Raw genomic sequence first — 57,105 nt, 5'->3', positions numbered from 1 at the left:
CCGACGGCGCGTACACGGCTGTCGAGCCCGCCGAGGGCGCGGTGCGCTCCGACAACACGGCCGACATCGCCGAGACCCTGCACATCGGCCGTATCGGCGTCCTCGACCAGGACTACGCGCCGCTGGTCATCGACTGGCGGGCACCCGCCGCCGCCCCCTTCTACCGCTCCACCCCGGTCGACCCCGGGCGGGTCGTGCGCCGCCGGGTCATCCGCTCCAAGGGGCGCAGGGTGCTCGGCGTCGAGGACGACCTGATGCGCCCCGAGCTGACGGCCTTCCTCGACGGCCACGAGCTGCCCGTCATCGGCGACGGCGCCCTGATGGCCGCCCTCGGCCAGGCCCGCACCCACACCATGCGGGACATCGTGGCCTCCATCCAGGCGGAGCAGGACCTGGTCATCCGCGCCCCCGCCGCCTCCGTGACCTACGTCGAGGGCGGCCCCGGCACCGGCAAGACCGCCGTCGCCCTGCACCGGGCCGCGTACCTGCTGTACCAGGACCGGCGCCGCTACGCGGGCGGCATCCTGATCGTCTCGCCCACCCCGCTGCTCGTCGCCTACACCGAGGGCGTCCTGCCGTCGCTCGGCGAGGAGGGCCAGGTCGCGATCCGCGCCATCGGCTCACTCGTCGACGGCGTCGAGGCCACGCTCTACGACTCCCCGTCCGTGGCCCGCGCGAAGGGCTCCTCCCGCATGCTCAAGGTGCTGCGCAAGGCGGCCCGCGGCGCGCTGGAGCGCAGCGGCGCACCGGAGCGGCTGCGGGTCGTCGCCTTCGGCCGCCGCCTGGAGCTGGAGGCGGAGCAGCTGGAGCGGATCCGGCGCACCGCCCTCACCGGTACGGCGCCCGTCAACCTGCTGCGTCCGCGCGCCCGCAAGCTGCTCCTGGACGCCCTGTGGGCGCAGTCCGGCGCGGCGAACCGGCACGCCGACCCCGAGCTGGCCGCCGAGCTGCGGTCCTCCTTCGACGAGGACATCACCACCGAGGACTCCTTCATCGCGTTCCTGGACGCCTGGTGGCCCGAGCTGACCCCCCGGTCGGTCGTCGCGGCGATGGCCGACGAGAGGCGGCTCGGCCGCTGGGCGCGGCGCGTCCTCACCCCCGGCGAGGTGCGCAGGGTCGCGCGCTCGCTGAAGCGGGACGGGTACTCCGTGCACGACATCGCCCTGCTCGACGAGCTCCAGGCCGTCCTCGGCCTGCCGGCCCGCCCGAAGAAGAGGCGCGAGCTGGACCCGCTCGACCAGCTGACCGGGCTCGAGGAGCTGATGCCCGTCCGCGAGGAGTCGCAGCGTGAGCGCGCCGAGCGGCTGGCGCAGGAGCGCACCGAGTACGCGCACGTGATCGTCGACGAGGCGCAGGACCTCACGCCGATGCAGTGGCGGATGGTCGGGCGCCGCGGCCGGCACGCGACCTGGACCGTCGTCGGCGACCCGGCCCAGTCGTCCTGGTCCGACCCGGACGAGGCGGCCGAGGCCCGCGACGAGGCCCTGGGCACCCGCCCGCGCCGCCGCTTCACGCTCACGGTCAACTACCGCAACCCCGCCGAGATCGCCGACCTGGCGTCGAAGGTCCTCGCGCTCGCCATGCCGGGCTCCACCGCCCCCACGGCCGTCCGCTCCACCGGCGTCCAGCCGCGCTTCACGGTGATACGGGACTCGATGGCGCCGACCGTCCGCGAGGAGGCCGCCCGGCTCCTCGACCGCGTCGACGGCACGGTCGGCGTCGTCGTCGCCATGAACCGGCGCGAGGAGGCGGCCCGCTGGCTGGACGGCCTCGGCGACCGGGTGGTGGCCCTCGGCAGCCTGGAGGCCAAGGGCCTGGAGTACGACGCGACGGTCGTCGTCTCGCCCGCGGAGATCGCCGACGAGAGCCCCGCAGGACTGCGCGTGCTGTACGTGGCGCTCACCCGGGCGACGCAGCAGCTGACGGTGGTCTCTGGAGAGCGGGACGAGCCGGACGCGGCCGGGGTGCCGGACCTGCTGCGGGACTGAGGCACGGGCGGAGCAGCCCTGTACGCGAGATGAACTCCGGGTACGGGAATGGCCTTATCGGATCCGTTTGTTAGCCTGGGTGTGGCACCGGCCCGATCCAAGCCCCCGGGCCCAACCTTAGTCGCTACGAGCGACCACTTGCCGCGAGGCGAGCATGGCGGGTCGGTGTCACTGACTTGTGGAGAGGTCCGCGTCCTGCGACGCGGACCTCTCTCGTTGTACGGCGTGCCTCTCCAACCGCCCCCTGGTCTCTCGTATCGTGGAAGTCGCTTTCCGAAGCCAAGCCGTGCCGACGAACAAAACGTTCGCAAATACGGGGCGGCTACCACGTACTCTCCGGTAGGTGCGACGATCGGACGGCATATCCGCGACACGGTGAAAGCAGAGGAAGTCGGCCATGGCAACGGCGCCCAGCGTCTCCTACTCGATGACGGTCCGGTTGGAGGTGCCCGCGAGCGGAACCGCCGTCTCGCAGCTCACCACCGCCGTGGAGTCCTCCGGAGGCTCGGTGACCGGCCTCGACGTCACCGCGTCCGGCCACGAGAAGCTCCGTATCGACGTCACCATCGCCGCCACCTCCACCGCGCACGCGCAGGAGATCGTCGAGAAGCTGCGCGGCATCGAGGGCGTCACGCTGGGCAAGGTCTCGGACCGTACGTTCCTCATGCACCTCGGCGGCAAGATCGAGATGGCGTCGAAGCACCCCATCCGCAACCGTGACGACCTGTCCATGGTCTACACGCCGGGTGTGGCGCGCGTGTGCATGGCGATCGCCGAGAACCCCGAGGACGCCCGCCGCCTCACCATCAAGCGCAACTCCGTTGCGGTCGTGACGGACGGCTCCGCCGTGCTGGGCCTCGGCAACATCGGCCCGAAGGCCGCGCTGCCCGTCATGGAGGGCAAGGCGGCCCTCTTCAAGCGGTTCGCCGGCATCGACGCCTGGCCGATCTGCCTGGACACCCAGGACACCGACGCGATCGTCGAGATCGTCAAGGCGATCGCCCCCGGGTTCGCCGGCATCAACCTCGAGGACATCTCCGCGCCGCGCTGCTTCGAGATCGAGGCCCGGCTGCGCGAAGCGCTCGACATCCCCGTCTTCCACGACGACCAGCACGGCACGGCCATCGTGGTGCTGGCCGCCCTCACCAACGCACTTCGCGTGGTGGGCAAGGAGATCGAGAACGTCCGCGTCGTGATGTCGGGCGCCGGCGCGGCCGGTACGGCGATCCTGAAGCTGCTGCTCGCGGCGGGCGTGAAGAACGCGGTGGTGGCCGACATCCACGGTGTCGTGCACGCCGGCCGCGGGGACCTCGTGGACGCCGCGCCGGACTCGGCGCTGCGCTGGATCGCCGACAACACCAACCAGGAGGGCCTGACCGGCACGCTGAAGGAAGCGGTGCGGGGCGCCGACGTCTTCATCGGTGTCTCGGCGCCGAACGTGCTCGACGGCAACGACGTGGCGGCCATGGCGGAGGGCGCGATCGTGTTCGCGCTCGCGAACCCGGACCCCGAGGTCGACCCCGCAATCGCCCGTCAGACGGCGGCTGTTGTGGCCACCGGGCGCTCCGACTTCCCGAACCAGATCAACAACGTGCTGGTGTTCCCGGGCGTCTTCCGCGGTCTGCTGGACGCGCAGTCCCGCACGGTCAACACTGAGATGATGCTGGCGGCCGCGCAGGCCCTCGCGGACGTGGTGACCGAAGGCGAGCTGAACCCGAACTACATCATTCCGAGCGTCTTCAACGACAAGGTCGCGGGCGCGGTCGCCGGAGCCGTGCGGGAGGCCGCGAAGGCGGCGGGCGCGTCGGCGACGGCGGACGAGTAGGGATTCCGTGCCGCTGCTGTGACCATCGCCACGGTGGCGGCCGACCGGCGCGTCGTGGAACCCCAGGCGCCCGGCCGACCTCTATGGTGGCGGCCGGGCTCGGACCCCCCAGAACCTGCGATCTGTCGCGGAAAGCGGACGGAACGTCACCGTCGCATGGCGGTGGCGCCCTTCGTGTGACTCCCAAGGGTGTTCTCACGACTCCTACGGGTGCCGGATTGGCTTTCCCGCCGCAGGTGGGGGCAGGATGCGTCTTCGGGCGCGAGGGTCTGACGACGGACCCGGGTCCGGGGACTCACCGAGGACCCTGGCAGCATCGGCTTCGCCGTGCCCAACATGCGGCTCCGCCGCGTGGCACGCCTCAACGGCAAGAAGAACACGGGAGTAACAACATGAACCGCAGTGAGCTGGTGGCCGCGCTGGCCGACCGCGCCGAGGTGACCCGCAAGGACGCCGACGCCGTGCTGGCCGCGTTCGCCGAGACCGTCGGCGAGGTCGTCGCCAAGGGCGACGAGAAGGTCACCATCCCTGGCTTCCTCACCTTCGAGCGCACCCACCGTGCCGCTCGCACCGCGCGCAACCCGCAGACCGGCGACCCCATCCAGATCCCGGCCGGCTACAGCGTGAAGGTCTCCGCGGGCTCCAAGCTCAAGGAAGCCGCCAAGGGCAAGTGATCTTGCCGTTCGTGCGCCACGGGACGGCGTGCGACGCCGTGACGCCACGGACGGCGCAGCAAGGCCGCCGCACCGCCACAGGGCGGTGCGACGAAGCCCGACCGCCGCAGGGCGGTGCGACGAAGCCCGACCGCCGCAGGGCGGCGTGACGAGGCCCTACCTGCCGTAGGACGGCGTGACGAGGCCGCGCCCGTCGCAGGGACGGCGCGACGAGGCCGTACCGCCACGGGACGGCGAGTGACGAGCCCGGCAAGCTCCTCGCGACGGCGTACGGGCCCAGCAAGGCCAAAGGGGCGGTCACCCGGATCAGGGTGACCGCCCCTTCGCATGGGCGACGCTCCGCAGGACCTCAGCCGAGTGCGTTGCCGGGCAGTTCGACCTTCGCGCCCGGCTCCATCAGCTTCTCCATGCCGTGCCGGTCCGGGGGATGACCCCCGGGCCCCCAGCCGTCGGTGGACCTCAGCCGAGTGCGTTGCCGGGCAGTTCGACCTTCGCGCCCAGCTCCATCAGCTTCTCCATGCCGTGCCGGTCCGGGGGATGACCCCCGGGCCCCCAGCCGTCGGTGGACCTCAGCCGAGTGCGTTGCCCGGCAGTTCGACCTTCGCGCCCAGCTCCATCAGCTTCTCCATGAAGTTCTCGTAGCCGCGGTTGATCAGGTCGATGCCGTGGACGCGGGACGTGCCCTCGGCCGCCAGGGCCGCGATCAGGTAGGAGAAGCCGCCGCGCAGGTCGGGGATGACCAGGTCCGCGCCCTGCAGCTTCGTCGGGCCCGAAACGACCGCGGAGTGCAGGAAGTTGCGCTGCCCGAAGCGGCAGTCGGAGCCGCCGAGGCACTCGCGGTAGAGCTGGATGTGCGCGCCCATCTGGTTCAGCGCGGAGGTGAAGCCGAGGCGGGACTCGTACACCGTCTCGTGGATGATCGACAGGCCAGTCGCCTGGGTCAGGGCCACGACCAGCGGCTGCTGCCAGTCCGTCTGGAAGCCGGGGTGCACGTCCGTCTCCAGCGCGATCGACTTCAGCTGCCCGCCCGGGTGCCAGAACCGGATGCCCTCGTCGTCGATCTCGAACGCGCCGCCCACCTTGCGGTAGGTGTTCAGGAACGTCATCATCGACCGCTGCTGCGCGCCACGGACGTAGATGTTGCCGTTGGTCGCCAGCGCCGCCGACGCCCAGGACGCGGCCTCCAGCCGGTCCGGGAGGGCGCGGTGGGTGTAGCCGCCGAGCTTCTCCACGCCGGTGATGCGGATCGTGCGGTCGGTGTCCATCGCGATGATCGCGCCCATCTTCTGCAGCACGCAGATGAGGTCCTCGATCTCGGGCTCCACGGCCGCGTTGGACAACTCGGTCACGCCATCGGCCATGACGGCCGTCAGAAGTACCTGCTCCGTCGCGCCGACGGACGGGTACGGCAGCCGGATCTTCGTGCCGCGCAGCCCCTTCGGCGCCTCCAGGTACTGGCCGTCCGCCCGCTTCTCGATGACCGCGCCGAACTGCCGCAGCACGTCGAAGTGGAAGTCGATCGGCCGGCCGCCGATGTCGCAGCCGCCGAGACCCGGGATGAACGCGTGGCCCAGCCGGTGCAGCAGCGGACCGCAGAACAGGATCGGGATGCGCGACGAGCCCGCGTGGGCATCGATGTCCGCGACGTTCGCGCTCTCGACGTGCGTCGGGTCGAGCACCAGCTCACCCGGCTCCTCGCCCGGACGCACCGTCACGCCGTGCAGCTGCAGCAGCCCCCGGACGACGCGCACGTCGCGGATGTCGGGCACGTTGCGCAGTCTGCTCGGGGCACTGCCCAGGAGGGCGGCGACCATGGCCTTCGGTACGAGGTTCTTCGCACCGCGGACACGGATCTCGCCCTCGAGCGGGGTGCCGCCGTGGACAAGGAGGACATCGTCGTTGACGGTCATGAATCTCGCGTTCCGTGGAGTGGGGCAGGGGCCGAAGACGTAAGCGTAATGGCCGCGTACCCCCCTTCAGTAAGCCCAAGTGGCCCCAACGAAGGTCATAGCTTTGCCACAACACGAACGGTGCGGAGGCGGACGCGAGGGGTTACCGGGGCGTACGTGCGCCCGCGACGCACCCATGAGCCCTGAGCTGCATTCACCCACGTACACCCGTTGCCTCCCCATCCGAAGGCAAGATGCGGGATCATGTCTGCCATGACCGAGGTGTCCTCGCTCACAGGGCGGCTGCTCGTGGCCACCCCCGCCCTGGCGGACCCGAACTTCGACCGCGCTGTGGTGCTGCTCCTCGACCACGACGAGGAGGGCTCGCTCGGCGTGGTCCTCAACCGCCCCACGCCCGTTGACGTGGGGGACATCCTGGAGGGCTGGGCGGACCTCGCGGGCGAACCCGGTGTCGTCTTCCAGGGCGGACCCGTCTCGCTGGACTCGGCGCTCGGTGTCGCGGTGATCCCCGGCGGCGCGTCCCCGGAACACGCCCCGCTCGGTTGGCGGCGGGTGCACGGCGCGATCGGCCTGGTCGACCTGGAGGCCCCTCCGGAACTGCTCGCCAAGGCGCTCGGCTCCCTGCGCATCTTCGCCGGATACGCCGGCTGGGGGCCGGGCCAGCTGGAGGACGAGCTGGTCGACGGGGCGTGGTACGTCGTCGAGTCGGAACCCGGCGACGTCTCGTCCCCGGCCCCGGAGAAACTCTGGCGCGACGTGCTGCGACGCCAGCGCAGCGAGCTGGCGATGGTGGCGACGTACCCGGACGACCCTACGCTCAACTGATACGTGCGGGCTTCAGTACGCTTGGCCCTATGAGCACTCTTGAGCCCGAGCGCGGCACCGGTACGGGGACCCTCGTAGAGCCGACGCCGCAGGTGTCGCACGGCGACGGCGACCACGAGCGCTTCGCCCACTACGTCCAGAAGGACAAGATCATGGCGAGCGCCCTGGACGGCACTCCCGTCGTGGCGCTGTGCGGCAAGGTGTGGGTCCCGGGACGCGACCCGAAGAAGTACCCCGTCTGCCCCATGTGCAAGGAGATCTACGACTCCATGGGCAGCGGCGGCGACGAAGGCAAGGGCGGCGACAAGTAGCCGCCCGCTCGGCTGCGTGACGACCGCCGGGTTCCCGGGACGCGTGTCCGGAGCGTCCCGGGAGCCTGTGTGCCTGCTGCCGGTGGATCGGGAGTGCGTCTCCGAAGTGCGGTGAATCCACCCTCGGGGCCGGGCCGGGCGGTGAAGACTGGCGGCATGCCTGAGCTTGCGTACTCCCTCCCCCCGGGGCTCGACGTGCACCTGGTCCCCGCCCCCACCCGCGTGTCCCCCTCGATCGGCGGCGGGGGATGCGTCGTCGACGAGGACACCCGGATCGAGACGACGGGCCCCGGCGCCGAGCGCGTCGCTCGGTGGCTGCGGGCGGCCGTCGGCGCCGCGACCGGGCTTCCGCTGCCGTCGGCCGACGACCACGGCAACCGGGTCCTGCTGCGCATCGTCCCCGGGCTCGAGGAGGAGCTGGGCAGCCCTGAGGCGTACCGCTTCACCGCCGACGGCCACGACGTCGTCATCGACGGCGCGAGCGAGGCCGGCCTGTTCCGGGGCGCCCAGACCTTCCGCCAGCTGCTCGGGCCGGAGGCCTTCCGCCGTGCCCCGGTGACCGGGAAACGTCAGTGGGAGGTGCCCGCGGTGACGATCCAGGACGCCCCCCGCTTCCGCTGGCGCGGCCTCCTGCTCGACGTGGCCCGGCACTTCATGCCCAAGGACGGCGTCCTGCGCTACCTGGACCTGATGGCCGCCCACAAGCTCAACGTCCTCCACCTCCACCTCACCGACGACCAGGGCTGGCGGCTGGAGATCAAGCGCTACCCGAGGCTCACCGAGGTCGGTGCCTGGCGGGCGCGCACCAGATTCGGCCACCGGGCCTCGCCGCTGTGGGAGGAGAAGCCGCACGGCGGTTTCTACACGCAGGACGACATCCGCGAGATCGTCGCGTACGCGGCCGAGCGGCATATCACCGTCGTCCCCGAGATCGACGTCCCCGGGCACAGCCAGGCGGCCATCGCCGCGTACCCGGAACTGGGCAACTCCGACGTCATCGACACGACCTCCCTCACGGTCTGGGACGACTGGGGCGTCAACCCCAACGTACTCGCCCCCACCGACACCACCCTGCGGTTCTACGAGGGGGTGTTCGAGGAGGTCCTGGAACTCTTCCCGTCACCCTTCGTCCACATCGGCGGCGACGAGTGCCCCAAGGACCAGTGGCGGCGCTCGCCGGCCGCGCAGGCGCGCATCAAGGAGCTGGGACTCGCGGACGAGGACGAGCTCCAGGCGTGGTTCGTGCGCCACTTCGACACCTGGCTCACCGCACGCGGACGCCGGCTCGTCGGCTGGGACGAGATCCTCGAGGGCGGCCTCGCGGACGGTGCGACCGTCTCGTCATGGCGCGGGTACGCCGGCGGGATCACGGCGGCGCGCGCCGGCCACGACGTCGTCATGTGCCCGGAGCAGCAGGTGTACCTGGACCACCGTCAGGACGGCGGCGCAGACGAGCCGGTGCCCATCGGGTACGTCCGCACCCTGGAGGACGTCTACCGATTCGAGCCGGTCCCACCGCAGCTGACGCCGGAGGAGGCGCGGCACGTTCTGGGCACCCAGGCCAACGCCTGGACCGAGGTGACGGAGGATCAGGGACGCGTCGACTACCAGGTGTTTCCCCGGCTCGCGGCGTTCGCCGAGGTCGCCTGGAGTGCCCTTCCCGCCCCGGCCGAGCGCGACTTCTCGGACTTCGAGCGGCGCATGGTCGCCCACTACCGCCGTCTGGACGCACTGGGGGTCGCCTACCGGCCGCCCACGGGCCCGCTGCCGTGGCAGCGGCGACCCGGGGTGCTCGGACGCCCGATCGAGGGTGCGCCCCCGAACGTGTGAGGTGGCGGACGGAGGGCAGGCGAGGCGCCGGGTCGGCTGGAAACGTACCCCCGCATGGGAAAAGCAGTGCAAGGAGCGCCGAAGAGCCGCAATGCACCCCCATCGGGGATGTCGTGGCAAAACGGTCCATCTCCCTGGTCAGAGGGGCGAATGCCTCCTAGCGGACCCCCGCGTCGGAGGCCGTGAAAGATGTGCCAGAGTTGCCACGTCCGCCCTGTCAGCACGTACCGTACGGCAACACAGGTGGGACCACGGGGCAGCGGGAAGGGGCAGCCGGTTTTGACCACGCAGGCACCGCAGGCGGCGCAGGCCGTGACGCTGCCCGCCTCGCTGGACGAGGCCGTGGCGGCCCTCGCCGCCCATCCGGCCGCCGTCCCCGTGGCGGGCGGTACCGACCTCATGGCCGCCGTGAACTCGGGACAGCTGCGGCCCGCCGCACTCGTCGGCCTCGGCCGCATCAGCGAGATCCGCGGCTGGCAGTACCTGGACGGCCACGCGCTGCTCGGCGCCGGCCTCACCCACGCGCGCATGGGTCGCCCCGACTTCGCGGCGCTCATCCCCGCCCTCGCGGCGGCGGCGCGCGCGGCAGGCCCGCCGCACATCCGCAACGCCGGCACCCTCGGCGGCAACATCGCGTCGGCGGCCCCCACCGGGGACGCGCTTCCGGTGCTCGCCGCCCTGGAGGCCACGCTGATCATCGCCGGCCCGGGCGGGGCACGCCGGGAGATCCCGGTGTCGCACCTGCTGGCGGGCGTGGAGATGCTGCGCGCCGGTGAACTCATCGGCTACGTGCGCGTGCCGCTGCTGCACGCCCCCCAGGTCTTCCTGAAGGCGACCGGCCGCACCGGGCCCGGGCGGGCGATGGCGTCGGTGGCACTGGTGCTGGACCCGGCCCGGCGCGGGGTGCGCTGCGCCGTCGGTGCCATAGCGCCGATGCCGCTGCGCCCGCTGGAGGCCGAGCAGTGGGTCGCACAACTCATCGACTGGGACAACAACCGCGCGATCGTCCCGGAGGCCCTGAACGCCTTCGGGGAGTACGTCGCCGCGGCCTGCATCCCCGATCCGGCGCCCGCGGAGGACGGCACCGTGCAGCAGCTTCCGCCCGCCGTACTGCACCTGCGGCGCACCGTCGCCGCGCTGGCCCGACGAGCACTGGGGAGGGCACTGTCGTGACGGACGACCAGCACCCGGAGGAAGCCCGCCGGCAGGGCACCAACGGCTCCTGGGAGCGGCTGCCGCAAGGGGACTACGACGACGGCGCCACCGCCTTCGTCCAGCTCCCGGAGGGTGGGATCGACGCCCTCCTCGCCTCCGACAGCCCGCTGGCCGCGCCGGGCCACGGCTATGTTCCGCCGACCTTCACCCCGCAGGAGGGCACGGGCGCCGAGGAGCACGGCGGGAACTGGGGCGCGCCCGCCGAGGGCGCCCACTGGCCGGGCGCGACGCAGGACGGCACGGGGGACCGGTTCACGTACAACCCCGGCGCGACCGGGCAGTGGAACTTCGAGGAGGCCCAGGCCGCGCGGGAGCCCGCGCCCGGGCACGACGTCACCGGGCAGTGGTCGATCCCGGTGGCGGGCGGTGATCTGCCGGACGAGTCGGGGGAGTTCACCACGTCCTCGCTCGTCGAGCAGTGGGGCGGCACCCCGCCCGCGACCCTGCCGGGCGGCGCGCCCGCCCCCTGGGCGACGGAAGCGGCCGTACCGTCGTGGCACGGGCAGGAGACCGCCGCGCAGACGCCCGAGGAGGCCCCTGGGGAGCTGTCCGACGGGTCGTACGAGGCATACGAGGCATACGAGGCCTACGAGGACTTCAGGGCCGATGGTGCTGCCGAGGCGCCAGAGGCAGCCCAGGAGCGGTCCGAGGCCGCCGATGCCTCCGACGGCGCCTCTGACGCCTCCGACGGCACTTCCGACGGCACCTCGGGCGCCGAGGAGGCAGCCGCTCCCGAAGGCGCCCGGCACCCCGCGCCCGACCCGGCCCCCGGGGCCGCCGACGCCCAGGCCCCGCCCCAAGATCGGGCCGCCGAGCCCGCAGCCCCGCACGACGAGCACCCCCTGGCCTCGTACGTCCTGCGGGTGAACGGCGCCGACCGGCCCGTCACCGACGCCTGGATCGGCGAGTCGCTGCTGTACGTGCTGCGCGAGCGGCTCGGCCTCGCCGGCGCCAAGGACGGCTGCTCGCAGGGCGAGTGCGGCGCGTGCAACGTGCAGGTCGACGGACGGCTCGTCGCCTCCTGCCTGGTGCCCGCCGTCACCGCCGCGGGCAGTGAGGTCCGTACCGTCGAGGGACTCGCCGTCGACGGACAGCCCTCCGACGTGCAGCGGGCGCTCGCCCGGTGCGGCGCCGTGCAGTGCGGCTTCTGCGTGCCCGGCATGGCGATGACCGTGCACGACCTGCTGGAGGGCAACCCGGCGCCGACCGACCTCGAGGCCCGCCAGGCGCTGTGCGGCAACCTGTGCCGCTGCTCCGGCTACCGTGGCGTCCTTCAGGCCGTCCAGGAGGTCGTCGCCGAGCGGGAGGCGCACCGCGCCGAGGCCGATCCGGCAGCGGACGGCGACGAACCGCGCATCCCGCACCAGGCGGGCCCCGGAGAGGGCGGCGTCCACCTCGACGCGTTCGGCAACGTGACCCCGAACGACCACCCGTACGGCCAGGACGGAGGCCAGGCGTGAGCAACGAAGCCGCCACCGCGACCACCGCGGCGGCCGCACCCGCCCCCGAACCGCTGCCGCACGGCATCGGAGCCTCGCTGCCGTCCGCCGACGCCCGCGCCAAGACCGAGGGCACCTTCCCGTACGCGGCCGACCTGTGGGCCGAGGGCCTGCTGTGGGCGGCCGTCCTGCGCTCGCCGCACCCGCACGCGCGCATCCTGTCCATCGACACCGGCCACGCGCGCGAGATGCCCGGCGTGCGGGCCGTCCTCACCCATGAGGACGTGCCCGTGGGCGCGCTGCACGGACGCGGTACGGCCGACCGCCCCGTCTTCGCCTCCGACGTCGTACGCCACCACGGGGAGCCCATCGCGGCCGTCGCCGCCGACCACCCCGACACCGCGCGCATGGCCGCCGCGGCCGTCATCGTCGAGTACGAGGTGCTCGACCCGGTCACCGACCCCGAGCAGGCGTTCGAGGCCGAGCCGCTGCACCCCGACGGCAACCTGATCCGTCACATCCCGCTGCGCCACGGCGACCCCGACGCGGTCGGCGAGGTCGTCGTCGAGGGCCTGTACCGCATCGGCCGCCAGGACCCCGCCCCCATCGGCGCGGAGGCCGGCCTCGCCGTGCCCCGGCCCGACGGCGGCGTCGAGCTGTACCTCGCCTCCACCGACCCGCACACCGACCGGGACCGGGCCGCCGCCGTCTACGGCCTGGAACCGGACCGGGTGAAGGTCGTCGTCACCGGCGTGCCCGGCGCCACCGCGGACCGCGAGGACCAGGGCTTCCAGCTGCCGCTCGGGCTGCTGGCGCTGAAGACCGGCTGCCCGGTGAAACTGACCGCCAACCGCGAGGAGTCCTTCCTCGGCCACGTCCACCGCCACCCCACACTGCTGCGCTACCGTCACCACGCGGACGCCGAGGGCAGGCTGGTGAAGGTCGAGGCGCAGATCCTGCTGGACGCGGGCGCCTACGCGGACACCTCCTCGGACGCGCTCGCCGCCGCGGTCTCCTTCGCCTGCGGCCCGTACGTCGTCCCGAACGCCTTCATCGAGGGCTGGGCCGTGCGCACCAACAACCCGCCGTCGGGCCATGTGCGCGGCGAGGGCGCGATGCAGGTGTGCGCCGCGTACGAGGCGCAGATGGACAAGCTCGCCAAGAAGCTCGGCCTCGATCCGGCGGAGCTGCGGATGCGCAACGTCATGGCGACCGGCGACGTCCTGCCGACCGGCCAGACGGTGACGTGCCCGGCGCCGGTGGCCGAACTGCTCGAGGCCGTACGCGACCACCCGCTGCCCCTGCTCCCCAAGGACACCCCCGAGGAGGAGTGGCTGCTGCCCGGCGGCCCCGAGGGCGCGGGCGAACCGGGCGCGGTCCGGCGCGGTGTGGGCTACGGCCTCGGCATGGTCCACATGCTCGGTGCGGAGGGCGCCGACGAGGTCTCCACGGCGACGGTGAAGGTCCAGGACGGCGTGGCCACGGTGCTGTGCGCGGCGGTGGAGACCGGCCAGGGCTTCGCGACCCTCGCCCGGCAGATCGTCCAGGAGACCCTCGGCATCGACGAGGTGCACGTGGCCGCCGTCGACACCGACCAGCCGCCGGCGGGCGCGGGCTGCCGGGGCCGCCACACCTGGGTGTCGGGCGGCGCGGTCGAACGGGCCGCGAAGATGGTCCGCACCCAGCTGTTGCAGCCCCTGGCGCACAAGTTCGGCATGTCCACGGAGCTGCTCCAGATCACGGACGGCAAGATCACGTCGTACGACGGGGTCCTGTCCACCACCGTGACGGAGGCGATGGACGGCAAGGAACTGTGGGCCACCGCGCAGTGCCGGCCGCACCCGACCGAACCGCTGAACGAGACGGGCCAGGGCGACGCCTTCGTGGGGATCGCGTTCTGCGCGATCCGCGCCGTGGTGGACGTGGACATCGAGATCGGCTCGGTACGGGTCGTGGAGCTGGCGCTGGCCCAGGACGTGGGCCGGGTGCTGAACCCGGCGCAGCTGGCGGCGCGCCTCGAGGCCGGGGTCACGCAGGGCGTGGGCATCGCGCTCACGGAGAACCTGCGCACGGCCCGCGGCGTGGTCCGCCACCCCGACCTGACGGGCTACTCCCTGCCGACGGCCCTGGACGCCCCCGACATCCAGATCGTCAAACTCGTCGAGGAACGGGACGTGGTCGCCCCCTTCGGCGCGAAGGCGGTCAGCGCGGTACCGGTGGTGACCTCCCCGGCGGCGATCGCATCGGCGGTCCGCGCGGCAACGGGCCGCCCGGTCAACCGCCTGCCGATCCGGCCGCAGGCGGCGGTGGTGACGACGCAGTGAGCTCGCCGCGGACCTGACCGTGGACGAGACGGTGGGGGCGTGCGATCCCGGCCGGGCGGGAGCGGGCGCGGATCGGGTGAGGCGCGCACGGACGGGTTATTGCTGCGGTGTTGTCAGTGGTGCCGCGTAAGGTTCTTGGCGTTGGGGGAGAGCTGCCGGGCAGGACGATGTGTCCTGCCCTGCGGTCGCTCTGGGCCAGGCACGAAACACCCGGGGGAAGACGATGGGCACGACTGACGCCTGTGGCGTGATCACGCCGACTGGGACGGATCCGTACGCACAGGCGTCGGGGACACCGTGCGGACAGTCGGTGCTGCGGAGGGCGGCCCAGCTGGTCGACGACGCGGAGAGGCTCGCCGAGGAACTGCGCGACCAGATGGTCATCGGGACGCTGCGCACCGTCGACCGTGATCTGGAGTCGCTCCTGCTGGGCGGCGCCACGGGGCGGGTGCCCACGGCGTACGTCTCCCCGCGCAGCCCTGGCCCGATGGACCTCTCGCCGCTCGCGCCCTCCCTGGAGGCGCTGCTGCGGCTCGCGGCGGTGACGGACGAACTGACCGCCCCTGCGGGCGGGTTCGCCTCGCACGCCCTGATCCGTCCCCTGGCCCGGATCACCCGCCCCGGCACAGGCCTCGCCCTGGACCTGCCGCCGCGGCTGCTGGACGAGGAGTTCGGCTCCGCCGCGATCGTGCGCTTCGAGGACGTCGACTTCCCCCGCACACTCACGCACGAACCGACCCGCCGTTTCCTGCGCGAGGTGGGCCTGCCGGAGACCGGCTACTGGTTCGAACTGGACACGGACCTGCCGCTGCCGACGCTGGCCGAGTACTACGCGGACGACGAGGGCGTCCCGGAGGACGACCCCCCTGGGGACTGGGCGGACCGTGTGATACGCCTCGGCTGCCTGCTGGAGGACACGAGCCTGCTCCTCGACGGGGCCACCGGAGCGGTCCTGTGCTGGAGTGAGCCGGACGCGACCCTGCGCCCGCTCGACGCGGACATCTCCACGCTGGCCTTCACGGTGTGGCTGGCCCACCGCGACAGGAGAGCGGCGGAAGCGACGTCGACGGTCTGATCCGGAAGACCGAGACGGACCGGCCGGGCGATGACGAGGATGGGGCGGCCTGCGTGCTCGCACCGGTCAGGTGAGACGAGAACTGAACAGGACGAACAGCAGGGCGGCACCCCCGGAAGGGTGCCGCCCTGCTGTTGTGGCCATGCGGGAGATCCGGTTGCTCTAGTTCCCTTCGCGCAGGGTGGCGTAAGCCGCCGCCACCGACGCGCAGTTGACCCGCGGGTTCCCGGCGGGCACCGAGTGCTCCAGGTGCTGCAGGACGCTGAACCCGTCCTCGTCGTTGACGCCCTTCTTCTTCAGGTCTTTCAGCGTGGCGTGGACGACGGCCGCCAGGCGGGGGCGGTCCTCCGTACAGCGCGGCGCCAGTGCGTCGAGAACCTGCTGGTACTCGGTGGCGGGCCGACCGTTCCCGTCGAGGTCGGCCAGCTTCTGCGCCGGCGTAGGTCCCGACGCGTGAGTGGCCGGGGTCCGCTTGGTCTTCGCCGGTGGCTTCGCTGCCGGACTGCTGTGGCTCGCTGCAGGCGTCGCGGCTGCCACCGGGGTGTTGTGCGTGGCGGCGTCCTTGACTCCAGAGACCATGCCGGCGATGAACGGCGGAGCTGCGATCAGCACCCCGATGCCGATAGCGATCTTCTTTCCCCTGCTCAGCGGCTTCTTCGACGCCGGAACGGGCTGCTGACCCACGATCCCCCCTGTACAGGCCGGGCGCCCCTCATCTCGGACGCGGCATCCGGACCGTACACCTGACCAAAGGGGACGGGCATGTCCGAGGTCGGAGGCCTGGCCCATGAGTGGGGCGCGCCCGTGCGGGCCAACTGAGACGAGGAATGAGACGGATCACTGATGGGGCGGCCCCCACACAGGGTGCCGCCCTCTCGCTTTTCCTGTTCAGACAGGTGGAGGCCGTGGCGGGAATCGAACCCGCGTAACTCGCTTTGCAGGCGAGTCCCTGAACCACTCGGGCACACGGCCGGGACCAGGTCCGGTACGGCTTGTGCGTGCCGACCTGATGCACTGACCGTAGGAGTGGGCAGGTCACCGGCTCAAGAGCATCGGCGGCCCTGCAACGGGACTGCCATACGCCGTTCATGAAACCGGGCTCGGTCCTAAGACCAAGGTCCCGGCCGGTCCCCGGCTCCCGACAGGAGCCAATCCCCGTCGAGCCCCTTACTCTGACCTGTATGACCGCCCTGGACCCCCGCGACACCGAGGTCGCCGCCGCCACTCCCTCCCTTTCCGACGCCACCGGCGGCGTGCTGAGCCGGCCCTACCGGGCCCTCAGCATCGGGATCGTCTCCGTCGTGCTGCTCATCGCCTTCGAGGCCACGGCCGTCGGTACGGCGATGCCGGTCGCCGCGCGGGAACTGGACGGACTGTCCCTGTACGCCTTCGCGTTCTCGGGGTACTTCACGACCAGCCTGTTCGGCATGGTGTTCGCCGGCCAGTGGTCGGATCGCAGCGGCCCTCTCTCCTCGCTGACCTGCGGCATCGCCGCCTTCGCGGCCGGGCTGCTGGTGTCCGGGACGGCGAGCACGATGTGGCTGTTCATCCTGGGCCGGGCCGTGCAGGGTCTCGGCGGCGGACTGGTGATCGTCGCGCTGTACGTCCTCGTCGGCCGGGCATACCCGGAGCGGTTGCGTCCGGCGATCATGGCGGCGTTCGCGGCGAGCTGGGTGATCCCCTCGGTGGTCGGCCCGCTGGCGTCGGGCGCGGTGACCGAACAGCTCGGCTGGCGCTGGGTGTTCATCGGTATCCCCGTGCTCGTGGTGTTCCCGCTGGCGCTCGCCCTGCCGCAGATACGGCGACGGGCCGCCGGCCCCGCCTCGGAGACCGCCGCCCCCTTCGACGCGCGCCGCATCCGCCTGGCGTTCGGCATCTCCCTGGGCGCCGGACTCCTCCAGTACGCCGCCCAGGACCTGCACTGGGTCTCCCTCGTCCCCGGTGTCGCGGGCGCCGCCCTGCTCGTTCCGGCGGTGCTCGGCCTGCTGCCCCGCGGCACCTACCGGGCGGCGCGCGGCCTGCCGTCCGTGGTGCTGTTGCGCGGTGTGTCGGCGGGCGCGTTCGTCGCGGCGGAGAGTTTCATCCCGCTCATGCTCGTCACCGAGCGCGGGCTGTCGCCGACCCTCGCCGGGTTCTCGCTGGCCCCGGCCGGCGCGACCTGGGCGCTGGGCTCGTACATCCAGTCCAGGCCGCACCTGGAGCCGTACCGGGAGCGGCTGATGACGCTCGGCATGGTGGTCGTCGCGGCCGCGATCGCCACCGCGCCCAGCGTACTGATCCACGCCGTGCCCCCGTGGATCGTCGCGGTCGCCTGGGGTTTCGGCTGCTTCGGCATGGGCCTGGTCATCTCCTCGACCAGCGTCCTGCTCCTGAAGCTGTCCGCTCCCGAGGAGGCGGGCGCCAACTCGGCCGCCCTGCAGATCTCCGACGGCCTGTCCAACGTGGTGCTCCTGTCCGCGGGCGGCGCCGCGTTCGCCGCGCTCGGCGGCGGGACCGTCGCCCACACCGCCACCGAAGCGACCGCCCAAGGCTCCCATCCGGCCGCGTTCGCCGTGGTGTTCCTGCCGATGGCGGCGGTGGCGCTGGTGGGGGCGTGGGTGGCGACCCGGACGCGGACCGAATCCCGCTGACACCGAGTGGTACCAGTGGCGTGATGTGAGCTGAATCCCATCGCCTGCCGGCCCGGCGCTGTCCGAGCGTCGACGCCACCGGGGCGCCGGTAGGGTGGCCCGGTTGTCGTACGCATCCCAGCCGCCCGACCCACACGGAGACCGTGAGTACCACCGCCGCCGCCAGCTCCAGTTCCTCGCACTCCCACCACCTCTCACCCGCCTTCCCCGGCCGTGCGCCCTGGGGCACCGCCAGCAAGCTGCGTGCCTGGCAGCAGGGGGCGATGGAGAAGTACGTCCAGGAGCAGCCGCGTGACTTCCTCGCCGTCGCCACCCCCGGCGCCGGTAAGACGACGTTCGCCCTGACGCTCGCGTCCTGGTTGCTGCACCATCACGTGGTGCAGCAGGTGACCGTGGTCGCGCCGACCGAGCACCTGAAGAAGCAGTGGGCGGAGGCCGCCGCGCGGATAGGGATCAGACTGGACCCCGAGTACAGCGCAGGCCCCCTCGGCCGGGAGTACCACGGCGTCGCCGTCACCTACGCCGGCGTCGGCGTGCGGCCCATGCTGCACCGCAACCGCGTCGAGCAGCGCAAGACCCTCGTCATCCTCGACGAGATCCACCACGCGGGCGACTCCAAGTCCTGGGGCGAGGCGTGCCTGGAGGCGTTCGAGCCGGCGACCCGCCGACTCGCCCTGACGGGCACGCCGTTCCGGTCCGACACCAACCCCATCCCGTTCGTGACGTACGAGGAGGGGGCGGACGGTATCCGGCGCTCGGCCGCCGACTACACCTACGGCTACGGGTCCGCGCTCGCCGACGGCGTCGTGCGGCCGGTCATCTTCCTCTCCTACAGCGGCAACATGCGCTGGCGCACCAAGGCGGGCGACGAGATCGCCGCCCGGCTGGGCGAGCCCATGACCAAGGACGCCGTCAGCCAGGCCTGGCGCACCGCGCTCGACCCGCGCGGCGAGTGGATGCCGAGCGTGCTGCGCGCCGCCGACCAGCGGCTCACCGAGGTCCGCAAGTCCATCCCGGACGCAGGCGCCCTCGTCATCGCCTCCGACCAGGACTCGGCCCGCGCCTACGCCAAGCTGATCCGCGAGATCACCGGGCACAGGGCGACCCTCGTGCTGTCCGACGACGCCGGTGCCTCCGACCGGATCGACGAGTTCAGCAACAACGAAGACCGGTGGATGGTCGCGGTCAGGATGGTGTCCGAGGGCGTCGACGTGCCCCGGCTCGCGGTCGGGGTGTACGCGACCACGATCTCGACACCTCTCTTCTTCGCCCAGGCCGTCGGCCGTTTCGTACGGTCCCGGCGGCGCGGCGAGACCGCGTCCGTGTTCCTGCCGACCGTACCCGACCTGCTCTCCTTCGCAGGCGAGATGGAGCGGGAACGCGACCACGTCCTCGACAAGCCGAAGAAGGACGGCGAGGCCGAAGACCCGTACGCCGAGTCCGAGAAGGAGATGGAGGAGGCGAACCGGGAGAACGACGAGGACACCGGCGAGCAGGACATGCTGCCGTTCGAGGCGCTTGAGTCCGACGCCGTCTTCGACCGGGTCATGTACAACGGCGCCGAGTTCGGCATGCAGGCCCACCCGGGCAGCGAGGAGGAGCAGGACTACCTCGGCATCCCGGGGCTTCTCGAGCCGGAACAGGTGCAGTTGCTGCTGCAGAAGCGGCAGGCCCGGCAGATCGCGCACAGCCGCAAGAAGCCGGACGCGGAGGCCGACCTGCTGGAGTTGCCCGCGGAACGGCGGCCCGTGGTCACGCACAAGGAACTGATGGAACTGCGCCGGCAGTTGAACACGATGGTCGGGGCGTACGTCCATCAGAGCGGGAAGCCGCACGGCGTGATCCACAACGAGCTGAGGCGGGTGTGCGGGGGCCCGCCGAGCGCGGAGTGCACGGCCGGGCAGTTGCGGCAGCGCATCGCGAAGGTCCAGGAGTGGGCCACGCGGATGAAGTGACCCCGACGCTCGCCGACGTCAGCAGAGGGGACCGGGAGAACCGGGGACCAGCTGACGAGGGGACGTATCTCCGCAAAACAAACCACTCCCCACCGGCCACTGACCGGATTCTGGACGGAGCCTTCCGCTGAGCGAACCGGCTCGCTACTGTCCCGCTACGCACACGCCCCGTGGCAGCGCCGCCGCGGAGCGCAGCCGTGAAGCGACAGAGTCCGGGAGCCGCCCGGGCCGCCAGCCGATCGGCGGCCTCTGAAGCGCGTCGCCGACGGGACTCGGTGTCGCATCCGCCGCGAAGGGGGCCGTCGACCTCACCACTAAGGAGTGGGCGTCGTGACCGCGGAGACTTCCCAGACGCTCGACCGGGGCCTCAAGGTCCTCAAGCTGCTCGCCGACACCGACCACGGGCTGACCGTCACCGAGCTCTCCCACAGACTGGGCGTGAACCGGACCGTGGTGTACCGGTTGTTGGCCACGCTGGAGCAGCACTCCCTCGTACGCCGCGACCTGGGTGGCCGCGCCCGGGTCGGGCTGGGCGTACTGCGCCTGGGCCGCCAGGTGCATCCGCTGGTGCGGGAGGCCGCGCTGCCCGCGCTGCGGTCCCTGGCCGAGGACATAGGGGCGACCGCGCACCTCACGCTCGTCGACGGCGCGGAGGCGCTGGCCGTCGCGGTGGTCGAGCCGTCGTGGACCGACTACCACGTGGCCTACCGCGCCGGGTTCCGGCACCCCCTCGACCGGGGAGCCGCGGGCCGGGCGATCCTCGCCGCCCGCCGACAGCCCATCGCCGAGCCCGGGTACACGCTCACGCACGGCGAGCTGGAGGCAGGGGCCTGCGGGGCCGCGGCACCCCTGATAGGGGTGACCGGGGTCGAGGGCAGCGTGGGCGTCGTGATGCTGGCGGACTCGGTACCGGAGCGGGTGGGTCCCCGGGTGGTGGACGCGGCGCGGGAGGTGGCGGAGGCACTGCGCTGAGCGCCGGCCGTCCAGGAACGTCAGCGTTCAGGACCCTCGGCTGTTCAGGTTTCTCAGCGTTCAGGACCCTCGGCTGCCCAGGACAAGTGCAACACCCTCAGCTGTTCAGAACCCTCAACTGCACCCACAGCGTCAGCCGTTCATCCGCGTCGTCCAGGTCCACCCCGAGCTGCCGCCGCACCTGACGCAGCCGGTACCGGCACGTGTTCGGGTGCACGGCGAGCCGTTCCGCCGCACCCCCCACATCGCACCCCGCCTCCAGCCACGCGAGCAGGGTGGCCGCGTACTCCGTGCCGTGCCCGACGTCGTACGCTACGACCTCCTCCCATGCGCCCGCGGCCAACTCCCGTCTGTCCCGCATCACTTCGGCGAGCCGTAGCAGCGTGATCCGGGCCCGCACCTGCCGCACGGACGCCACCGGCTGCTCCGGCCCGAGCACCCGCAGCACCAGGTCCGCGTCCTGCCGCGAGGCGGCCGCCTCGGCGAGGGAGGGCACCACCTCCCCGAGCCCCGCCAGCACCGGCACCCGCAGCGCCCGCACCGCCCGACGCACGATGTCCTCCGCCAACCGCACGTGCCGCTCACCACCACGCTCCCCGGAAGCGGGCAGCAGCGCGTACACCACCCCGTCGACCAGCACGCACGTGTGCCGCCCGTACCGCGCCTCACATTGGAGCCGCACGAGGTCCAGCAGCCGGAGCGTGGTCTGCTCGTCATCAGGTGCGGACGGTGCCGACGGTGCGGACAGGGCGGACGGAGCGGACACCGTGGAGTCGGAGTCCAGGACGAACGCCGCGACCCGTACGGCCTGGAGCCCCAGCCGGTGGGCGGCGGCGGCCGGGTCGGCGGCGCCGTCGAGGACGCGGCGCAGCAGGGCGCCGTCCTGGTGCCGGGCCAGTTCCCGCGCGGCACGCGCCCGCAGCAGCAGCAGGGCCGCCGTGGACGCTCCCCGCGCCAGCGCCTCCTCGGCGTCGGGTGCGAGCCGGCCGTCGTCCACCACCCACAGGGACCCGAGGGTCTCGCCGCCGGCGCGTACGGCCACGGCGAGCCGTGGCAGCGCTCCCGCGAGAGCCGGCAGCCGTACCGGGCCGGAGACCGAGAGCACGGTCCGGTACTGCTCGGCGTTGTCCGGGATCTCCGGCACCTTCAGGCCGAGGATGCCCTGGCGGCGGTCCTCGTCCGTGGTCTGCCCGGGAACCGTCGAGTAGGCAAGGATCCGCTGCCCCGGGTCCTCGATCGCGGTGGCCCCGCCGACGGCCGCCGCCACCGCGTCGGCCAGCGCGAACAGTTCCCCGCGCGTGTCCCCGCCGCCCCCGGCCGCCGGGCGCGCGGCCAGCGCCGACGCCAGCAGCAGGTGCACCTGGTGCCAGGCCGCGTCCTCGTCCACGCCCAGCAGGGCGACCCCGGCCGCCTCCGCCTCGGCGACCGGCCCGTCCTCACCCCGTACCACGACGCCGGTCATCCCGGCCTCCGCCGCCGCCCGCACCAGCGGACCGGCGGCCCGGGGGCGGCACGCCCACCGCGAGCAGCAGGGCGCCCGGGGCGCGGGGAGCGGGGCGTGGGCGTCGTGGAGCAGCGCCTCGGTGACGGGCGCGGTCAGCCCGGCGGGCGCGGTGCGCAGGCGCAGCGAGGGTTCACCGACGACGTCCAGCAAGTCGCCGAGCGTGCGGACGTCCATGGCAGTGTCCCCGAGTGCTTGTCCGATCCCCTCAGCAACGTACGCGCACGTTGTCCTTCTCCACAACGCCGACGCCCGCCGCTCCTTCGACACTCGTGTCATGACTGCAGAGACGGACCGACCACCCGTACACCCCCACGCGGTCGACGCCGACCATGCCGCCCGCGCGGCCGGGGTCACCGTGCGCACCGTGCACGACGTGACCGGTATCGCCGCCGTGGCCGGCTTCTTCAGCGACGTCTGGCGGACCCCGCGGCAGGCCCCGCCGCTGCCCGCCGAGGTGATGCACAGCCTGGTGCACGCGGGCGGCGCCGTGCACGCCGCGTACACCCTGGACGGGGGCCGGCTCGCCGGGGCCTGCGTCGCCGTCTTCGGCCCGCCGGCGTCCGCGGAGGCGTACTCCCTGGTGGCGGCGGCCGACCGGGGCGTCGGGTACGCCGTGAAGCAGGCGCAGCGCGGCTGGCTCCTGGAGCGGGGCGCGCGCACCCTGCGCTGGACGTTCGACCCGCTGGTGGGCCGCAACGCCCGCTTCAACCTGGTCAAGCTGGGCGCGACGGGCACCGAGTACCTGGTCGACTTCTACGGCCGGATGGCCGACGGCGTGAACGAGGGCGACGAGAGCGACCGGCTCACGGTGACCTGGGACCTGACGGCGCCCCGCGAGGGGCGCGAGACCGGCGACCGCGCCGCCGCACCCGTGACCCACCTCGCCCCCGACGGCGCCCCGCTCGCCCGCCGCTCCCGCGACGACCGGCAGGTGTGGTGCCGCGTACCGGACGACGTCGTCGCCCTGCGCGCCGCCGACCCCGCTCTCGCCCTGCGCTGGCGGCACGCCGTCCGCGACGTCTTCACCGGGGCCTTCGCCGAGGGGTTCACGGCGACGGGCATGTCCCGGGACGGCTGGTACACGCTCAGCCGAACGCTCACCCGCGAGGAGGAATCCCCGGCATGAAGCTCGAACGCGTCGAGATCGTCCATGTGGCGATCCCGCTCGTGACCCCTTTCCGCACCTCCTTCGGGACGATGACCACGAAGGACACCTTCCTGCTGCACGTCGTCACGGACGCCGCCGAGGGCTGGTCGGAGTTCGCGGGCGACCCGGAGCCGCGCTACTGCTCCGAGTTCGTCGCCGGGGCCGAGATCCTCCTGCGGGACTTCCTGCTGCCGCGCGCCGCCGCCCTGCCGCGGCTGACGACGGCCGCGCTCGCCCCGGCCCTGGCGAAGGTCAAGGGGCACGAGCTGGCGAAGGCGGCGCTGGAGACGGCGGTCCTGGACGCCGAGCTGCGCACGCACGGCATGCCGCTCGCGACCTACCTCGGGGCGGTACGGGACCGGGTGCCGGCCGGGGTGTCGGTCGGCATCAAGGACTCCGTGCCCGAACTGCTGGACGACGTCGAGCACTACCTGGCCGAGGGGTACGTCCGCATCAAGCTGAAGATCGAGCCGGGCTGGGACCTCGAGCCCGTACGGGCCGTGCGCGAGCGGTTCGGGGACGCGCTGCCGCTCCAGGTCGACGCGAACACGGCGTACACGCTCGCCGACGCCGAGCACCTGCGGCGGCTGGACGAGTTCGGGCTGCTGCTGATCGAGGAGCCGCTGGACGAGAACAACCTGCACGCCCACGCCCGGCTCCAGCAGCGCCTGGCCACGCCCGTCTGTCTGGACGAGTCCCTGCACAACGCCCGCGACACCGCCTCCGCGATCGCCATGGACGCCTGCCGCGTGGTGAACGTCAAGCCCGCGCGGGTGGGGGGCTACCTGGAGGCCCGGCGCGTGCACGACGTGGCGCACGCGCACGGGGTGCCGGTGTGGTGCGGCGGCATGCTGGAGACGGGCATCGGCCGGGCGCCGAACCTCGCCCTGGCCGCCCTGCCCGGCTTCACGCTCCCGGGCGACACCTCGGCGTCGACCCGCTACTTCGCGGAGGACATCACCGAGCCGTTCGTCCTGGAGGACGGCCATCTGCCGGTCCCGTCCGCGCCCGGGATCGGTGTGGAACCGCTGCCGGACGCACTACGGCGCTTCTCGGCGGGAAGGAGGGACCTCTACGCGGCCTGACGCGGCTCGATGCGGCTTGACGCGGCCTGTGCGAGGACCCGGGGGCCCGACCGGCGCCTGGCCAAAAGTGGCCGTCGCGTTAGATTGATCCCGTGCTCTCTCGCCTCTCCCGCCCCAAGGCCGCCACCGTCTGCGCCCTGCCCGTCGTGGCTCTGCTCGCCACGGCGGTGTTCGCGCCGCTGCCGTTCGCCGTGGCGCAGCCCGGCATGACGGCGAACGTGCTGGGCGAGAACAAGGGCACCGCGGTGATCACGATCAACGGGGCGCCCACCCGCACGACGACCGGCCAGCTGCGGATGACGACGATCGAGGCGACGGGCCCCGACGCGCAGGTCTCACTCGGCGACGTGATCGACGGCTGGTTCCGCACGGACCGCGCGGTGCTGCCGCGCGACGCGGTCTACCCGAGCGGCGACACGGTCAAGGAGATCGAGCAGCACAACACCGAGCAGATGAAGCAGTCCCAGGACGCGGCGACCCGCGCGGCCCTGTCGTATCTGCACCTCGGTGGCGAGAAGGTGAAGGTCACGCTGAAGCTCGCGGACGTCGGCGGCCCCAGCGCGGGGCTGCTGTTCACCCTCGGCATCATCGACAAGCTGAACGGCAACGGCACGGGCGGCGACCTCACGGGCGGCCGCACGATCGCCGGTACGGGCACGATCGACCCCTCGGGCCAGGTCGGCCCGGTGGGTGGCGTGGCCCTCAAGACGCAGGCCGCCAAGCGCGACGGCGCGACCGTCTTCCTGGTCCCGAGGGCGGAGTGCGCCGACGCGAAGGCGGAACTGCCCAAGGGCCTGCGGCTGGTACCGGTGACCACCCTCAAGAGCGCGATCGACGCCCTGGCGTCCCTCGAGAAGGCGAACGGCTCGGTCCCGAGCTGCTAGGCGACGGACCTCCGGCGACCGGTCGACGGCCGACCGGTCGACGACCCCGGGGGGAGCGGTCGACGACCCCGGGGGGACCGGTCGACGACCCCGGTAACCTCGACGGCCCCGGGGGGACCGGTCGACGGCCCCGGTAACCTCGACGGCCCCGGGGGACCGGTCGACGACCCCGGTAACCTCGACGGCCCCGGCGGGCCGGGACGCGAAACGCCGGGAGCCAATCGGCGCAACCCGGGGGCTCTGCGGGAGCGATCTCTTCCGCTATCTTGTTACCGCGCCGTAGTTAATGCCTCAACAAGGCCTGCCGGCGCGGTCTTTGCCTGTCTTCGGCTCCCGTTTCCGAGCGGAGTTCCCCGTGACCCAGCGTTGTGTCATGCCCATGGCCGAAATGGCTGAAGCGCCCTCGTCCGCTTGACCGGCGGGGAACGCTCCGGCCGTCCGTCCGTGCACCCGCTCACCGAAAGTCCCCTCACTTCGTGACCGTCTCCCTGTACGAGATCCAGCCGGCCGGCCGGCACGCCGCGGTGCCCACCGGCAGCCTGTTCCGGCGGGTCTACGCGCCGCGCGCCTGCGACGCGCTCGCCTACTCCATGGCGACCTACGCCATGCCGCTCGTCGTGCTGGCGACCACCGGCTCCGCGTCCCTGACCGGCCTGGCCTTCGCACTGGAGTGGATCCCCCGGGTGGCCGCCTTCGGCTTCGCCGGTGACCTGGTGGACCGCAGCGGCGCGGCGATCGTGTGCTTTCTCGCCTCGCTCACCCGCGCCCTGCTGGTGGCGGGCGCCGCTGTCGTGCTGGTGATGCTGCCGCGGGGGACGGCCGAGACCGCCACGGTCATGGCACTTGCCGCCGTGACCGGTGCCCTCACCCAGTTCAGCTTCATCGCCAACGAGGCGGTGGGCGCCATCGTCGGCCGCCGCGTCGAGGGACGGTCCCACAAGGTGCAGCCGGTGCTGATCGGCATCGACCAGACGGCCACCCTCGTCGGCCCCGCCCTGGGCGGCGTCCTGCTCCTGACCGGGCCGACCCGCATGCTCGCGTGCCTGAGCGTGCTGTCCTTCCTGTCCGCCGGCCTCGCCCTGCAGACCCCGCCCACACCCCTGCGTGCGGCACGCCAGGGCGGACAGGGACGCCGCGGAGGCATGCGGGAAGGGTGGCGGACGCTGCGTTCCCTGCCCTCCCTGCGACGACTCGTGGCCGGACTCGCCTGCTCGAACCTGGCGCTCGGCCTGCTGCAGTCGGCCGGCCCCGTTCTCGTGGAGGACCACTTCGGCCGTTCCCCGGCCGCCGTCGGCACGCTCTGGTCGGTCGCCGCCGCCGCCACGCTGGTCGCGGTCACCTGCTGCCGGTTCGCCCTCGACCGGCTGGGCCTGTGGGGCGTCGGCGTGATCAGTGCGACCGTAGCGTCCGCCGCCTGCCTCGCCGTGCCGCAGGCCCCCTCCTACCTCAGCTACACGGCCCTCGTGGCCCTCTTCATGGCCGCCGACGGCGGGCTCACCGTAGTGCTGCGCACACTGCGTTCGTTGATCATCCCGCCCGCGGCCTTCGGCACGACGCTCTCCCTGACGATCCTGCTCCTGCTGCTGCCCTTCCCGGTGGCGGGCATCCTGCTCGCCGTCACCCCACCGCCGTATCTGACCGACGTCATCGGGGCGTGCGCCGCACTGCAGGCGGTGACCCTGCTCGTCACCTTCGTCAGGCTGCGCAACGACCCGGTGCTCCGCGCCACCGCGGACCCGGCCCACGCCGGCAGGTGACTGCACCGGTCAGCCCCCTCAGGTCTCCTCGCGGTCCCGCGCCGCCTGTTCCACCAACGGGATGACCCGCAGCGGTACCGGGTTCTCCATCACGATCGCCGTGGAGGCGCGGACGATGCCCTCGAAGCCGACCACGCGGTCGATCACCCCTTGCAGGTCCGCGTTCGAGCGGGCCACCAGGCGGCACAGCATGTCGCCGCTGCCCGTCGTCGTGTGCAGCTCCAGGACCTCCGGCACCGTCGCCAGGTGGGCCCGTACGTCCGCGCCCTGGCCCTGGCGGATCTGGAGGGTCGCGAACGCCGTGACCGGGTAGCCGAGCGCCGCCGGGTCCACCTCCGGGCCGAAGCCGCGGATCACTCCGTTCGCCTGCAACCGGTCGAGGCGCGCCTGGACCGTGCCGCGCGCCACCCCGAGCCGCCGGGACATCTCCAGCACCCCGATGCGCGGTTCCCGGGCCAGCAGCACGATGAGCCGGGCGTCCAGATGATCGATCGCCATGCCGTGCTCCTCGATGGTCATCCTGTACAGAACGCCCGGCGACACGGGCGGTTCACTGGGCAGACTGCCCAGCCGGAAAGCAAACTATTGCGCACCTTGCGGAGCCGGGCGAGGCTGCCGCTATGACGCAGACCACACACCACGCCCCTGACACCGCGCGCGAGGCCGACCCCTTCCCGGTGAAGGGAATGGACGCGGTCGTCTTCGCCGTCGGCAACGCCAAGCAGGCCGCGCACTACTACTCCACCGCCTTCGGCATGCGGCTCGTGGCGTACTCCGGACCGGAGAACGGCAGCCGTGAGACCGCGAGCTACGTCCTGGAGAACGGCTCCGCCCGTTTCGTCCTCACCTCCGTCGTCAAGCCCACCACCACCTGGGGCCACTTCCTCGCCCAGCACGTGGCCGAGCACGGCGACGGCGTCGTCGACCTCGCCATCGAGGTCCCCGACGCCCGCGCCGCGTACGCGTACGCCCTCGAGCACGGCGCCCGCTCCGTCGCCGAGCCGTACGAGCTGAAGGACGAGCACGGCACCGTCGTCCTCGCCGCGATCGCCACCTACGGCGAGACCCGCCACACCCTGGTCGAGCGCTCCGGCTACGACGGCCCCTACCTGCCCGGCTACGTCGCCGCCGATCCGATCGTCGAGCCGCCCGCCCACCGCACCTTCCAGGCCATCGACCACTGTGTCGGCAACGTGGAACTCGGCCGCATGAACGAATGGGTGGAGTTCTACAACAAGGTCATGGGCTTCACGAACATGAAGGAGTTCGTGGGCGACGACATCGCCACCGAGTACAGCGCCCTGATGTCCAAGGTGGTCGCCGACGGCACGCTCAAGGTCAAGTTCCCGATCAACGAGCCCGCCGTCGCCAAGAAGAAGTCCCAGATCGACGAGTACCTGGAGTTCTACGGCGGTCCCGGCGTCCAGCACATCGCGCTCAACACCAACGACATCGTGCGGACGGTCCGCACCATGCGGGCGGCCGGCGTGGAGTTCCTCGACACCCCGGACTCGTACTACGACACCCTCGGCGAGTGGGTCGGCGACACCCGGGTCCCCGTCGAGACCCTGCGCGAGCTGAAGATCCTCGCCGACCGCGACGAGGACGGCTACCTGCTGCAGATCTTCACCAAGCCGGTCCAGGACCGCCCGACGGTCTTCTTCGAGATCATCGAGCGCCACGGCTCCATGGGCTTCGGCAAGGGCAACTTCAAGGCCCTGTTCGAGGCGATCGAGCGCGAGCAGGCCAAGCGCGGCAACCTGTAGGCCGCCCGGAGGACGTCCCCGGGGCCGTCCTGGAAACCGTCCCCGGAGGGAGCGCCTGTCCCTGGCGCTCCCTCCGGGCACTCCTGGCGCGCTCCGGGCTTCCCACCGCCGCCCCCCGGTGCGACGCTGTGATCATGAGCCGTATCGAAGCCCCGCGCGACGAAGTCACCGGCAACCTCCTCGACCGCCTCAAGACCGGCCTGCCGGCCGAGGCCGTCCTGACCGACCCCGACGTCACGGCCTCGTACGCGAACGACATGGCGAGCTTCTGCACGGCCGGCACCCCGGCCGTGGTCGTGCTGCCGCGCACCGTCGAAGAGGTCCAGCACGTCATGCGGACGGCCACCGAACTGCGCGTCCCGGTCGTCCCGCAGGGCGCCCGCACCGGCCTGTCGGGCGCGGCCAACGCCTCGGACGGCTGCATCGTGCTCTCCCTGACCAAGATGGACCGGATCCTGGAGATCAACCCGGTCGACCGCATCGCCGTCGTCGAACCCGGCGTCGTCAACGCCGCGCTCTCCCGCGCGGTGCACGAACACGGCCTGTACTACCCGCCGGACCCCTCCAGCTGGGAGATGTGCACCATCGGCGGCAACATCGGCACCGCCTCCGGCGGTCTGTGCTGCGTGAAGTACGGGGTGACGGCCGAGTACGTCCTCGGCCTCGACGTCGTCCTCGCCGACGGACGCCTGATGTCCACCGGCCGCCGTACGGCCAAGGGGGTCGCCGGGTACGACCTCACCCGGCTCTTCGTGGGTTCCGAGGGCTCCCTCGGCATCGTCGTACGGGCGATCCTCGCACTGAAGCCGCAGCCGCCCCAGCAGCTCGTCCTGGCAGCCGAGTTCGCCTCCGCGGCGGCCGCCTGCGACGCCGTGTGCCGGATCATGGCGGGAGGGCACGTACCGTCGCTCCTCGAACTCATGGACCGTACGACCGTCAAGGCCGTCAACGCCCTTGCCCACATGGGCCTCCCGGAGAGCACCGAAGCGCTGCTCCTCGCCGCCTTCGACACCCCGGACCCGGCCGCGGACCTCGCCGCCGTCGGCGCCCTGTGCGAGGCCGCGGGCGCCACCCAGGTCGTACCGGCCGACGACGCGGCCGAGTCGGAACTTCTGCTGCAGGCGCGGCGGTTGTCGCTCACCGCGCTCGAGGCCGTCAAGGGCACCACGATGATCGACGACGTGTGCGTGCCCCGCTCCAAGCTCGGCGAGATGCTCGACGGGGTCGAGCGGATCGCCGAGAAGTACCAGCTCACCATCGGCGTCTGCGCCCACGCCGGGGACGGCAACACCCACCCGACCGTCTGCTTCGACGCGCAGGACCCCGACGAGTCCCGGCGCGCCCGCGAGTCCTTCGACGAGATCATGGCCCTGGGCCTGCGACTCGGCGGCACGATCACCGGCGAGCACGGCGTCGGCGTCCTGAAGAAGGAGTGGCTGGCGCGCGAGATCGGCCCGGTGGGCGTGGAGATGCAACGGGCCGTCAAACAGGTCTTCGACCCGCTGGGGATCCTCAACCCCGGCAAACTGTTCTGACCCGTTCGGCCCACGCCGCCTCACCCTCGTCGGCAGGGGCCGGGGTGAGCGGTGCGGCCGGGCCGCCGTCGAGGCCGAGCCGCCCGGACCCGGAGCCCGGCGGAACGAGCCGCAGGGCAGACGGCGCGGGACCACCACGCGGGTTTCGGAGAATTCCCTTCGGCGTGTGTCCCGGGCGTGTGAAGGGCGTGCACGGTGTCGCCCGGAAAGGGGTGGGTACCGGCGGACCGGCAATGCCGCCTGCACACTTCTGATAGATGTGGAGCCTCACACGACCCCCCGAGCAGATACGGGACGACGGACATGAGCGCCCCAACCCCGGCACCCGGCGACGACAGGCCCCGCGAAGGCTACTACCCGGACCCCTCCATTCCCGGATATGTCCGGTACTGGAACGGTGTCTCCTGGGTCCCGGGCACCAGCCGGCCGGCTCCCACCGACGGCGAGCCGCTCTCCCCGCCGGCGGGCGCGCGCCCCGCGCAGCCCTCGGTGGAGGAGACCGGGCCGCACTTCTTCGACGAGGACCCGGTCGGCGAACCCGATCGCGGTGGCCAGGCCGACGGCCACCCGGGGCCCGCCCCGGCCTGGGGCGCCGACCGCTCCCAGCAGTCCGGCTTCGGTGGCGAGCAGGACCGCCGGGTGTCCTGGGGCGCCGCCCGGGCCGTGGACCCGAGGCTGCCGGCTGCCGACCCCGGGCCCGAGGAGTCCCCGGAGTCGCCCGGCACGACGGCGCTCCGGCGGCCTGCGCGCCCGGAGGGCACCGCCGGTACCGACGAACCCGCCCCCTCCGAGGGCACCATGAAGTTCCGCGCGGTCTCCCCGCGCACGGGGGAGCAGGGCACAGGCACGGCGGCTGCCGGTCCCGGCACCGGCCCCGGTGCGGCGCAGCCCGGCGCCGCGCGCCCGGCGAGCGCCCAGGCCGCGGCCCGTCAGGCGCTGGGCCTGAACCCGGAGGCCCCGAGCCCCGTCCCGGCACCGCAGCAGCCGTCCGTCCCGGCGCCTGCGGCGCCCGCGGCGGGGCTGCCCCCGCAACAGGCGGCGGCGCCGGTCGCCACGCCCCTGACCAGCGGCCCCGGCGGCGGCCAGCCCTCGTGGGCGCAGCAGGTGCACCAGCTGGCGAGCCCGGGTCCCGAGGGCGACCGGCCCGTCGCACCCTGGAAGCCGCCGGTGGAGGACCCGTTCCAGGCCGCCGCCCGGGCACAGGCGGCGGCCCGGCCCGCGGGACTCGGCAAGAGGCTCGCGGCGCGGCTGCTCGACACCCTGGTCCTGGCGGCGGTAACGGGCGTGGCCGCGGTACCGCTGGGTACGAAGGCGATCGACCACATCAACGGCAAGATCGACGCGGCGAAGCTGTCCGGGCAGACCGTCACGGTCTGGCTGCTCGACGGCACGACGTCGGTCTACCTCGCGATCGTGCTCGCCGTGCTGCTGGGCTTCGGGGTCCTCTACGAGGCGCTGCCGACCGCCAAGTGGGGGCGCACGCTGGGCAAGAAGGTCTGCGGTCTGGAGGTACGGGACATCGAGGCCCACCAGCCCCCGACCTTCGGCCAGGCCCTGCGCCGCTGGCTGGTCTACAGCGTCCCCGGTGTGCTCGTCGTGGGGGTGGTCGGCGTCCTGTGGTGCGTGTTCGACCGCCCGTGGCGCCAGTGCTGGCACGACAAGGCCGCCCACACGTTCGTGGCGGGCTGACCCGGACGGACCTGTAGGGATGCGGAGCCGGAGGGTTCGCGGTCGACTCGGGCCATGAGCACCGAACCGCCACCCCCCGGCCGAGGAGACGCCCCGGACCCCGACCGGCGGCCGTCTGCCGGCGACCCGACACCGCCCGGGCCCGGCAGCGGCTCGGCGCCCGGTGGGGCACCACCGCCCGGCCGCGGGGCCGCGTCCCTCAAGCCCGCCGGCGTACGGCTCGGCGGCAGGTCTGCGCAGGCTGGTGCATCCGCGCACGGCGGTGAGCCGCCCTACGGCGAGCCCCTCCCGGCGGCCGACCGCCCCACGGCGAGCCCCCGGCGGCGAGCCCCGCCCCGCGGGTGAACCACCCGGCGGGGAACCACCGGGCGGCCGACCGTCCGACGGCAGCCCCCCGTACGGCACACCCCCTCCCACCCCGGCGGTCCTTACGAGGGCGGTGGCCCGTACGGGGGAGGTGGCCCCGAGGGCGGTGGCCCGTACGGGGGAGGTGGCCCCGAGGGCGGCGGCTCGTACGGCGGCGGGGGCCCCGAGGGCGGTGGCCCGTACGGCGGTGGTGGCCCCGAGGGCGGCGGCCCGTACGGCGGCGGGGGCCCGCAGGGCCCCTACGACGGCACCGACCCCCTCGCCGGTATGCCCCCGCTCGCCGACAGCGGCAAGCGCGTCCTCGCGCGGATCATCGACATGATCCTCGTCGGCGTGGTCGTCTGGCTGCTGTCCTGGGCGTTCCACACGGTCGAGTACAACGTGGAGGCCACCAAGGTCGACACCGGCAAGTCCCTCGGCCAGTCCGTGATCGCGGCCGTGCTCTACACGGCCTACGACACGATCCTGATCAGCAGAACCGGGCAGACGCTCGGCAAGAGGCTGCTGAACATGCGCGTGGCCAACCTCGACGACGGCTCGAACCCGTCCCTCCAGGCGTCCCTGATCCGCGCCTCGGTGCTGTGGCTGCCGTTCGCGTTCTGCTGCGCCTGCGTGTGGACCGCGATCTGCGGCGGCTGGAGCTTCTTCGACCGGCCCTACAAACAGGGGCTGCACGACAAGGCGGCCAGGACGGTGGAGGTCAGCACGGCGGTCTGAGAGAGAGCGGTGGCGTAACGCATGAACCGGCGGACCCGTGCATCACGGGCCCGCCGGTTCGAGTGCTCGGTGTGAACTTGTGCGTACGCGCGCACGGTTCAGGGGTTCGCCGTCTCCCGTACGGGCTCGGTGGCCGCGGTGGATCCGACCGACGCCGTCGGGCGCCCCGCCGGTGCGTACTGTCGCGAGGCGGGCCGCTCCGCGGCGGCCGGCGCGGACTTCGGCAGCGGTACCGTCACGGCGACGAGCAGCCCGAGTGCGAGCGCCGACAGGGCGATCACGGCGATCCCCAGGCCCGAACTCGTCTGTGACAGCAACAGCATGGCGAGGGTGGAGAAGATCACGGTGCAGGAACCGTAGGCGAGCTGTGCGGCGTTCGGACGAGGCATGGCCATTCCTCGGGGTGGGGACTCCCCCCGTGCCTCTCGTGATGGGGGAGAATGCGGACAACTGCGGACAGGAGTGGGGCACGTGGACGTGCAGCCACGGAATCGCGGGAATGACAACGGTGTCGACAGGGCAAACCGCCGTCATTCCGGCGCTCCACCCGCCGACTCTATTCGCCACCATGCCCGAGTGGAACGGCTGGTAAGCGTGACCTAACCCACGGTTCCGAAGCACAAGGGGCGCACGGAGTCATGCGTTCCAGCAACTGGACACGTGCGCGCGCCGGTTGACGGGGGATTATGCCGACCGTGCTCGTTCGTATAGCGGACACCCCGTCCTGTTAATGCACTTGACCTGTCCAAGTCAAGGTCTGTTTTTTCTTGTAAACCTCCGGTCAAATGTCGTCACTTGACTACACGCGTTGATCGGCGCGCACGGGCCCCTCCATGACCAGGACCCCCTTCCGTGCGCCCTGGCGCGGGGGAGGAACTCAAGTGACCAGCAGACCCTGGACGTTCAGAGCGGCCGCGATAGGCGTCGCGCTCGCGGCGGCCTCCGCCACGTTCTCCACCTTCGCCGTCGCGGAGGCGAGCACCGCCGCCGAGGCCGCTGCCGCCATCCGGCACGACCCGGCGCCGGTGAAGCAGCAGGAGCACGACCTCGACGGCCCGCTGAGCAAGACCCAGGAGGCCCAGCGCCAGGAGGCCCTCAACCAGGTCATATCCGGCAAGGCCCAGGCCAAGGAGCGCAACGGCTCGAAGGTCGTCGAGCTCAAGAGCAAGAAGGGCGACCCCAAGTACGTCGAGCTGAGCCGGGAGAAGACCGACAAGATCTTCACCATCCTGGTCGAGTTCGGCGACAAGACCGACCCCAACTTCGGCGGCACGGCGGGCCCCCTGCACAACCGGATAGCCGCGCCGGACCGTACGAAGGACAACTCGACGGCCTGGCAGAAGGACTACAACCAGAAGCACTTCCAGGACCTGTACTTCGGCACCGGCAGCAACGTCGAGTCGGTGAAGAAGTACTACGAGAAGCAGTCCTCGGGCCGCTACTCGGTGGACGGCGAGGTCGCCGACTGGGTGAAGGTCCCGTACAACGAGGCCCGTTACGGCAACAACGCCTGCGGTTCCACCAACTGCCCGAGCGTGTGGAACGTCGTCAGTGACGGCGTGAGCGCCTGGGTCGCCCAGCAGAAGGCGGCCGGCAAGTCCGACGCGGACATCAAGGCGGACCTGGCGCGCTTCGACCAGTGGGACCGCTACGACTACGACGGCGACGGCAACTTCAACGAGCCCGACGGCTACATCGACCACTTCCAGATCGTGCACGCCGGCGAGGACGAGTCCGCGGGCGGCGGCGTCCAGGGCACCGACGCGATCTGGGCCCACCGCTGGTACGCGTTCGGCACCGACGCCGGCTCCACCGGCCCGGCGGGCAACAAGCTGGGCGGCACGCAGATCGGCGACAGCGGCATCTGGGTCGGCGACTACACCATCCAGCCGGAGAACGGCGGCCTGGGCGTCTACGCCCACGAGTACGGCCACGACCTCGGCCTGCCGGACGAGTACGACACCAACGGCGGCGAGAACTCCACCGGCTTCTGGACGCTGATGTCATCCGGCTCCTGGCTGGGCACCGGCAAGGAGGCCATCGGCGACCTCCCCGGCGACATGAACGCCTGGGACAAGCTCCAGCTGGGCTGGCTCAACTACGACACCGCGAAGGCCGGCATCAAGTCCTGGCACAAGCTGGGCGTCGCCGAGTACAACACCAAGTACCGGCAGGCGCTGGTGGTCAACCTGCCCGACAAGGCGGTCACCACCCAGGTCGTCACCCCCGCGCAGGGCTCGACCCAGTGGTGGAGCGGCAGCGGCAACGACCTGAAGAACACGCTGACCCGTTCCGTGGACCTCACCGGCAAGTCCTCGGCCATGCTGACCCTCGACGGCTACTACGACATCGAGGCCAACTACGACTACCTCTACACCGAGGTGTCGACCGACGGCGGCGCCAACTGGACCGCGCTGGACGGCACGGTGGACGGCCAGGCCATCCCGCGTGACGCCAGCAACACCCCGGCCCTGACCGGCACGGTCGACGGCTACAAGAAGCTGTCGTACCCCCTCGACGCCTACGCGGGCAAGAAGATCCAGCTCCGCTTCCGCTACCAGACGGACGGCGGTGTGGCCCTGAAGGGCTTCGCGGCCGACGAGATCGCGCTGACCGCCGACGGTTCGGCGCTGTTCTCGGACAACGCCGAGAGCGCGGACGCCGCTTGGACCGCGAACGGCTTCTCCCGCATCGGCGCGTCCTTCACCAAGGACTACAAGCAGTACTACATCGCCGAGAACCGCCAGTACGTGTCGTACGACAAGACCCTCAAGGTCGGCCCGTACAACTTCGGCTTCGCGCCGGCCCGTCCGGACTGGGTGGAGCACTACCCGTACCAGAACGGCCTGCTGATCTGGAAGTGGGACACCTCCCAGGCGGACGACAACACCAAGGACCACGCCGGCACCGGCCTGATCCTGCCGATCGACTCGCACCCCACCCCGCTGAAGTGGTCCGACGGCACGCTGATGCGCAACCGCATCCAGGCCTACGACTCACCCTTCAGCCTGGAGCGCACCGACGGCATCACCCTGCACAAGGAGGGCGTCGCGACGAAGATCAAGTCGTCGAAGGGCGTGTCGGTCTTCAACGACCACACCAGCACCTACTACGACGCCTCGAACCCGGCGGCCGGGGTCAAGATCACTGACACCAACACCAAAATCAAGATCGTCAAGCAGGGCGTGAACGGCTCGACGATCGAGCTGGAAGTCGGACCCGCGGTGAAGTAGTCGACATTTCCGCAGGTCAGAGGCGTATCGGCGGCAGCCCCTTGGCGGGCGGCCGCCGATCGTGCTTAGGTGCCTGCTGTGGCTCTCTTATTGACACCAGGTCTCACGGGGATGTGACGCGCATGGCCGCAGGAGGATTCTGCAAGCTGCCGCACGGCAGTGTGGTGGTGGCTCTGAACCTGCCCAGCCCGGGTTCGGGCGCCGGTTCGGTCCGCGTCCTGGTTCACGCCCAGAACCGTGCCCGCGCCCTGACGCGTCTGCGCAACCTGGGCCTGCGCGCGGTCTACCTGCGCGGTAACGCGGCCCCGCCGTCCCCGGACGAGGTCACGGCGGTCCTGCACCACCCGGACGGCCTGATATGGCGCACGGCCCCGGACACCGCGGCACAGGACCTGTCGGTCGAGCTGTGGCACCCGATCCGGTCCCTGCTGAGACGGACGGCCCAGTCGTGACCCGCTGAGGCGCACGGGAGCCGCGGGACGCGGGTGCGGGGGCGCGGCGGGGGTCAGGACACCACCGGCTTGCCGGACAGCTCCACGCCCGCCTCCCGGAGCTCCTCCAGCGCGCGCTCCGTGGTCTCCTCGGCCACCCCGGCGGTCAGGTCCAGCAGGACCTGCGTACGGAAGCCGCGGCGCACCGCGTCCAGCGCGGTGGCGCGCACGCAGTGGTCCGTGGCGATCCCCACCACGTCCACCTCGTCGATCTCCCGCTCCCGCAGCCAGTCCCCGAGGGCGCCCCCGTTCTCGTCGACTCCCTCGAACCCGCTGTACGCCGCCGAGTACGCCCCCTTGTCGAACACGGCGTCGACCGCGCCGGAGGCGACCGCCGGGGCGAAGTTCGGGTGGAAGCCCACACCCTCCGTGCCCGCCACGCAGTGTGCGGGCCACGAGTGGACGTAGTCGGGGTTGTCGGCGAAGTGGCCCCCGGGGGCGATGTGGTGGTCCCGGGTGGCCACCACATGGCGGTACCCGGCCGGGGCCTGCCCGATCAGCTCGGTGATCGCGGCAGCCACATCGGCACCCCCGGCCACCGCGAGGCTGCCACCCTCACAGAAGTCGTTCTGCACGTCTACGACGATCAAGGCGCGGCGCATGGTCGGTGTCCTTCGGCTTGGCAGCGGTTCGGGTGTGGAGGGTGCGGGCCCGGCCGTCCGTGAACTACATGACCTACCGAGCCTAGAGACTTCGGGGGCCGGGCGGGAGAGGGCATCGGGCGGTCGGCCCGGTGCGCGGGGTGCGTTGCCGTCGCATTCCCGCCCGCCGTCCGCTCATGCGCCCTCAGGCGAGCAGCGGCCGAAGCCGCGGCCCGCCCCTTCCTCCATGGTCCTCCCGGAGCGTCAACAGCGAGGCGTCAGACGTACTCGGTCGGGATCACCGGCTCACCGCGCGACAGCTGCGTCGCCGACAACGGCAGGTTGGCGCGGGCGGCCGCGTGCCGGTCCCGGACGACGTCCAGCGGCTCCCGCGAGATCACCTCGCCCTCCTTGACCAGCTGCACCAGCAGCTGCCGGTCCGCCAGCTCGTCCGGCACCGGCCCGACGCCGACCACCTCGGCCTCGGCCACCCCGTGCTCGTCCAGCCGCCGCGCCGCCCACTTGCGCCCGCCGACGGACGTCTTGCCGCCGGTCGACTTCTTCGCCACCGGCACCAGCGGCGCCTTCGGGTCCGCCGACTCGGCGCGGGCGACCAGCTTGTAGACCATCGAGCAGGTCGGGTGCCCGGAGCCCGTCACCAGCCGGGTGCCCACGCCGTACGCGTCCACGGGCGCCGCCGCCAGCGAGGCGATGGCGTACTCGTCCAGGTCCGAGGTCACGATGATCTTCGCGTGGGAGGCGCCCAGCGCGTCCAGCTGCTGCCGCACCCGGTGCGCGACCAGCAGCAGGTCGCCCGAGTCGATGCGCACGGCACCCAACTCGGGCCCGGCCACCTCGACGGCCAGCCGGACGGCCTCCGTGACGTCGTAGGTGTCCACGAGCAGCGTGGTGCCCCGGCCCAGCGACTCCACCTGGGCCCGGAAGGCGTCCCGCTCGCTGTCGTGCAGCAGCGTGAAGGCGTGCGCGGAGGTCCCGACCGTCGGAATGCCGTACCGGAAGCCGGCCGCCAGGTCCGAGGTGGTGGTGAAGCCGCCGACGTACGCGGCGCGGGAGGCGGCCACGGCCGCCAGCTCGTGGGTGCGCCGGGCGCCCATCTCGATCAGCGGCCGGCCCCCGGCGGCGGAGGCCATGCGCGAGGCGGCGGCCGCGACGGCCGAGTCGTGGTTGAGGATCGACAGGACGACGGTCTCCAGCAGCACGCACTCGGCGAAGGAGCCCTCGACCCGCATGATCGGCGAGCCGGGGAAGTACACCTCGCCCTCCGGGTAGCCCCAGATGTCGCCGCTGAAGCGATAGCCGGCGAGCCAGTCCAGCGTCTCGTCGTCGACGACCCGGCGCTCGCGCAGGAAGCCGAGGACGCCCGCGTCGAAGCGGAAGTTCTCCACCGCGTCCAGGACGCGCCCGGTACCGGCCACCACGCCGTAGCGGCGGCCGTCGGGCAGCCGCCGGGTGAAGACCTCGAAGACCGAGCGCCGCTCGGCGGTGCCGGCCCTGAGGGCGGCCTGCAGCATCGTCAGCTCGTAGTGGTCGGTGAAGAGCGCCGTCGAGGGAACGTCCACCGGCAACCCAAGGTCCGCTACGCCCACCAAAGCTCTCCTCACACACGACTGTTCGGGTGCACCCAACGGTGCTTCAAGTGCCTGGGACAGCCGATCGTACTCCTCATCTCGTCAGTCTGACGATTTGCGGGCCGGGTGGAGGTGCCCGTTTGTGCGACGCCCCCCCTCGGGTGGCAGCATGGGGCTTGTGACGTCACCCGCTCCCGTAGAGATCGAACGAACGCAGTCGGCGGAGGAAGAGTTCGCCGTACCCGAGCCCGACGTCCCCTGGGTCACGATCGTCCACAACGACCCGGTCAACCTCATGAGCTACGTGACGTACGTCTTCCAGACGTACTTCGGCTATTCCAAGGACAAGGCCACCAAGCTCATGCTCGACGTCCACCACAAGGGCCGGGCGGTCGTCTCCAGCGGCACGCGCGAGGAGATGGAACGCGACGTGCAGGCGATGCACGGCTACGGCTTGTGGGCCACCCTCCAGCAGGACCGGAAGTAGCGACCTCCCTTCATGTCAGGACACTTCGAACCGCTCCCCGGCGGCGGCGCGGCCGTCGCCCTCGACGACGTCGAGATCTCGATCATCCGCTCGCTGGCCGTACAGCTGCTGGAACTCATCGGGCCGGGCCCCGCCGAGAACGCCCCCGAGGATCCGCTCGCCGAGCTGTTCGCCGAGGGCCCGAGCGAACCGCCCGCCGACCCGGTGCTGCGCCGGCTGTTCCCGGACGCGTACGGCGACCCGGGCAGCGAGCCCGTCACGCCCGGTGAGGCCGACGAGTCGCGCGCCCACTCCGCCGAGTTCCGCCGCTTCACCGAGAACGACCTGCGCGCCCGCAAACGCGAGAACGCTCTGGCGGTGATCCGCACCCTGGACGCGCTGACCTCGGTGAGCCGGGAGGGCGGCGTGCTCAAGCTGTCGCGCGGGGAGTGCGAGCAGTGGCTCGGCGCCCTGAACGACCTGCGCCTCGCGATCGGCTCCCGGCTCGAGGTCGCCGACGAGGACGACACCGACGAGCTGTACCGGCTGCCGGACGAGGATCCGCGCAAGCCGATGGTGATGGCGTATCTGTGGCTCGGCGGTCTCCAGGAGACACTCGTCACCACCCTTATGCCCTGACCTGTGTGGATTGTGTGTTCGCTCAGCGGACGCTCAAATCCGGATAACGATCGCGTCACCATTGCGGCCATGTATGGGCCGTTCGTGCGTACTTTGTCCGCTTCTTGCTGTGTGCTGTGCCACATCGCGTCCAGGTGATCAGTGTTGCGGTCGTGATAAATCTTCACGACCGCCCGGCGAACACCACCCATGTTGCGCCGGGTGCGCCACCGAGCCGACGACCGTCGGCCAGGCATGAGCGGACCCGGGAGAGCCCGTGCCCGCTCGCTCCATCAATCCGGGGGGATCGAGACGATCCGCGGCCGACGAGAGGCCCGGGTCGGCATGGAGAAAGGCGCACCACACATGACCTCAGCGCAGGTCGAGAAGGAGAACACCCCTGAGGAGGGGTACGAGCGCGGGCTCGGCAGCCGTCAGGTCCAGATGATCGCGATCGGCGGCGCGATCGGCGTCGGCCTGTTCCTGGGCGCGGGGGCGAACATCGCCAAGGCCGGGCCCAGCCTGATCCTCATGTACGCCCTCGCCGGCGTGATCATCTTCTTCATCATGCGGGCGCTCGGCGAGCTGCTTCTGTACCGCCCGGTGTCGGGCTCCTTCGCGGAGTACTCCCGCGAGTTCCTCGGCCCGTTCTTCGGCTACTTCACCGGCTGGACGTACTGGCTGATGTGGGTGGTGACCGGCATGGCCGAGCTGACGGCCGCCGCGATCTACGTCCACTACTGGTTCCCGTCGATCCCGCAGTGGGTGACGGCGCTGGTCTTCCTGGTGGTCCTGTTCGTGGCCAACCTGATCTCGGTGAAGCTGTTCGGCGAGATCGAGTTCTGGTTCTCGATGGTCAAGGTCACCGCGCTGATCGGCATGATCGTCATCGGTCTCGGCGTGCTGACCTTCGGCTTCAGCGCGGCCGGTGACACCGCCACGGTCTCCAACCTCTGGCAGTTCGACGGCTTCTTCCCCAAGGGCATCGGCTCTTCCCTGATGACCCTGCAGGGCGTCATGTTCGCCTACCTCGCCGTCGAGCTGGTCGGTGTCACCGCGGGCGAGTCCGAGGACCCGGAGAAGACCCTCCCCAAGGCGATCAACACCCTGCCCTGGCGCATCGCCCTGTTCTACGTCGGCGCCCTCACCGTGATCCTGTGCGTGGTGAAGTGGACCGAGTTCGCGGCGGGCGTCAGCCCCTTCGTGAAGGCGTTCGCGGTCATCGGCATCCCGGCCGGGGCGGGCATCGTCAACTTCGTGGTGCTCACCGCGGCCCTGTCGTCCTGCAACTCGGGCATGTACTCCACGGGCCGCATGCTGCGCACCCTCGCGGACAACGGCGAGGCGCCCCGCGTCTTCAGCAGGCTGTCCGCCTCGAAGACCCCGGCCCTCGGCATCACCGTCTCGGTCGCCTTCATGGGCATCGGCGTGGTCCTCAACTACGTCGTCCCGGAGAAGGCGTTCGGCTACGTCACCTCGGTGGCCACCGCGGCCGGCATCTGGACCTGGCTGATGATCCTGGTCAGCCACGTCCTGTACCGCCGCGCGGTGGACGCGGGCCGGCTGCCCGCCTCCTCCTTCCCGGCGCCGGGCGGCGCGGTGTGCAGCTGGATCGCCATCGCGTTCCTGCTCTTCGTCACCTGCCTGATCGCCTACGACGCCGACTCCCGCGTCTGCCTGTATGTGATGGCGGTTTGGGCGGCCGCCCTGGCCGTCGGCTGGGCGGTGCTGAAGGCCCGCAACCCGCAGGTCACCCAGCGCCGCGAGCAGGAGCTGGAGAAGGTCCGCTGAGTCTCCCCTGAGTCTCCCGGCTCACGCGTAGCTCACGATGTGGGCCGTCCCGTACCACCCTTCGGTACGGGACGGCCCACCGTCACCCACCACCGCCCTACCTGACGCGCTGCGCGCGGCCCCCTCTGATTTCCTGCTTATCCTGACCGTCATGCTGACCATCACCCAGGCCCTCGTCGACCAGATCGTCGCCCACGCGCGCCAGGACCACCCCGACGAGGCGTGCGGCGTCGTCGCCGGCCCGGCCGGCTCCGACCGCCCCGAGCGCTTCATCCCCATGCTGAACGCGGCCCGCTCGCCCACGTTCTACGAGTTCGACTCCGGCGATCTGCTCAAGCTCTACCGGGAGCTGGACGACCGCGACGAGGACCCGGTGGTCATCTACCACTCCCACACCGCGACCGAGGCCTACCCGTCCCGCACGGACATCTCCTACGCCAACGAGCCCGGCGCCCACTACGTCCTGGTCTCCACCGCCGACACCGACGGCGCGGGCCCCTTCCAGTTCCGCTCGTTCCGGATCGTGGAGGGCGAGGTCACGGAGGAAGAGGTCGAGATCGTGGAGTCGTACTGACCCCGCAGTCGTCCGCCCCTGATCCCGGTGGCCGACCTCCCGTCTCGCGCCTCGGATGAAATCTGTCCGAACAGCGAGATCACACTCCGGGGGGCGGGTGGGGAATCGTTACGATGAGCGCATGGTTCTGAACGACGTGAGCGACAAGACGCCGGGCGCACTGCTCGTGGCGCGGCTGCACGTCGACCTGTGCAGGCTCGCCAGCGCCATCTGTTGACGCTGTCCCTGCCGCCGTACGGCCGTGAGCCGCGGCGCCCGACCCGCGTACCACCACGCACGTTCTCGCGCCGCCGCGCGCTCTCCGACCCGCCATCCTTCCGACAGGAGCCCGCAACCATGGCCATCGAGGTCCGCATCCCGACCATCCTCCGCCAGTACACCGACGGCCAGAAGGCGGTGGAAGGCACCGGGGAGACCCTCGCCGACCTGTTCGCCGACCTCGAGACCCGTCACCCGGGCATCCAGGCCCGCATCGTGGACGGCGGCGAGCTGCGCCGCTTCGTGAACGTCTACCTGAACGACGAGGACGTCCGCTTCCTCGACGGCATCAACACCAAGGTCGCCGACGGCGACAACGTGACGATCCTGCCGGCCGTCGCCGGCGGCATGGCCTGAGCCCGACGGTCGCTGATCCCGATGCGCTACGACTCCCCGCTGGCCGCGGTGGGCAACACCCCCCTGGTGCGCCTGCCGCGGCTGTCGCCGTCCCCCGACGTCCGTATCTGGGCCAAGCTGGAGGACCGCAACCCGACCGGCTCGGTCAAGGACCGCCCCGCGCTGCACATGATCGAGCAGGCGGAGAAGGACGGCCGCCTCACCCCCGGCTGCACGATCCTCGAGCCCACCTCGGGCAACACCGGCATCTCCCTGGCCATGGCGGCCAAGCTCAAGGGCTACCGCATGGTGTGCGTGATGCCCGAGAACACCTCGCAGGAGCGCCGGGAACTGCTCGCCATGTGGGGCGCCGAGATCATCTCCAGCCCGGCGGCGGGCGGCTCGAACACGGCCGTGCGCGTCGCCAAGGAGCTGGCGGCCGAGCACCCGGACTGGGTGATGCTCTACCAGTACGGCAACCCGGACAACGCGGGCGCGCACTACGCGACGACCGGCCCCGAGATCCTCGCCGACCTGCCGTCCATCACGCACTTCGTGGCCGGGCTCGGCACCACCGGCACCCTCATGGGCGTGGGCCGCTACCTGCGCGAGAACAAGCCGGACGTGCAGATCGTCGCCGCCGAACCGCGCTACGACGACCTGGTGTACGGCCTGCGGAACCTCGACGAGGGCTTCGTGCCGGAGCTGTACGACGCCTCCGTCCTCACCAGCCGCTTCTCCGTCGGCTCGGCGGACGCGGTGACCCGGACCCGTGAACTGCTCGAGCAGGAGGGCATCTTCGCGGGCATCTCCACCGGCGCCGCGCTGCACGCGGCGATCGGCGTCGGCAAGAAGGCCGTCAAGGCGGGCGAGAGCGCCGACATCGTCTTCGTCGTGGCCGACGGCGGCTGGAAGTACCTCTCGACCGGCGTCTACACGGCCGCCACCACGGAAGAGGCCATCGGGACGCTCCAGGGCCAGCTCTGGGCCTGAGCCCTCGGCAGGGCCCGCCTCTCATCGAAGCGCCAACCCCCTCCTATGAGGGGGCTAAGCGTTGCCTACGGTGCGGCAAAGATCTTCTCCCGGGGGAGCCTTTCGGGGGCGTGCGGGGCTACGTTCTGCCCGTCCTGTCATGTCGCGCTCATTGACATCGCAGGGTGTTCTAAGTGTCATGCCCATGACTCGCGTCCCACCGCCGCTACGCGCGTCACGGCCTGCACTCGGCTCGCGAATCCCCACTTCCGGCTGTGGTTCCGCGTACGGCCCCACCCAGGCCCGCGCGGTGCCGGCCTCGACCGATGGAGGCAACACCCCCATGCGTGAGTCACGCCTCAACAAGCGGCGCCGGAGTCTTCGAAGACTCCTGACCGCCGCCGTCCCGGCCCTCACCCTCACCGTCGCCGGGTTCCTGGCGGCCCCGCCCGCGGGCGCGCAGACGGCGCCCACCGCCACCGCGCACACCACGCGCACGTCCCAGAACGCCAAGGCGCTCACCGACCCCCAGCGGCAGACCGTCCACTCGACCGGCAAGGCCGGCCAGAAGGTCCCGACCCAGCACCTGTGCGCCACCGCGAAGCCCGGCCAGGCGTCCTGCTTCGCCCAGCGCCGCACCGACATCGAGCAGCGGCTGGCCTCGGCCCTCGCCGCCGCCGCGCCTTCCGGACTGAGTCCCGCCAACCTGCACAGCGCCTACAACCTGCCCTCGACCGGCGGCTCCGGCCTGACCGTCGCGGTGGTCGACGCCTACAACGACCCCAACGCCGAGTCCGACCTGGCCACCTACCGCTCGACGTACGGCCTGTCGGCGTGCACCAAGGCCAACGGCTGCTTCAAGCAGGTCAGCCAGACCGGTTCGACCACCTCGCTGCCCACGAACGACTCCGGGTGGGCCGGTGAGGAGGCGCTCGACGTCGACATGGTCAGCGCCGTCTGCCCCAACTGCAGCATCATCCTCGTCGAGGCCAACTCCGCCAACGACACCGACCTCGGCATCGCCGAGAACGAGGCCGTCTCGCTGGGCGCCAAGTTCGTCTCCAACAGCTGGGGCGGCTCCGAGTCCTCCTCCCAGACCAGCGAGGACACCTCCTACTTCAAGCACCCGGGCGTCGCGATCACGGTCTCCGCGGGCGACTCCGCCTACGGCGCCGAGTACCCGGCGACCTCCCAGTACGTCACCGCCGTCGGCGGCACCGCGCTGACCACCGCCTCCAACTCCCGCGGCTGGAGCGAGAGCGTCTGGCACACCAGCTCCACCGAGGGCACCGGCTCCGGCTGCTCCGCCTACGACCCGAAGCCGAGCTGGCAGACCGACACCGGCTGCTCCAAGCGCATGGAGGCCGACGTCTCCGCGGTCGCCGACCCGGCCACCGGCGTCGCGGTCTACGACACCTACGGCGGCTCCGGCTGGGCGGTCTACGGCGGCACCAGCGCCTCCGCCCCGATCATCGCCGGCGTCTACGCCCTCGCGGGCACCCCGGGCTCCAGCGACTACCCGGCGAAGTACCCCTACTCGCACACGAGCAACCTGTACGACGTCACCAGCGGCAGCAACGGCTCCTGCTCGACCTCGTACTTCTGCACCGCGGGCACCGGCTACGACGGCCCGACCGGCTGGGGCACCCCCAACGGCACGACCGCCTTCTCCTCCGGCAGCAGCACCGGCAACACGGTGACCGTCACCAACCCGGGCAACCAGTCCACCACGACCGGCAGCTCGGTCAGCCTGCAGATCAAGGCGACGGACAGCGCGGGCGCCGCGCTCACCTACAGCGCCACCGGACTGCCCACCGGCCTGTCGATCAACAGCTCGACCGGCCTGATCTCCGGCACCGCCTCCACCGCGGGCACCTACAGCGTGACCGTCACCGCCAAGGACGCGACCGGCGCCTCCGGTTCCACCTCCTTCACCTGGACGGTCGGCTCCTCCGGCGGCGGCACCTGCTCCTCGGCGCAGCTGCTCGGGAACCCGGGCTTCGAGTCGGGCAACACCACCTGGAGCGCCTCCAGCGGCGTCATCACCAACGGCAGCGGTGAGGCGGCGCACAGCGGCTCCTACTACGCCTGGCTCGACGGATACGGCTCCTCGCACACCGACACGCTGTCCCAGTCGGTGACCATCCCGTCCGGCTGCAAGGCCACCCTCACCTTCTACCTGCACATCGACACCGCGGAGACCGGCAGCACCGCGTACGACAAGCTGACGGTGACCGCCGGGTCGACCACGCTGGCGACGTACTCCAACGTCAACGCGGCCTCCGGTTACACCCAGAAGTCCTTCGACCTGTCCTCGTTCGCGGGGTCCACGGTCACCCTGAAGTTCAGCGGCGTGGAGGACTCCTCGCTGCAGACCAGCTTCGTCGTCGACGACACCGCCCTGACGACCAGCTGACGCACCTGTGCGCGAAGGGGCCCCGGCCGGGCGTGTGGGCCGGGGCCCGTTTGCGAGCGCGTGGGGATCCTGATGCGCTGGAGAAACGTCACACCGGCACACACGGGCACGAGTAACGAGAGGCGGCCCTCATGCGCCGTACCACCGCTCAGCGGACCACTGTCATCGCCGTCGCGGCAGCGGCGCTCCTGCTCGCGGGCTGCGGCACGCACAGTGGGCCAGGAGCGGCCGGCAGCGGCGCGGTGTCGCCGTCCCCGTCGGTGTCCGGGTCGGCCTCGGGGCCGGCGTCCCCGTCGGCGCCCGAGTCCGGATCGGCGTCCCCGACCTCACCCTCGGCGCCCTCCTCCGGGGCAGCGGCCCCCACGGCCACTCCCACCGGCTGCACCCCTCACGTGCAGCTCACCGCCGCCGACAGCGGCCGCACCGTGTGCCTGAGCACCGGCGGACAGATCCGCCTCACCCTGGACGGCACCAAGGACCGCCCCTGGACGCCCGTCACCGCCACCGGCGCGGCGCTGAAGGCCACCAACGCCGGTTTCGTCGTACAGCCGGGCGACGCCGTGGCCGCCTTCGACGCCGCCGCGCCCGGCACCGCACAGCTGAGCGCCACCCGCCCGCTGTGCGCCAAACGCCCCGGCCAGACGTCGTGCCTCGGCATCCAGCGGTGGACCGTCACGGTCACGGTGACCAAGCCATGAGGTTGACCATGAACACGCTCACCCGGCCAGGTACCGCACCTGGTCCCACAGCGCGGGGTCCACCACCCCCACCCGGCGCCGGAAGTCCCACAGCGGCACGTCCCGCAGCTCGTCCGTCTCCAGGAAGCTGGGCCGCCCCTGGGTGTCGCCGACCGACCCCGGCGGGAGCGGGATCACGCCCGTCCGCCCGTCGTGGTACCGGCTGGTGATCCGCGCGACCGTCGCGCTGTCCCCGCGCACCGTCAGCACCAGGCACGGCCGCTCCTTGCCGCCCGGCCGGTCCCCGTAGGGCACGCTCGCCCACCAGATCTCGGCCGGCCGCGGATGCACCCGGGCACGCCCCGGCGGACGCGCGGCCGCGGCACGGTGGCGCCGCCCGCGCCCCCATCCGTCCACCAGCGTCGCGACCAGCGCGAGCAGCACCACTGCCGCAAGCGCGAGCCACCACGACGTGTCCATATGGATGACGGTACCGGCGCGTTGGCCTCACTGCCCGCCTTCCGCAACTCAAGTGCGCCGTATCGTGCGCCGCGCGCGCCCTTGTTCCAGCCGAACCGGTGACACCACAGGTGAGTTCCCCCACAACGGCCCCTGGCGGAGGAGCTACCCGCCCTTTTGCGCCTTACGCTCGACGGACCGCACGACCCCCGTCACCGTTCCCCGTCCCTGCCTTGCGCACGTCCCGCCACGGAGGTTCCAGCTCTATGAAGCTCACCGTCGTCGGCTGCTCGGGGTCGTTTCCGTCCGCGGAATCGGCCTGCTCGAGCTACCTCGTCGAGGCCGACGGCTTCCGGCTGCTGCTCGACATGGGCAACGGCGCCCTGGGCGAGTTGCAGCGCCACTGCGGTCTCTACGACCTTGACGCCATCTTCCTGAGCCACCTGCATGCCGACCACTTCATCGACATGCTCGGGTACTTCGTCGCGCGCTACTACCGCCACGACGGCGGCCGCTGCGCCCCCATCCCGGTCTACGGCCCGGAGGGCACCGAACAGCGCCTGACCACCGCCTACGGCGACACGCCCTCGGCCTCCTCGATGAGCGAGGTCTTCGACTTCCACACGGTCAAACCGGGCACGTTCGAGATCGGCCCGTTCACCGTGCACACGGAGCGCGTACGCCACCCGGTGGAGGCGTACGGCATCCGGATCGAGCACGGCGGCAGCTCGCTCACCTACTCGGGCGACACCGGTGTGAGCGAGGCGCTGGACGAACTCGCGCGCGACGCGGACCTGTTCCTGTGCGAGGCCGCGTTCACCCACGGCAAGGAGGACATTCCGAACCTCCACCTGAACGGCCGTGAGGCGGGCGAGACCGCCGCCCGCGCCCGGGCCCGCCGCCTCGTCCTCACCCACATCCCGCCGTGGACGGATCCCCAGGTCAACCTGGCGGACGCCCGCGCGGTCTACCCGGGGCCGGTCGAACTGGCGGTGCCACGGGCGACGTACGAGCTCTAGCCGCCCCCATGCATACGAAGGCCCCGGAACCACGCTGGTTCCGGGGCCCTCCTGTGCCCGGGGGTCAGGCCTTGGTCAGGTCCTCGACCTCCTCCTCGGGCTCGCGGCCCGGGGTGGTGAGGTTGAACTTGACGATGGCGAACCGGAAGACGAAGTAGTAGATCGCTCCGAACACCAGGCCGATCGGGATGATCAGCCAGGGCTTGGTGGCGAGGTTCCAGTTCAGGAGGTAGTCGATCGCACCGGCCGAGAACGTGAAGCCGGCGTGGACGCCGAGCGCCCAGGTGATCGCCATGGACAGCGCGGTGAGGACCGCGTGGATCCCGTACAGCACCGGGGCGATGAACATGAACGAGAACTCGATCGGCTCGGTGACACCGGTGACGAAGGACGTCAGCGCGACCGAGAGCATCAGACCCATGACGGCCTTGCGGCGCTCGGGGCGGGCGGTGTGCGCGATGGCGAGCGCGGCGGCCGGCAGACCGAACATCATGATCGGGAAGAAGCCCGACATGAACTGTCCGGCGGTCGGGTCACCGGCGAAGAAGCGGTTCAGGTCGCCGTGCACGATGACGCCCGCGGAGTTCTTGTAGTCGCCGATCTGGAACCAGGAGACGGCGTTCACGAACTGGTGCATGCCGACCGGGATCAGCGCGCGGTTGATCAGACCGAACAGACCCGCGCCCACGGCGCCGAGACCGGTGATCCACTTGCCGACGTCGGAGATGCCGTTACCGATCGGCTCCCAGACCAGGCCGAAGAAGACGCCGAAGACCGTGCCGACGAACGCCATGATGATCGGGACGAGCCGGCGGCCGTTGAAGAAGCCGAGCCAGTCCACCAGCTTGGTGCGGTGGAACCGCTGCCACAGCACGGCGGACAGCAGACCCAGCAGGATGCCGCCGAGGACGCCCGGGTTGTTGTACGTCGCCTCGACTATCTTGCCGTTCTCGATGTGCTGCTCGGACAGCGGGAACGCCTTGAGGACGTTGCTGTAGACGAGGAAGCCGACCAGGGCCGCGAGCGCGGTGGAGCCGTCCGACTTCTTGGCGAAGCCGATCGCGACGCCGACGCAGAAGAGCAGGGGCAGGTTGTCGAACACGGCTCCGCCCGCGGTCGCGAAGACGGAGGCGACCTTGTGCCAGCCGAGTCCGTCGTCACCGAACACGTCGGGCTGCCCCAGCCGGAGCAGGATGCCCGCCGCCGGCAGCACGGCGATCGGGAGCTGAAGGCTGCGGCCGACCTTCTGCAGGCCCTGGAACAGACCGGAACCCCGCTTCTTCGCGGGGGCCGCCGTTGTCTCGGTGGCGGTGCTCATACTTCCTCCATGTGCCGGGGCTGCCCGGGGGACGGGAAGGGGGGAGTGAACGGGGTGAAACAGCCCCGTGTGGTCTACACCACCTGTGGTGTAGACCTGTTGTAGCACGGTGAAGGCGGGATAAGGAACCCATGAATTCTGTGGCCTCGGACAGACGGGGTGCAAATGCCGCACTCGTGATAAAGGCCACGTAGACGGGCGCGGTGTTCTGGCCCGGCGCTTTGCGGGCGTTCCCGGGGTGGTGTAGACCAGTTTTCGACACAGCGGTTCGGCTCAGGGAGTAAGGACATGGCCAGCAAGGCTGAGAAGATCGTTGCCGGGCTCGGCGGCATCGACAACATCGACGAGATCGAGGGCTGCATCACCCGGCTCCGCACCGAGGTGCACGACGCCTCGCTGGTCGACGAGGCCGCCCTGAAGGCCGCCGGCGCCCACGGCGTCGTCAAGATGGGCACCGCCATCCAGGTCGTCATCGGCACCGACGCCGACCCGATCGCCGCGGAGATCGAAGACATGATGTGAGCCCGCCCGCTCACACACCCGTACGCGGACGCAGGTGCCCAGGGGCCTCTCCCACCGCGGGAGAGGCCCCTGACGCAGTTACGGATAGGCTCGGCGCCATGTCTCGAATCGACGGCCGCACCCCCGAACAGCTCCGCCCGGTCACCATCGAGCGCGGCTGGAGCAAGCACGCCGAGGGCTCCGTCCTCGTCTCCTTCGGCGACACGAAGGTCCTCTGCACCGCCTCCCTCACCGAAGGCGTGCCGCGCTGGCGCAAGGGCAGCGGAGAGGGCTGGGTCACCGCGGAGTACGCCATGCTGCCCCGCTCCACCAACACCCGCGGCGACCGCGAGTCGGTCAAGGGCAGGATCGGCGGCCGTACGCACGAGATCAGCCGCCTCATCGGCCGCTCCCTGCGCGCCGTCGTCGACACCAAGTCACTCGGCGAGAACACCGTCGTCCTCGACTGCGACGTCCTCCAGGCCGACGGCGGCACCCGCACCGCCGCGATCACCGGCGCGTACGTGGCACTCGCCGACGCCGTCGCCTGGGCGCAGCGCAGGAAGCTCATCAAGGCCACCCGGCAGCCGCTGACCGGCACCGTCTCGGCCGTCTCCGTGGGCATCGTGGCCGGCGTGCCGCTCCTCGACCTCTGCTACGAGGAGGACGTCCGCGCGGAGACCGACATGAACGTCGTCTGCACCGGCGACGGCCGCTTCGTCGAGGTCCAGGGCACGGCGGAGGCGACACCCTTCGACCGCGGGGAACTGAACGCCCTCCTCGACCTCGCGACGGCGGGCTGCGAACAGCTCACGGCGATCCAGCGGGCGGCCCTGGAGGCAACCGCGTAGCGCGATACGGCGTTTTCAGGAGTGACCTCGGTGGGGCGCACGGACGACACCGCGCGCCCCACCGTCACCACCCACGGAGAGGGAACCGCTCCATGGCCGCGCGCCACCGCCGACGCATCGCCACCGCCGCTCTCGCGGCCGTCGCCGTCCTCGCCGCCGTCGGCGCGAGCGCGGGCTGCGACGCCGTGAACAAGGCCATCGACTGCGTCCAGACCGCCGACGCCATAGCCGACAGCGTCACCGGCCTCCAGCAGGCCGTCGAGAACGCGGCGAACGACCCGACGCAGACGGACGAGGCCCTCGACTCCATCGAGAAGAACCTCGACAAGATCGGCGACAAGACCGATGACGTCGACGTCAACAAGGCGGTCGACGACCTGCGCAAGGCGGTCACCGGCATCCGGGACGCGATGAAGAACGGCGACAAGACCCCCGACGTGGCCCCGGTGACCAACGCGGCGGGCGAACTGACGAAGGTCTGCACGTCGTCCTAGCCCGCAGGCGGGCGCGGCGGCCACGGGTCGCCCACGGATACTGGTCCCATGACCCGCCTGATCCTCGCCACACGCAACGCCGGAAAGATCACCGAACTCAGGGCGATCCTCGCCGAAGCGGGCCTCCCGCACGACCTGGTCGGCGCGGACGCCTACCCCGACATCCCCGACGTCAGGGAAACCGGCGTCACCTTCGCCGAGAACGCCCTCCTCAAGGCCCACGCCCTGGCCAAGGCCACGGGACTGCCCGCGGTGGCGGACGACTCCGGCCTGTGCGTCGACGTCCTGGGCGGCGCGCCCGGCATCTTCTCCGCGCGCTGGGCGGGCCGGCACGGCGACGACAAGGCGAATCTGGACCTGCTGCTGGCCCAGCTCGCGGACATCGACGACGCCCACCGCGGCGCCCACTTCGCCTGCGCGGCGGCCCTGGCCCTCCCCGACGGCACGGAACGTGTGGTCGAGGGCCAACTCCGCGGCACCCTCCGCCACGAGCCCACCGGCACGAACGGCTTCGGCTACGACCCGATCCTCCAGCCGGAGGGCGAGACCCGCACCTGCGCCGAACTGACCCCCGAGGAGAAGAACGCGATCAGCCACCGCGGCAAGGCATTCCGCGCGCTGACACCGGTGGTGCACGAACTGCTGGGCTGACACAGGCTGCGCGAAAGGCCCGGTCCCTTGCTCGGACCGGGCCTTTCGTCATGCCGTGTCTGTGTGCGGTCGGTGGGACTCGAACCCACACGGGATTTCTCCCACGGGCACCTAAAACCCGCGCGTATGCCTATTTCGCCACGACCGCGATAAAACGGACACTTCATCTTCCTGTGTCGTTTCGCGTGCTCAGTGTACGGGTGGGTCCGGATGCTCTGTGCGGCGCCCGACTTTCTGGCGGCACCATGTGACTGTCAGAGCATGGCAGTTCGGGCACAGATACCTCAGGTTCTCGACGCGATTGTCCAGCCAGTCACCGTTGATGTGGTCGATCTGGAGTGTGATCGGCTGCCCCAGCCACTGGCCCGGGTTTCCGCAGGTGGCGCACTGACAGGGAATCCCTGAATCTTGCAAGGCCGCATGCAGCCGTGCCCGGTTCGGACGCGCGGATCCGGGCGGGAGGACCACCAGTACCTTCTCCCTCATGGCCGTGCGCGGGCTTGTCTGCACTGAGCCCCAGGGGCGTCGAGTGAAGTGGCTTGTGTCCAGGCCGAGCTCGGCGACCTTACGGCGGATGCGCCTGTGATTCGTGTCGTTCACGTGGAGTCTCAGGGCGCGCATGAGATCGGCGTAGCTCGTGGCTGCGGGTACGGCCGAGCGAAGCTCCTGCTCAGGGATCGCCAAGCGGGTGTTCCTGAAGTGCGACGTGTCAATGTCCCGCTCTCGGAACATGCGCCCTAGTACGCTGCGTGACCGGCTGTCGTCGGGGACTCCCAGAACCGCGGCCGCTCCCCGCAGGCTGTGGGCGGATGCGGCCGCGGCCCGCAGTTCCTCGTCGGTGAACGGCAGGTCCAGGTGCACGCGGTCGATGCCCGGGAAGTGGCTGATGTCGATCCCCGCAGCGGCGATACGGCGTCGGATGTGCGCGAGGGTTCCGGTCGCTGGTGTGGCCCCAAGTTTCAATGCGACCTCACGCAGCGTTGTGGACGATGCCGCCGCTGCGGCGATCGCGGCGTCCGGATATCTGCGCCAGGGACTGCGCTGCTTGAAGTGGGCGGTGTCGATCCCGTGGGCGGCGACTTGCCGCTGCAGTACGCGCCGCTGTCCACCGCTCGGCTTGAGCCCCAGACGGCGCATGAGGTCATTCCAGGTATGGGACTCGGCGACTGCCTCCGCGAGCGTGTTCCGTTGGTACTTGTCCGCCGTGGCCATGCCCCCTCCGTTCTCGACCGTGTGTTCGTGATCTCGTACGGAGTAACGAACCGCTCATCGGAAAGGCACGGCGAAAGGGGCTGGTGACGATGGTCACCAGCCCCTTTTCGGGTGAACGCCGTTGTTCTACAGGTACAGCCCCGTGGAGTCCTCCGCCCCCTCGAAGCGGTCCGCCGCCACGGCGTGCAGGTCGCGTTCGCGCATCAGGACGTACGCGGTGCCGCGCACCTCCACCTCGGCCCGGTCCTCCGGGTCGAACAGGACCCGGTCGCCCGGCTCCACGGTCCGTACGTTCTGCCCGACCGCGACGACCTCGGCCCAGGCGAGGCGCCGGCCCACGGCCGCGGTCGCGGGGATGAGGATGCCGCCGCCGGAGCGGCGCTCGCCCTCGCCGGTCTCCTGCCGCACGAGTACGCGGTCGTGCAGCATCCGGATGGGCAACTTGTCGTGGTGGGTCTTCTCGCTCACGTCCTGAACCTACCTGCCTTCGACGGCTTCGCGCGCGGCCGGGTCAGGCCCTGCGCCGCCGGGAGCCCAGCGCGAGCAGTCCCACGACGCCGACCACGACCAGCGCCACGGGCACGATGCGCTCCAGCCGCGGCGCGCCCTCCTCGGTGACCAGCTGGCCCTTGACCTCGCTGACGGCCCGGTTGACGCCCACATAGGCCCGCCCGAGCGTGTGGTCGATGTTGGAGACGACCTTGGCCTTGGCGTCCCCGACGATCGTCTTCGGGTGCACCCGGACGCCGATCTCGTCGAGCGTCTCGGCCAGCGTCTCGCGGCGGCGCTTGATGTCCGCCTCGATCTCGGCCGGAGTCCTGGTGTCCGGTGTGCTCGACGTGTCCGTCACCGCGCTTCCTCCGTGGTCGTGTGCGACGTGTTCCGCGCAATTTCCTGATTCTGTGCTGGACAGTCTGTCAGCTTCGTGCCGAAGGCACCCATCGGCACCCCCATGCAGGGTCCGAAGGAGATTAGGCTCGTCCGGTAAACCGCTGACCGCGTGATCGGCGTGATCCGCCCCTTGCCCCGTGAGGTACCGATGAGCGAGCGACTCCAGCCCGGCGACACCGCCCCCGCCTTCACCCTGCCGGACGCCGACGGCGACGAGGTCTCCCTGGCCGACCACAAGGGCCGCAAGGTCATCGTGTACTTCTACCCGGCGGCGCTCACCCCCGGCTGCACCAAGCAGGCGTGCGACTTCACGGACAACCTCCAGCTGCTCGCGGGCGCCGGGTACGACGTCATCGGCATCTCCCCGGACAAGCCGGAGAAGCTCGCGAAGTTCCGCGAGAAGGAGTCCCTGAAGGTCACCCTCCTCGCCGACCCCGACAAGAAGGTGCTGGAGGCGTACGGCGCCTTCGGCGAGAAGAAGCTGTACGGCAAGACGGTCGTCGGCGTCATCCGCTCCACGGTGATCGTGGACGAGGACGGCAAGGTCGAGCGCGCCCTGTACAACGTGAAGGCGACGGGCCACGTGGCGAAGATCATCAAGGATCTGGGCATCTGAGCGTCCCGCCTGCCACGCATGCGAGCGGCCCGCACCGGTGTGATCCGGTGCCGGCCGTCGCACACGGCGAGGACCCTGCCGCTACAGCCTCCGGCCTTGCGCGCTGAGCGTCCCTGCCCCCGTCGTCGTCCCGCCGCTCCCCGTCGTGCCGCCGTCACCGGTGCCCCCGGTGCCGCCCGTGCCGCCTGTGCCCGTCGTGCCTCCGGTGCCGGTCGTACCGCCGTCGCCGGTGGTGCCTCCGGTGCCGGTCGTTCCGCCGTCGCTCGTGGTGCCGCCCGTGCCCGCCGTGCCGCCGCCGGTCGTCGTACCGCCGGTGCCGGGTGTGCCGCCCGTCGTCGTACCGCCCGTGCCCGGGGTGCCACCCGTCGTCTGGCCCTGGGTCTGGCCCTGGTCCTGGCCCGGGGTGGTGGACTGGCCGCCCGTCGTGCCGCCGTTCGACTGGTCGCCCGTGGTGCCGGGCTGCTGGTCCGTCGGCCCGGTGCTCGGGGGCTCCAGCGTCTGGTCCGCGCCCGCCTGGAGTTGCAGGTCGAAGTCCTTCACCGGCTGTCCCTGCAGCGCGTCCTTGGTGAACTGCGCCCAGATCTGCGCGGGCGCGCCGCCGCCGTTGATCCGGGGCAGGCCCATCGCGCCGTAGAGCGACTTGTGCTTGCCGGTGTCCGGGTCCTGGCCCATCACCGCGATCACGGTGGCCAGGTCGGGGGTGTAGCCCGCGAACCAGGCCGCCTGGTCCTCCTCCGCGGTGCCGGTCTTGCCGGCGGCGGGCCGGCCGGCGCCCTGTGCGGCGGTCGCGGTGCCGTTGTCGACCACGCTCTGCAGGACCGATGTGGTGGTGTCCGCCGCCTCCCGGCTGACCGCCTGCTTCGTGGACTGCTGCGGCAGCGCGATGTTCTCCGTGCCGTTGGCGACCTTTTCGACCAGCGTGTACGAGCCGTGCTTGCCGTGGTTGGCGAGCGTCGCGTACGCCTGCGTCATGTCGAGGACGCTCGCGGTGGCCGTGCCGAGCGCGATCGAGGGGTACGGCTGCAGGTCGGGGGTGTTGGCGGGCACGCCCAGGTCGATCGCGGTCTGCTCGACCTTGGACGGGCCGACGTCCACGGCCATCTGCGCGTACACGGCGTTCACGGACTTGTCCGTGGCCTTGCGCACGGTGATCGGGCCGTAGGAGACGTTGTCCTCGTTCTCGGGTGCGTAGGCCCCGCCGGACCAGCCCTGCACGGGCCGCTTGTCGGTGCCGTCGTACACCGTGTTCGGGGTGATGGTGACGCCGTCCTGGGTGCGGGAGCCGTTCTCCACCGCCGAGGTGAACACGAACGGCTTGAACGTGGAGCCGACCTGGTAGTCGCGGCGGGTCGCGTTGTTGACGTACTGCTTGGTGTAGTCGATGCCGCCGTACATCGCGAGGACCTTGCCGGTGGCCGGGTCGATGGCGGCGCCGCCGGCGCGGACGTACCGGTCGACCTTGTTGTTCTTCTTGTCGAGCTTGCTCATCACCTGGTCGTTGACGGCCTTGACGAACGCGTCCTGCTTGGACTTCTCCAGCGTGGTGGTGATGCGGTAGCCGCCGCGGCCCAGGGTGTCCTCGTCGATGATCTTGTTGCTGGTGAGGTAGTCCTTGATCGCCTCGACCAGGTAGCCGCGCTGCCCGGACATGCCGGAGGCGTGGACCTG

Annotated in this window: 52 protein-coding genes and 2 tRNA genes (2 of these 54 cut by a window edge); 38 read left to right on the top strand and 16 right to left on the bottom strand. The window is 71.5% G+C overall.

What is annotated here, in order from left to right:
* The 3 genes from N8I84_RS16195 to N8I84_RS16185 all read left to right on the top strand — a co-directional run.
* A protein-coding gene (locus tag N8I84_RS16195; protein WP_263230199.1) for a HelD family protein crosses the window boundary here: on the top strand, positions 1-1,988 show its 3' portion. The gene continues 322 nt to the left of window position 1, outside the view; 1,988 of the gene's 2,310 nt are visible here — the last part of the coding sequence; the start codon falls outside the window, past its left edge; the stop codon is at positions 1,986-1,988.
* Between the two features lie 397 nt (positions 1,989-2,385).
* Positions 2,386-3,813: an NAD-dependent malic enzyme gene (locus tag N8I84_RS16190; RefSeq protein ID WP_263230198.1), complete on the top strand. Its 1,428-nt coding sequence runs from the start codon at positions 2,386-2,388 to the stop codon at positions 3,811-3,813.
* Between the two features lie 392 nt (positions 3,814-4,205).
* Complete coding sequence (locus tag N8I84_RS16185; RefSeq protein WP_007498188.1) at positions 4,206-4,487, top strand: HU family DNA-binding protein; 282 nt, start codon at positions 4,206-4,208, stop codon at positions 4,485-4,487.
* A gap of 569 nt (positions 4,488-5,056) precedes the next feature.
* Here N8I84_RS16185 and murA read toward each other — a convergent pair.
* On the bottom strand, positions 5,057-6,397 hold the full coding sequence (gene murA / locus N8I84_RS16180; protein ID WP_103841007.1) for a UDP-N-acetylglucosamine 1-carboxyvinyltransferase: 1,341 nt from the start codon (positions 6,395-6,397) through the stop codon (positions 5,057-5,059).
* Between the two features lie 252 nt (positions 6,398-6,649).
* Here murA and N8I84_RS16175 point away from each other — a divergent pair, with 252 nt between their 5' ends.
* The 7 genes from N8I84_RS16175 (at position 6,650) to N8I84_RS16145 (ending at position 15,416) form a co-directional block, all read left to right on the top strand.
* Entirely contained in the window at positions 6,650-7,222 is a 573-nt protein-coding gene (locus tag N8I84_RS16175; RefSeq protein ID WP_200417816.1) for a YqgE/AlgH family protein, read from the top strand.
* Positions 7,223-7,251: 29 nt separating this feature from the next.
* Positions 7,252-7,533 (top strand): DUF3039 domain-containing protein, encoded by a 282-nt coding sequence (locus tag N8I84_RS16170; protein WP_103841003.1) that lies wholly within the window; start codon positions 7,252-7,254, stop codon positions 7,531-7,533.
* 156 nt (positions 7,534-7,689) lie between these two features.
* Positions 7,690-9,363 carry a beta-N-acetylhexosaminidase gene (locus N8I84_RS16165; RefSeq protein ID WP_263230197.1) on the top strand — a complete coding sequence of 558 codons (1,674 nt, stop codon included), beginning with the start codon at positions 7,690-7,692 and terminating at the stop codon, positions 9,361-9,363.
* Positions 9,364-9,642: 279 nt separating this feature from the next.
* Positions 9,643-10,536, top strand: a complete 894-nt coding sequence (locus N8I84_RS16160; protein ID WP_200417673.1) for an FAD binding domain-containing protein — start codon at positions 9,643-9,645, stop codon at positions 10,534-10,536.
* Complete coding sequence (locus tag N8I84_RS16155) at positions 10,533-12,038, top strand: (2Fe-2S)-binding protein (RefSeq protein WP_263230196.1); 1,506 nt, start codon at positions 10,533-10,535, stop codon at positions 12,036-12,038. Before N8I84_RS16160 ends, N8I84_RS16155 begins: the two co-directional genes overlap by 4 nt.
* Complete coding sequence (locus N8I84_RS16150) at positions 12,035-14,341, top strand: xanthine dehydrogenase family protein molybdopterin-binding subunit (protein ID WP_263230195.1); 2,307 nt, start codon at positions 12,035-12,037, stop codon at positions 14,339-14,341. Before N8I84_RS16155 ends, N8I84_RS16150 begins: the two co-directional genes overlap by 4 nt.
* A 247-nt stretch (positions 14,342-14,588) precedes the next feature.
* On the top strand, positions 14,589-15,416 hold the full coding sequence (locus tag N8I84_RS16145; protein ID WP_263230194.1) for an SUKH-4 family immunity protein: 828 nt from the start codon (positions 14,589-14,591) through the stop codon (positions 15,414-15,416).
* 162 nt (positions 15,417-15,578) lie between these two features.
* Here N8I84_RS16145 and N8I84_RS16140 read toward each other — a convergent pair whose 3' ends face one another.
* Positions 15,579-16,100, bottom strand: coding sequence for a hypothetical protein (locus N8I84_RS16140; protein ID WP_263230193.1), 522 nt, complete (start codon positions 16,098-16,100; stop codon positions 15,579-15,581).
* Positions 16,101-16,313: 213 nt separating this feature from the next.
* Positions 16,314-16,388: transfer RNA gene (locus N8I84_RS16135), tRNA-Cys, on the bottom strand.
* 209 nt (positions 16,389-16,597) lie between these two features.
* Here N8I84_RS16135 and N8I84_RS16130 point away from each other — a divergent pair.
* The 3 genes from N8I84_RS16130 to N8I84_RS16120 all read left to right on the top strand — a co-directional run bounded on the left by N8I84_RS16130 (position 16,598) and on the right by N8I84_RS16120 (position 20,973).
* On the top strand, positions 16,598-18,046 hold the full coding sequence (locus N8I84_RS16130) for an MFS transporter (protein ID WP_263230192.1): 1,449 nt from the start codon (positions 16,598-16,600) through the stop codon (positions 18,044-18,046).
* 143 nt (positions 18,047-18,189) lie between these two features.
* Positions 18,190-20,001 (top strand): DEAD/DEAH box helicase, encoded by a 1,812-nt coding sequence (locus tag N8I84_RS16125; protein WP_263230191.1) that lies wholly within the window; start codon positions 18,190-18,192, stop codon positions 19,999-20,001.
* A 330-nt stretch (positions 20,002-20,331) separates the two neighbouring features.
* A complete protein-coding gene (locus tag N8I84_RS16120) occupies positions 20,332-20,973 on the top strand; it encodes an IclR family transcriptional regulator (protein WP_263230190.1) in 642 nt (213 codons plus the stop codon).
* A 97-nt stretch (positions 20,974-21,070) separates the two neighbouring features.
* On the opposite strand, the gene N8I84_RS16115 is transcribed toward N8I84_RS16120, so the two are convergent.
* Positions 21,071-22,651 carry a PucR family transcriptional regulator gene (locus N8I84_RS16115; RefSeq protein WP_263230189.1) on the bottom strand — a complete coding sequence of 527 codons (1,581 nt, stop codon included), beginning with the start codon at positions 22,649-22,651 and terminating at the stop codon, positions 21,071-21,073.
* Positions 22,652-22,751: 100 nt separating this feature from the next.
* On the opposite strand from N8I84_RS16115, the gene N8I84_RS16110 reads away from it, so the two are divergent.
* The 4 genes from N8I84_RS16110 to N8I84_RS16095 all read left to right on the top strand — a co-directional run bounded on the left by N8I84_RS16110 (position 22,752) and on the right by N8I84_RS16095 (position 27,350).
* On the top strand, positions 22,752-23,603 hold the full coding sequence (locus tag N8I84_RS16110) for a chorismate synthase (protein ID WP_263230188.1): 852 nt from the start codon (positions 22,752-22,754) through the stop codon (positions 23,601-23,603).
* Positions 23,600-24,709, top strand: coding sequence for an o-succinylbenzoate synthase (menC, locus tag N8I84_RS16105; protein ID WP_263230187.1), 1,110 nt, complete (start codon positions 23,600-23,602; stop codon positions 24,707-24,709). The genes N8I84_RS16110 and menC overlap by 4 nt, the downstream gene beginning before the upstream one ends.
* A gap of 92 nt (positions 24,710-24,801) precedes the next feature.
* Positions 24,802-25,593: a YlbL family protein gene (locus tag N8I84_RS16100; RefSeq protein WP_263230186.1), complete on the top strand. Its 792-nt coding sequence runs from the start codon at positions 24,802-24,804 to the stop codon at positions 25,591-25,593.
* Between the two features lie 476 nt (positions 25,594-26,069).
* Positions 26,070-27,350 (top strand): MFS transporter, encoded by a 1,281-nt coding sequence (locus N8I84_RS16095; protein WP_263230185.1) that lies wholly within the window; start codon positions 26,070-26,072, stop codon positions 27,348-27,350.
* Between the two features lie 18 nt (positions 27,351-27,368).
* Here the strand turns inward: N8I84_RS16095 and N8I84_RS16090 are convergent, their stop codons facing one another.
* Complete coding sequence (locus tag N8I84_RS16090) at positions 27,369-27,848, bottom strand: Lrp/AsnC family transcriptional regulator (RefSeq protein WP_263230184.1); 480 nt, start codon at positions 27,846-27,848, stop codon at positions 27,369-27,371.
* Between the two features lie 122 nt (positions 27,849-27,970).
* Between N8I84_RS16090 and hppD the strand changes: the two genes are divergently transcribed.
* The 4 genes from hppD (at position 27,971) to N8I84_RS16070 (ending at position 33,423) form a co-directional block, all read left to right on the top strand.
* Positions 27,971-29,116, top strand: coding sequence for a 4-hydroxyphenylpyruvate dioxygenase (hppD, locus tag N8I84_RS16085; RefSeq protein ID WP_263230183.1), 1,146 nt, complete (start codon positions 27,971-27,973; stop codon positions 29,114-29,116).
* Positions 29,117-29,244: 128 nt separating this feature from the next.
* Positions 29,245-30,651 (top strand): FAD-binding oxidoreductase, encoded by a 1,407-nt coding sequence (locus N8I84_RS16080; protein ID WP_263230182.1) that lies wholly within the window; start codon positions 29,245-29,247, stop codon positions 30,649-30,651.
* Between the two features lie 303 nt (positions 30,652-30,954).
* Positions 30,955-32,340, top strand: a complete 1,386-nt coding sequence (locus N8I84_RS16075; protein WP_263230181.1) for an RDD family protein — start codon at positions 30,955-30,957, stop codon at positions 32,338-32,340.
* Between the two features lie 633 nt (positions 32,341-32,973).
* A complete protein-coding gene (locus N8I84_RS16070; protein WP_390898902.1) occupies positions 32,974-33,423 on the top strand; it encodes an RDD family protein in 450 nt (149 codons plus the stop codon).
* Between the two features lie 98 nt (positions 33,424-33,521).
* On the opposite strand, the gene N8I84_RS16065 is transcribed toward N8I84_RS16070, so the two are convergent.
* A complete protein-coding gene (locus N8I84_RS16065; protein WP_263230180.1) occupies positions 33,522-33,812 on the bottom strand; it encodes a hypothetical protein in 291 nt (96 codons plus the stop codon).
* Between the two features lie 492 nt (positions 33,813-34,304).
* Here N8I84_RS16065 and N8I84_RS16060 point away from each other — a divergent pair, with 492 nt between their 5' ends.
* Together N8I84_RS16060 and N8I84_RS16055 are read left to right on the top strand one after the other, a co-directional pair.
* Positions 34,305-36,656, top strand: coding sequence for an immune inhibitor A (locus N8I84_RS16060; RefSeq protein ID WP_263230179.1), 2,352 nt, complete (start codon positions 34,305-34,307; stop codon positions 36,654-36,656).
* Between the two features lie 122 nt (positions 36,657-36,778).
* Entirely contained in the window at positions 36,779-37,108 is a 330-nt protein-coding gene (locus N8I84_RS16055) for a hypothetical protein (RefSeq protein ID WP_263230178.1), read from the top strand.
* A gap of 53 nt (positions 37,109-37,161) precedes the next feature.
* On the opposite strand, the gene N8I84_RS16050 is transcribed toward N8I84_RS16055, so the two are convergent.
* The gene (locus tag N8I84_RS16050; protein WP_263230177.1) at positions 37,162-37,749 is read right to left on the bottom strand and encodes an isochorismatase family protein; all 588 of its coding nucleotides are present in this window, start codon (positions 37,747-37,749) and stop codon (positions 37,162-37,164) included.
* Between the two features lie 257 nt (positions 37,750-38,006).
* Complete coding sequence (locus N8I84_RS16045) at positions 38,007-39,335, bottom strand: nicotinate phosphoribosyltransferase (RefSeq protein ID WP_263230176.1); 1,329 nt, start codon at positions 39,333-39,335, stop codon at positions 38,007-38,009.
* Positions 39,336-39,486: 151 nt separating this feature from the next.
* Between N8I84_RS16045 and clpS the strand changes: the two genes are divergently transcribed.
* The 8 genes from clpS to N8I84_RS16005 all read left to right on the top strand — a co-directional run bounded on the left by clpS (position 39,487) and on the right by N8I84_RS16005 (position 46,748).
* Entirely contained in the window at positions 39,487-39,804 is a 318-nt protein-coding gene (gene clpS, locus N8I84_RS16040; RefSeq protein WP_200417652.1) for an ATP-dependent Clp protease adapter ClpS, read from the top strand.
* 12 nt (positions 39,805-39,816) lie between these two features.
* Positions 39,817-40,422 carry a DUF2017 domain-containing protein gene (locus N8I84_RS16035; protein WP_263230175.1) on the top strand — a complete coding sequence of 202 codons (606 nt, stop codon included), beginning with the start codon at positions 39,817-39,819 and terminating at the stop codon, positions 40,420-40,422.
* 345 nt (positions 40,423-40,767) lie between these two features.
* Positions 40,768-42,192 (top strand): amino acid permease, encoded by a 1,425-nt coding sequence (locus N8I84_RS16030; RefSeq protein WP_263230174.1) that lies wholly within the window; start codon positions 40,768-40,770, stop codon positions 42,190-42,192.
* A gap of 151 nt (positions 42,193-42,343) precedes the next feature.
* Complete coding sequence (locus tag N8I84_RS16025) at positions 42,344-42,766, top strand: M67 family metallopeptidase (RefSeq protein WP_263230173.1); 423 nt, start codon at positions 42,344-42,346, stop codon at positions 42,764-42,766.
* Positions 42,767-42,887: 121 nt separating this feature from the next.
* On the top strand, positions 42,888-42,983 hold the full coding sequence (locus N8I84_RS42740) for a winged helix-turn-helix domain-containing protein (RefSeq protein ID WP_216825713.1): 96 nt from the start codon (positions 42,888-42,890) through the stop codon (positions 42,981-42,983).
* A 119-nt stretch (positions 42,984-43,102) separates the two neighbouring features.
* Complete coding sequence (locus tag N8I84_RS16015) at positions 43,103-43,381, top strand: MoaD/ThiS family protein (protein WP_103845066.1); 279 nt, start codon at positions 43,103-43,105, stop codon at positions 43,379-43,381.
* Between the two features lie 21 nt (positions 43,382-43,402).
* Positions 43,403-44,353, top strand: coding sequence for a PLP-dependent cysteine synthase family protein (locus tag N8I84_RS16010; RefSeq protein ID WP_263230171.1), 951 nt, complete (start codon positions 43,403-43,405; stop codon positions 44,351-44,353).
* Between the two features lie 322 nt (positions 44,354-44,675).
* Positions 44,676-46,748: a putative Ig domain-containing protein gene (locus tag N8I84_RS16005; protein ID WP_263230170.1), complete on the top strand. Its 2,073-nt coding sequence runs from the start codon at positions 44,676-44,678 to the stop codon at positions 46,746-46,748.
* A 148-nt stretch (positions 46,749-46,896) separates the two neighbouring features.
* Here N8I84_RS16005 and N8I84_RS42735 read toward each other — a convergent pair whose 3' ends face one another.
* Positions 46,897-47,112 carry a hypothetical protein gene (locus N8I84_RS42735; protein WP_313884263.1) on the bottom strand — a complete coding sequence of 72 codons (216 nt, stop codon included), beginning with the start codon at positions 47,110-47,112 and terminating at the stop codon, positions 46,897-46,899.
* Between the two features lie 28 nt (positions 47,113-47,140).
* Here N8I84_RS42735 and N8I84_RS42730 point away from each other — a divergent pair, with 28 nt between their 5' ends.
* Entirely contained in the window at positions 47,141-47,446 is a 306-nt protein-coding gene (locus N8I84_RS42730) for a hypothetical protein (RefSeq protein ID WP_313884262.1), read from the top strand.
* 18 nt (positions 47,447-47,464) lie between these two features.
* Here N8I84_RS42730 and N8I84_RS15995 read toward each other — a convergent pair whose 3' ends face one another.
* Positions 47,465-47,905 carry a type II toxin-antitoxin system PemK/MazF family toxin gene (locus N8I84_RS15995; RefSeq protein ID WP_263230168.1) on the bottom strand — a complete coding sequence of 147 codons (441 nt, stop codon included), beginning with the start codon at positions 47,903-47,905 and terminating at the stop codon, positions 47,465-47,467.
* A gap of 245 nt (positions 47,906-48,150) precedes the next feature.
* Here N8I84_RS15995 and N8I84_RS15990 point away from each other — a divergent pair, with 245 nt between their 5' ends.
* On the top strand, positions 48,151-48,903 hold the full coding sequence (locus N8I84_RS15990) for an MBL fold metallo-hydrolase (RefSeq protein ID WP_263230167.1): 753 nt from the start codon (positions 48,151-48,153) through the stop codon (positions 48,901-48,903).
* Positions 48,904-48,967: 64 nt separating this feature from the next.
* Here N8I84_RS15990 and N8I84_RS15985 read toward each other — a convergent pair whose 3' ends face one another.
* A complete protein-coding gene (locus N8I84_RS15985) occupies positions 48,968-50,221 on the bottom strand; it encodes a PTS transporter subunit EIIC (RefSeq protein ID WP_200417643.1) in 1,254 nt (417 codons plus the stop codon).
* Positions 50,222-50,509: 288 nt separating this feature from the next.
* On the opposite strand from N8I84_RS15985, the gene N8I84_RS15980 reads away from it, so the two are divergent.
* The 4 genes from N8I84_RS15980 to rdgB all read left to right on the top strand — a co-directional run bounded on the left by N8I84_RS15980 (position 50,510) and on the right by rdgB (position 52,718).
* Positions 50,510-50,743: a glucose PTS transporter subunit EIIB gene (locus N8I84_RS15980; protein ID WP_043440579.1), complete on the top strand. Its 234-nt coding sequence runs from the start codon at positions 50,510-50,512 to the stop codon at positions 50,741-50,743.
* Between the two features lie 98 nt (positions 50,744-50,841).
* Positions 50,842-51,573 carry a ribonuclease PH gene (rph, locus tag N8I84_RS15975; RefSeq protein WP_263230166.1) on the top strand — a complete coding sequence of 244 codons (732 nt, stop codon included), beginning with the start codon at positions 50,842-50,844 and terminating at the stop codon, positions 51,571-51,573.
* A 92-nt stretch (positions 51,574-51,665) separates the two neighbouring features.
* A complete protein-coding gene (locus N8I84_RS15970) occupies positions 51,666-52,067 on the top strand; it encodes a hypothetical protein (protein WP_263230165.1) in 402 nt (133 codons plus the stop codon).
* 48 nt (positions 52,068-52,115) lie between these two features.
* Complete coding sequence (rdgB, locus tag N8I84_RS15965) at positions 52,116-52,718, top strand: RdgB/HAM1 family non-canonical purine NTP pyrophosphatase (protein ID WP_263230164.1); 603 nt, start codon at positions 52,116-52,118, stop codon at positions 52,716-52,718.
* Between the two features lie 64 nt (positions 52,719-52,782).
* Here the strand turns inward: rdgB and N8I84_RS15960 are convergent.
* The 4 genes from N8I84_RS15960 to N8I84_RS15945 all read right to left on the bottom strand — a co-directional run bounded on the left by N8I84_RS15960 (position 52,783) and on the right by N8I84_RS15945 (position 54,780).
* Positions 52,783-52,866, bottom strand: a tRNA-Leu gene (locus tag N8I84_RS15960).
* Between the two features lie 41 nt (positions 52,867-52,907).
* The gene (locus N8I84_RS15955) at positions 52,908-53,930 is read right to left on the bottom strand and encodes an HNH endonuclease signature motif containing protein (protein WP_263230163.1); all 1,023 of its coding nucleotides are present in this window, start codon (positions 53,928-53,930) and stop codon (positions 52,908-52,910) included.
* A 126-nt stretch (positions 53,931-54,056) separates the two neighbouring features.
* Entirely contained in the window at positions 54,057-54,398 is a 342-nt protein-coding gene (locus N8I84_RS15950; RefSeq protein WP_263230162.1) for a GroES family chaperonin, read from the bottom strand.
* 43 nt (positions 54,399-54,441) lie between these two features.
* The gene (locus tag N8I84_RS15945) at positions 54,442-54,780 is read right to left on the bottom strand and encodes a DUF3618 domain-containing protein (protein ID WP_263230161.1); all 339 of its coding nucleotides are present in this window, start codon (positions 54,778-54,780) and stop codon (positions 54,442-54,444) included.
* 189 nt (positions 54,781-54,969) lie between these two features.
* Here N8I84_RS15945 and bcp point away from each other — a divergent pair, with 189 nt between their 5' ends.
* Positions 54,970-55,437 (top strand): thioredoxin-dependent thiol peroxidase, encoded by a 468-nt coding sequence (gene bcp, locus N8I84_RS15940; protein ID WP_263230160.1) that lies wholly within the window; start codon positions 54,970-54,972, stop codon positions 55,435-55,437.
* Between the two features lie 81 nt (positions 55,438-55,518).
* Here the strand turns inward: bcp and N8I84_RS15935 are convergent, their stop codons facing one another.
* Positions 55,519-57,105, bottom strand: the 3' portion of a protein-coding gene (locus N8I84_RS15935; protein WP_263230159.1) for a transglycosylase domain-containing protein. 870 nt of this gene lie beyond the right edge of the window; the window shows 1,587 of its 2,457 coding nt (coding positions 871-2,457); its start codon lies off the right edge, out of view; the stop codon is at positions 55,519-55,521.

Origin of the sequence: Streptomyces cynarae, assembly GCF_025642135.1 — a bacterium.
GTDB lineage: Bacteria > Actinomycetota > Actinomycetes > Streptomycetales > Streptomycetaceae > Streptomyces > Streptomyces cynarae.
The sequence above is the reverse complement of the archived record's forward strand: the minus strand, read 5'-3'. Positions and strand labels throughout refer to the sequence as shown.

Excerpts from the sequence above, each read along its gene's own strand:
- N8I84_RS16190 (WP_263230198.1), top strand. The coding sequence starts at position 2,386 with ATGGCAACGGCGCCCAGCGTCTCCTACTCGATGACGGTCCGGTTGGAG.
- N8I84_RS16185 (WP_007498188.1), top strand. The coding sequence starts at position 4,206 with ATGAACCGCAGTGAGCTGGTGGCCGCGCTGGCCGACCGCGCCGAGGTG.
- murA (WP_103841007.1), bottom strand. The coding sequence starts at position 6,397 with ATGACCGTCAACGACGATGTCCTCCTTGTCCACGGCGGCACCCCGCTC.
- N8I84_RS16175 (WP_200417816.1), top strand. The coding sequence starts at position 6,650 with ATGACCGAGGTGTCCTCGCTCACAGGGCGGCTGCTCGTGGCCACCCCC.
- N8I84_RS16170 (WP_103841003.1), top strand. The coding sequence starts at position 7,252 with ATGAGCACTCTTGAGCCCGAGCGCGGCACCGGTACGGGGACCCTCGTA.
- N8I84_RS16165 (WP_263230197.1), top strand. The coding sequence starts at position 7,690 with ATGCCTGAGCTTGCGTACTCCCTCCCCCCGGGGCTCGACGTGCACCTG.
- N8I84_RS16130 (WP_263230192.1), top strand. The coding sequence starts at position 16,598 with ATGACCGCCCTGGACCCCCGCGACACCGAGGTCGCCGCCGCCACTCCC.
- N8I84_RS16115 (WP_263230189.1), bottom strand. The coding sequence starts at position 22,651 with ATGGACGTCCGCACGCTCGGCGACTTGCTGGACGTCGTCGGTGAACCC.
- N8I84_RS16110 (WP_263230188.1), top strand. The coding sequence starts at position 22,752 with ATGACTGCAGAGACGGACCGACCACCCGTACACCCCCACGCGGTCGAC.
- menC (WP_263230187.1), top strand. The coding sequence starts at position 23,600 with ATGAAGCTCGAACGCGTCGAGATCGTCCATGTGGCGATCCCGCTCGTG.
- N8I84_RS16090 (WP_263230184.1), bottom strand. The coding sequence starts at position 27,848 with ATGGCGATCGATCATCTGGACGCCCGGCTCATCGTGCTGCTGGCCCGG.
- hppD (WP_263230183.1), top strand. The coding sequence starts at position 27,971 with ATGACGCAGACCACACACCACGCCCCTGACACCGCGCGCGAGGCCGAC.
- N8I84_RS16075 (WP_263230181.1), top strand. The coding sequence starts at position 30,955 with ATGAGCGCCCCAACCCCGGCACCCGGCGACGACAGGCCCCGCGAAGGC.
- N8I84_RS16070 (WP_390898902.1), top strand. The coding sequence starts at position 32,974 with ATGCCCCCGCTCGCCGACAGCGGCAAGCGCGTCCTCGCGCGGATCATC.
- N8I84_RS16065 (WP_263230180.1), bottom strand. The coding sequence starts at position 33,812 with ATGCCTCGTCCGAACGCCGCACAGCTCGCCTACGGTTCCTGCACCGTG.
- N8I84_RS16055 (WP_263230178.1), top strand. The coding sequence starts at position 36,779 with ATGGCCGCAGGAGGATTCTGCAAGCTGCCGCACGGCAGTGTGGTGGTG.
- N8I84_RS16050 (WP_263230177.1), bottom strand. The coding sequence starts at position 37,749 with ATGCGCCGCGCCTTGATCGTCGTAGACGTGCAGAACGACTTCTGTGAG.
- clpS (WP_200417652.1), top strand. The coding sequence starts at position 39,487 with ATGGGGCTTGTGACGTCACCCGCTCCCGTAGAGATCGAACGAACGCAG.
- N8I84_RS16035 (WP_263230175.1), top strand. The coding sequence starts at position 39,817 with ATGTCAGGACACTTCGAACCGCTCCCCGGCGGCGGCGCGGCCGTCGCC.
- N8I84_RS16030 (WP_263230174.1), top strand. The coding sequence starts at position 40,768 with ATGACCTCAGCGCAGGTCGAGAAGGAGAACACCCCTGAGGAGGGGTAC.
- N8I84_RS16025 (WP_263230173.1), top strand. The coding sequence starts at position 42,344 with ATGCTGACCATCACCCAGGCCCTCGTCGACCAGATCGTCGCCCACGCG.
- N8I84_RS42740 (WP_216825713.1), top strand. The coding sequence starts at position 42,888 with ATGGTTCTGAACGACGTGAGCGACAAGACGCCGGGCGCACTGCTCGTG.
- N8I84_RS16015 (WP_103845066.1), top strand. The coding sequence starts at position 43,103 with ATGGCCATCGAGGTCCGCATCCCGACCATCCTCCGCCAGTACACCGAC.
- N8I84_RS16010 (WP_263230171.1), top strand. The coding sequence starts at position 43,403 with ATGCGCTACGACTCCCCGCTGGCCGCGGTGGGCAACACCCCCCTGGTG.
- N8I84_RS16005 (WP_263230170.1), top strand. The coding sequence starts at position 44,676 with ATGCGTGAGTCACGCCTCAACAAGCGGCGCCGGAGTCTTCGAAGACTC.
- N8I84_RS15995 (WP_263230168.1), bottom strand. The coding sequence starts at position 47,905 with ATGGACACGTCGTGGTGGCTCGCGCTTGCGGCAGTGGTGCTGCTCGCG.
- N8I84_RS15990 (WP_263230167.1), top strand. The coding sequence starts at position 48,151 with ATGAAGCTCACCGTCGTCGGCTGCTCGGGGTCGTTTCCGTCCGCGGAA.
- N8I84_RS15985 (WP_200417643.1), bottom strand. The coding sequence starts at position 50,221 with ATGAGCACCGCCACCGAGACAACGGCGGCCCCCGCGAAGAAGCGGGGT.
- N8I84_RS15980 (WP_043440579.1), top strand. The coding sequence starts at position 50,510 with ATGGCCAGCAAGGCTGAGAAGATCGTTGCCGGGCTCGGCGGCATCGAC.
- rph (WP_263230166.1), top strand. The coding sequence starts at position 50,842 with ATGTCTCGAATCGACGGCCGCACCCCCGAACAGCTCCGCCCGGTCACC.
- N8I84_RS15970 (WP_263230165.1), top strand. The coding sequence starts at position 51,666 with ATGGCCGCGCGCCACCGCCGACGCATCGCCACCGCCGCTCTCGCGGCC.
- rdgB (WP_263230164.1), top strand. The coding sequence starts at position 52,116 with ATGACCCGCCTGATCCTCGCCACACGCAACGCCGGAAAGATCACCGAA.
- N8I84_RS15955 (WP_263230163.1), bottom strand. The coding sequence starts at position 53,930 with ATGGCCACGGCGGACAAGTACCAACGGAACACGCTCGCGGAGGCAGTC.
- bcp (WP_263230160.1), top strand. The coding sequence starts at position 54,970 with ATGAGCGAGCGACTCCAGCCCGGCGACACCGCCCCCGCCTTCACCCTG.